Origin of the sequence: Algicola sagamiensis DSM 14643 (assembly GCF_000374485.1) — a bacterium.
GTDB classification, from domain to species: domain Bacteria; phylum Pseudomonadota; class Gammaproteobacteria; order Enterobacterales; family Alteromonadaceae; genus Algicola; species Algicola sagamiensis.
The window spans coordinates 115,343-173,013 of record NZ_KB894496.1; the positions used below are offsets into that span (position 1 = coordinate 115,343).

General features: G+C 42.7%; 48 protein-coding genes, 7 tRNA genes and 1 pseudogene (2 of these 56 running past the window's edge). 31 read left to right on the plus strand and 25 right to left on the minus strand.

Annotated features, from left to right (window positions below):
• The 4 genes from C505_RS0110815 to C505_RS0110830 form a co-directional block, all read left to right on the plus strand.
• A protein-coding gene (locus C505_RS0110815; RefSeq protein WP_018692635.1) for an ATP-dependent DNA helicase crosses the window boundary here: on the plus strand, window positions 1–1,906 show its 3' portion. It extends 11 nt beyond the left edge of the window; the window shows 1,906 of its 1,917 coding nt (coding positions 12–1,917); its start codon lies off the left edge, out of view; its stop codon occupies window positions 1,904–1,906.
• 2 nt (window positions 1,907–1,908) lie between these two features.
• Window positions 1,909–2,598: a tRNA (adenosine(37)-N6)-threonylcarbamoyltransferase complex dimerization subunit type 1 TsaB gene (tsaB, locus tag C505_RS0110820; RefSeq protein ID WP_018692636.1), complete on the plus strand. Its 690-nt coding sequence runs from the start codon at window positions 1,909–1,911 to the stop codon at window positions 2,596–2,598.
• A gap of 105 nt (window positions 2,599–2,703) precedes the next feature.
• Complete coding sequence (locus C505_RS0110825; protein ID WP_018692637.1) at window positions 2,704–3,009, plus strand: hypothetical protein; 306 nt, start codon at window positions 2,704–2,706, stop codon at window positions 3,007–3,009.
• 37 nt (window positions 3,010–3,046) lie between these two features.
• On the plus strand, window positions 3,047–3,772 hold the full coding sequence (locus tag C505_RS0110830) for a hypothetical protein (RefSeq protein WP_018692638.1): 726 nt from the start codon (window positions 3,047–3,049) through the stop codon (window positions 3,770–3,772).
• A gap of 24 nt (window positions 3,773–3,796) precedes the next feature.
• Here the strand turns inward: C505_RS0110830 and C505_RS0110835 are convergent, their stop codons facing one another.
• Together C505_RS0110835 and C505_RS0110840 are read right to left on the minus strand one after the other, a co-directional pair.
• Window positions 3,797–4,153 carry an Hpt domain-containing protein gene (locus C505_RS0110835; protein ID WP_018692639.1) on the minus strand — a complete coding sequence of 119 codons (357 nt, stop codon included), beginning with the start codon at window positions 4,151–4,153 and terminating at the stop codon, window positions 3,797–3,799.
• A 59-nt stretch (window positions 4,154–4,212) separates the two neighbouring features.
• Entirely contained in the window at window positions 4,213–5,370 is a 1,158-nt protein-coding gene (locus C505_RS0110840; protein WP_018692640.1) for a response regulator, read from the minus strand.
• Between the two features lie 227 nt (window positions 5,371–5,597).
• On the opposite strand from C505_RS0110840, the gene C505_RS0110845 reads away from it, so the two are divergent.
• On the plus strand, window positions 5,598–7,280 hold the full coding sequence (locus C505_RS0110845; RefSeq protein WP_018692641.1) for an amidohydrolase: 1,683 nt from the start codon (window positions 5,598–5,600) through the stop codon (window positions 7,278–7,280).
• On the opposite strand, the gene C505_RS0110850 is transcribed toward C505_RS0110845, so the two are convergent.
• The 3 genes from C505_RS0110850 to C505_RS0110860 form a co-directional block, all read right to left on the minus strand.
• Window positions 7,277–7,819: a hypothetical protein gene (locus C505_RS0110850; RefSeq protein WP_018692642.1), complete on the minus strand. Its 543-nt coding sequence runs from the start codon at window positions 7,817–7,819 to the stop codon at window positions 7,277–7,279. The genes C505_RS0110845 and C505_RS0110850 overlap by 4 nt on opposite strands.
• Before the next feature lie 182 nt (window positions 7,820–8,001).
• Entirely contained in the window at window positions 8,002–9,480 is a 1,479-nt protein-coding gene (locus tag C505_RS0110855) for a BCCT family transporter (protein ID WP_018692643.1), read from the minus strand.
• 204 nt (window positions 9,481–9,684) lie between these two features.
• Window positions 9,685–10,509, minus strand: coding sequence for a substrate-binding periplasmic protein (locus tag C505_RS0110860; RefSeq protein ID WP_018692644.1), 825 nt, complete (start codon window positions 10,507–10,509; stop codon window positions 9,685–9,687).
• Between the two features lie 362 nt (window positions 10,510–10,871).
• On the opposite strand from C505_RS0110860, the gene C505_RS0110865 reads away from it, so the two are divergent.
• Both C505_RS0110865 and C505_RS22115 read left to right on the plus strand, forming a co-directional pair.
• The gene (locus tag C505_RS0110865) at window positions 10,872–11,312 is read left to right on the plus strand and encodes an acyl-CoA thioesterase (RefSeq protein WP_018692645.1); all 441 of its coding nucleotides are present in this window, start codon (window positions 10,872–10,874) and stop codon (window positions 11,310–11,312) included.
• A gap of 88 nt (window positions 11,313–11,400) precedes the next feature.
• On the plus strand, window positions 11,401–12,084 hold the full coding sequence (locus C505_RS22115) for a M50 family metallopeptidase (RefSeq protein ID WP_018692646.1): 684 nt from the start codon (window positions 11,401–11,403) through the stop codon (window positions 12,082–12,084).
• A 73-nt stretch (window positions 12,085–12,157) separates the two neighbouring features.
• Here the strand turns inward: C505_RS22115 and C505_RS0110875 are convergent, their stop codons facing one another.
• The gene (locus C505_RS0110875) at window positions 12,158–13,114 is read right to left on the minus strand and encodes a type 1 periplasmic-binding domain-containing protein (protein WP_018692647.1); all 957 of its coding nucleotides are present in this window, start codon (window positions 13,112–13,114) and stop codon (window positions 12,158–12,160) included.
• A gap of 244 nt (window positions 13,115–13,358) precedes the next feature.
• Between C505_RS0110875 and C505_RS22120 the strand changes: the two genes are divergently transcribed.
• Window positions 13,359–13,988: a dioxygenase family protein gene (locus C505_RS22120; RefSeq protein WP_018692648.1), complete on the plus strand. Its 630-nt coding sequence runs from the start codon at window positions 13,359–13,361 to the stop codon at window positions 13,986–13,988.
• Window positions 13,989–14,027: 39 nt separating this feature from the next.
• On the opposite strand, the gene C505_RS0110885 is transcribed toward C505_RS22120, so the two are convergent.
• The 6 genes from C505_RS0110885 to C505_RS0110910 form a co-directional block, all read right to left on the minus strand.
• A complete protein-coding gene (locus C505_RS0110885; RefSeq protein ID WP_018692649.1) occupies window positions 14,028–15,179 on the minus strand; it encodes a cupin domain-containing protein in 1,152 nt (383 codons plus the stop codon).
• 59 nt (window positions 15,180–15,238) lie between these two features.
• The gene (gene purB / locus C505_RS0110890; protein WP_018692650.1) at window positions 15,239–16,609 is read right to left on the minus strand and encodes an adenylosuccinate lyase; all 1,371 of its coding nucleotides are present in this window, start codon (window positions 16,607–16,609) and stop codon (window positions 15,239–15,241) included.
• Between the two features lie 61 nt (window positions 16,610–16,670).
• Window positions 16,671–17,288: a high frequency lysogenization protein HflD gene (hflD, locus tag C505_RS0110895; protein ID WP_018692651.1), complete on the minus strand. Its 618-nt coding sequence runs from the start codon at window positions 17,286–17,288 to the stop codon at window positions 16,671–16,673.
• Window positions 17,289–17,290: 2 nt separating this feature from the next.
• Complete coding sequence (mnmA, locus tag C505_RS0110900) at window positions 17,291–18,391, minus strand: tRNA 2-thiouridine(34) synthase MnmA (protein WP_018692652.1); 1,101 nt, start codon at window positions 18,389–18,391, stop codon at window positions 17,291–17,293.
• Between the two features lie 226 nt (window positions 18,392–18,617).
• Window positions 18,618–19,073: an NUDIX domain-containing protein gene (locus C505_RS0110905; protein ID WP_018692653.1), complete on the minus strand. Its 456-nt coding sequence runs from the start codon at window positions 19,071–19,073 to the stop codon at window positions 18,618–18,620.
• Window positions 19,073–19,693 (minus strand): pseudouridine synthase, encoded by a 621-nt coding sequence (locus C505_RS0110910; protein WP_018692654.1) that lies wholly within the window; start codon window positions 19,691–19,693, stop codon window positions 19,073–19,075. Before C505_RS0110910 ends, C505_RS0110905 begins: the two co-directional genes overlap by 1 nt.
• 158 nt (window positions 19,694–19,851) lie before the next feature.
• Here C505_RS0110910 and icd point away from each other — a divergent pair, with 158 nt between their 5' ends.
• The 14 genes from icd (at window position 19,852) to C505_RS0110980 (ending at window position 28,840) form a co-directional block, all read left to right on the plus strand.
• Window positions 19,852–21,111, plus strand: coding sequence for an NADP-dependent isocitrate dehydrogenase (gene icd / locus C505_RS0110915; protein WP_018692655.1), 1,260 nt, complete (start codon window positions 19,852–19,854; stop codon window positions 21,109–21,111).
• Between the two features lie 352 nt (window positions 21,112–21,463).
• Window positions 21,464–22,111, plus strand: coding sequence for a UvrY/SirA/GacA family response regulator transcription factor (gene uvrY / locus C505_RS0110920; protein ID WP_026317892.1), 648 nt, complete (start codon window positions 21,464–21,466; stop codon window positions 22,109–22,111).
• Between the two features lie 60 nt (window positions 22,112–22,171).
• A complete protein-coding gene (gene uvrC, locus C505_RS0110925; protein ID WP_018692657.1) occupies window positions 22,172–23,989 on the plus strand; it encodes an excinuclease ABC subunit UvrC in 1,818 nt (605 codons plus the stop codon).
• A gap of 7 nt (window positions 23,990–23,996) precedes the next feature.
• The gene (pgsA, locus tag C505_RS0110930) at window positions 23,997–24,560 is read left to right on the plus strand and encodes a CDP-diacylglycerol--glycerol-3-phosphate 3-phosphatidyltransferase (protein ID WP_018692658.1); all 564 of its coding nucleotides are present in this window, start codon (window positions 23,997–23,999) and stop codon (window positions 24,558–24,560) included.
• Window positions 24,561–24,685: 125 nt separating this feature from the next.
• Window positions 24,686–24,761: transfer RNA gene (locus C505_RS0110935), tRNA-Gly, on the plus strand.
• 23 nt (window positions 24,762–24,784) lie between these two features.
• Window positions 24,785–24,858 (plus strand) — tRNA-Cys (locus C505_RS0110940).
• A gap of 5 nt (window positions 24,859–24,863) precedes the next feature.
• A tRNA-Leu gene (locus C505_RS0110945) sits at window positions 24,864–24,950 on the plus strand.
• Window positions 24,951–24,974: 24 nt separating this feature from the next.
• Window positions 24,975–25,050, plus strand: a tRNA-Gly gene (locus C505_RS0110950).
• A gap of 14 nt (window positions 25,051–25,064) precedes the next feature.
• Window positions 25,065–25,138: transfer RNA gene (locus tag C505_RS0110955), tRNA-Cys, on the plus strand.
• Between the two features lie 12 nt (window positions 25,139–25,150).
• Window positions 25,151–25,237 (plus strand) — tRNA-Leu (locus C505_RS0110960).
• A gap of 32 nt (window positions 25,238–25,269) precedes the next feature.
• A tRNA-Gly gene (locus C505_RS0110965) sits at window positions 25,270–25,345 on the plus strand.
• 262 nt (window positions 25,346–25,607) lie between these two features.
• The gene (locus C505_RS0110970) at window positions 25,608–26,426 is read left to right on the plus strand and encodes a phosphate/phosphite/phosphonate ABC transporter substrate-binding protein (RefSeq protein WP_018692659.1); all 819 of its coding nucleotides are present in this window, start codon (window positions 25,608–25,610) and stop codon (window positions 26,424–26,426) included.
• 10 nt (window positions 26,427–26,436) lie between these two features.
• Complete coding sequence (locus tag C505_RS0110975; protein WP_018692660.1) at window positions 26,437–28,086, plus strand: sensor histidine kinase; 1,650 nt, start codon at window positions 26,437–26,439, stop codon at window positions 28,084–28,086.
• A 322-nt stretch (window positions 28,087–28,408) separates the two neighbouring features.
• Window positions 28,409–28,840 (plus strand): hypothetical protein, encoded by a 432-nt coding sequence (locus C505_RS0110980; protein ID WP_018692661.1) that lies wholly within the window; start codon window positions 28,409–28,411, stop codon window positions 28,838–28,840.
• An 18-nt stretch (window positions 28,841–28,858) separates the two neighbouring features.
• Here C505_RS0110980 and cmoB read toward each other — a convergent pair whose 3' ends face one another.
• Genes cmoB through C505_RS0110995 form a run of 3 tightly spaced genes read right to left on the minus strand, consistent with a single transcriptional unit; the run spans window position 28,859 to window position 31,469 of the window.
• Window positions 28,859–29,824 carry a tRNA 5-methoxyuridine(34)/uridine 5-oxyacetic acid(34) synthase CmoB gene (gene cmoB / locus C505_RS0110985; protein WP_018692662.1) on the minus strand — a complete coding sequence of 322 codons (966 nt, stop codon included), beginning with the start codon at window positions 29,822–29,824 and terminating at the stop codon, window positions 28,859–28,861.
• A gap of 25 nt (window positions 29,825–29,849) precedes the next feature.
• Window positions 29,850–30,581 (minus strand): carboxy-S-adenosyl-L-methionine synthase CmoA, encoded by a 732-nt coding sequence (cmoA, locus tag C505_RS0110990; RefSeq protein ID WP_018692663.1) that lies wholly within the window; start codon window positions 30,579–30,581, stop codon window positions 29,850–29,852.
• Window positions 30,582–30,635: 54 nt separating this feature from the next.
• On the minus strand, window positions 30,636–31,469 hold the full coding sequence (locus C505_RS0110995; RefSeq protein ID WP_018692664.1) for a DUF72 domain-containing protein: 834 nt from the start codon (window positions 31,467–31,469) through the stop codon (window positions 30,636–30,638).
• Window positions 31,470–31,544: 75 nt separating this feature from the next.
• Between C505_RS0110995 and C505_RS0111005 the strand changes: the two genes are divergently transcribed.
• Window positions 31,545–34,367, plus strand: coding sequence for a diguanylate cyclase domain-containing protein (locus tag C505_RS0111005; protein WP_083938325.1), 2,823 nt, complete (start codon window positions 31,545–31,547; stop codon window positions 34,365–34,367).
• A gap of 230 nt (window positions 34,368–34,597) precedes the next feature.
• Window positions 34,598–35,860 carry a hypothetical protein gene (locus C505_RS0111010; protein ID WP_026317894.1) on the plus strand — a complete coding sequence of 421 codons (1,263 nt, stop codon included), beginning with the start codon at window positions 34,598–34,600 and terminating at the stop codon, window positions 35,858–35,860.
• 148 nt (window positions 35,861–36,008) lie between these two features.
• On the opposite strand, the gene ribA is transcribed toward C505_RS0111010, so the two are convergent.
• Complete coding sequence (gene ribA, locus C505_RS24890; RefSeq protein ID WP_051090604.1) at window positions 36,009–36,665, minus strand: GTP cyclohydrolase II; 657 nt, start codon at window positions 36,663–36,665, stop codon at window positions 36,009–36,011.
• Window positions 36,657–37,076, minus strand: a pseudogene (locus C505_RS24895) (NADAR family protein); the annotation flags it as partial. The pseudogene C505_RS24895 and the gene ribA, both read right to left, overlap by 9 nt.
• Before the next feature lie 427 nt (window positions 37,077–37,503).
• Here C505_RS24895 and C505_RS0111025 point away from each other — a divergent pair.
• From C505_RS0111025 to C505_RS0111035, 3 genes are read left to right on the plus strand one after another with little or no spacing between them, the layout of a single operon-like run.
• Window positions 37,504–39,189 (plus strand): TIGR03545 family protein, encoded by a 1,686-nt coding sequence (locus C505_RS0111025; RefSeq protein ID WP_018692668.1) that lies wholly within the window; start codon window positions 37,504–37,506, stop codon window positions 39,187–39,189.
• A 14-nt stretch (window positions 39,190–39,203) separates the two neighbouring features.
• Window positions 39,204–40,244, plus strand: a complete 1,041-nt coding sequence (locus C505_RS0111030; protein ID WP_018692669.1) for an NADP(H)-dependent aldo-keto reductase — start codon at window positions 39,204–39,206, stop codon at window positions 40,242–40,244.
• A 25-nt stretch (window positions 40,245–40,269) separates the two neighbouring features.
• A complete protein-coding gene (locus C505_RS0111035; RefSeq protein ID WP_157368972.1) occupies window positions 40,270–40,827 on the plus strand; it encodes a hypothetical protein in 558 nt (185 codons plus the stop codon).
• Between the two features lie 32 nt (window positions 40,828–40,859).
• Here the strand turns inward: C505_RS0111035 and C505_RS0111040 are convergent, their stop codons facing one another.
• From C505_RS0111040 to C505_RS0111050, 3 genes are all read right to left on the minus strand, one after another.
• The gene (locus C505_RS0111040) at window positions 40,860–42,077 is read right to left on the minus strand and encodes an OprO/OprP family phosphate-selective porin (RefSeq protein WP_018692671.1); all 1,218 of its coding nucleotides are present in this window, start codon (window positions 42,075–42,077) and stop codon (window positions 40,860–40,862) included.
• Between the two features lie 142 nt (window positions 42,078–42,219).
• The gene (locus C505_RS0111045; protein ID WP_018692672.1) at window positions 42,220–45,282 is read right to left on the minus strand and encodes an AAA family ATPase; all 3,063 of its coding nucleotides are present in this window, start codon (window positions 45,280–45,282) and stop codon (window positions 42,220–42,222) included.
• Window positions 45,279–46,526, minus strand: coding sequence for an exonuclease SbcCD subunit D (locus tag C505_RS0111050; protein WP_245556353.1), 1,248 nt, complete (start codon window positions 46,524–46,526; stop codon window positions 45,279–45,281). The genes C505_RS0111045 and C505_RS0111050 overlap by 4 nt, the downstream gene beginning before the upstream one ends.
• Window positions 46,527–46,627: 101 nt before the next feature.
• Between C505_RS0111050 and C505_RS0111055 the strand changes: the two genes are divergently transcribed.
• Window positions 46,628–48,856, plus strand: a complete 2,229-nt coding sequence (locus C505_RS0111055; protein WP_018692674.1) for a S46 family peptidase — start codon at window positions 46,628–46,630, stop codon at window positions 48,854–48,856.
• A gap of 69 nt (window positions 48,857–48,925) precedes the next feature.
• Here C505_RS0111055 and C505_RS0111060 read toward each other — a convergent pair whose 3' ends face one another.
• The 5 genes from C505_RS0111060 to C505_RS0111080 all read right to left on the minus strand — a co-directional run bounded on the left by C505_RS0111060 (window position 48,926) and on the right by C505_RS0111080 (window position 55,566).
• On the minus strand, window positions 48,926–49,558 hold the full coding sequence (locus tag C505_RS0111060) for a lysoplasmalogenase (protein ID WP_018692675.1): 633 nt from the start codon (window positions 49,556–49,558) through the stop codon (window positions 48,926–48,928).
• 87 nt (window positions 49,559–49,645) lie between these two features.
• Complete coding sequence (locus tag C505_RS0111065; protein ID WP_018692676.1) at window positions 49,646–51,184, minus strand: SpoVR family protein; 1,539 nt, start codon at window positions 51,182–51,184, stop codon at window positions 49,646–49,648.
• A 14-nt stretch (window positions 51,185–51,198) separates the two neighbouring features.
• Window positions 51,199–52,473, minus strand: coding sequence for a YeaH/YhbH family protein (locus C505_RS0111070; RefSeq protein ID WP_018692677.1), 1,275 nt, complete (start codon window positions 52,471–52,473; stop codon window positions 51,199–51,201).
• 23 nt (window positions 52,474–52,496) lie between these two features.
• Window positions 52,497–54,419, minus strand: coding sequence for a PrkA family serine protein kinase (locus C505_RS0111075; RefSeq protein ID WP_018692678.1), 1,923 nt, complete (start codon window positions 54,417–54,419; stop codon window positions 52,497–52,499).
• 211 nt (window positions 54,420–54,630) lie between these two features.
• On the minus strand, window positions 54,631–55,566 hold the full coding sequence (locus C505_RS0111080; protein WP_157368974.1) for an arginine deiminase-related protein: 936 nt from the start codon (window positions 55,564–55,566) through the stop codon (window positions 54,631–54,633).
• 434 nt (window positions 55,567–56,000) lie between these two features.
• Here C505_RS0111080 and C505_RS0111085 point away from each other — a divergent pair, with 434 nt between their 5' ends.
• The 3 genes from C505_RS0111085 to C505_RS22130 all read left to right on the plus strand — a co-directional run.
• Window positions 56,001–56,225 (plus strand): cold-shock protein, encoded by a 225-nt coding sequence (locus tag C505_RS0111085; RefSeq protein WP_018692680.1) that lies wholly within the window; start codon window positions 56,001–56,003, stop codon window positions 56,223–56,225.
• A 274-nt stretch (window positions 56,226–56,499) separates the two neighbouring features.
• Window positions 56,500–57,369, plus strand: a complete 870-nt coding sequence (locus C505_RS0111090) for an ABC transporter ATP-binding protein (protein WP_245556354.1) — start codon at window positions 56,500–56,502, stop codon at window positions 57,367–57,369.
• Window positions 57,370–57,383: 14 nt separating this feature from the next.
• Window positions 57,384–57,671, plus strand: partial view of an iron-siderophore ABC transporter substrate-binding protein gene (locus C505_RS22130; protein ID WP_018692682.1) — the start only. Its footprint extends 606 nt past the window's final position; only the first 288 of its 894 coding nucleotides appear in the window; its start codon is at window positions 57,384–57,386; its stop codon lies off the right edge, out of view.

Here is a 57,671-nt window from a genome sequence, read left to right on the forward strand (position 1 = left end):
AATCACACAGGTTTTTGCAAAGGAAGGGCCTTTTGCAAAAACCTTTTCCCACTATCAACCCAGAGAAGCGCAGATCCAAATGGCGGAATCGGTCCATCAGGCGATTGTGGATCGACAACAACTGCTTGTTGAAGCGGGGACGGGGACAGGGAAAACGTATGCTTATCTTGTTCCGACACTCTTATCCGGGAAAAAAGCGATTATCTCAACGGGCACGAAAAACCTTCAGGAACAGCTCTATCTGCGCGACTTACCTGTTGTGCAGAAAATTCTGGGGTCTTCTGCTCAAACTGCCCTGCTAAAGGGGCGTTCAAACTACCTGTGTCTTTATCGTTTAGAAGTGAACCATCATCAGCTTCCCGATTATGATCGCGATGTATCCTCAGAAATCGCAAAAATTCGTCAATGGGCATCAGAAACAGTGGATGGTGATTTAGGGAGTTTGACTCATATCGAAGAAGACAGCCGTGCTATTCCTTATGTCACCAGCACCGTCGAAAACTGCTTAGGCAAAGACTGTCCGTACTTTACTGATTGCTATGTCGTCAAAGCCCGTAAAAAAGCGCTGGAAGCAGATTTAGTCGTCGTGAATCATCACTTATTCTTTGCAGATATGGCACTCAAAGATACAGGATTTGGGGAATTGATCCCAAATGCAGATGTCCTAGTATTTGATGAGGCCCATCAAGTGCCAGACATCGCGACGGATTATTTTGGTGAAGGCGTATCGACTAGGCAAATGTTAGAGCTTGCACGGGATGTTCGAGTAGAGTTTCGCACCCATATTCGAGATATGGATCAGTTAGGCAAGTCTGCAGATAAGCTGGAACATGCTGTCTCAGATATGCGACTTCAGTTTCCTGATCAGACGGAAAGGGGCCGCTGGCACATCAAATTCAACCAACCCAATGTTCAAGATGCTTTTTTTGAACTCAAAAAGGCACTTGCATTTCTTTATGATGTGTTAAAGCTGGCGATTGGGCGTAGTGAAGCAATTGATCGTTACTTTGAACGTTGTATTGAACTTAAAAATAAACTCTCCAAGTTTGAGGATATGCATAGCGCTAATACGATTTTGTGGTACGAAACAACAAAGAGACACCTTGTACTCAGGTTGACGCCTTTATCGATTGCGGACAAGTTTTCCGAATATATTCGTCGCTCGCAGATGGCCTGGGTTTTTACATCTGCAACATTATCTGTGGATGATTCTTTTCATCATTTCACGGAGCATTTGGGGTTATCTCATGCCAAAACGGCGATTTATCCAAGCCCATTTGATTATCCGCATCAGGCTTTACTTTGTGTTCCGCGATTTTTACCAGAACCAAATAGTCCAGATATGGGAGATGCGTTTGTTCGAACGGCTCTGCCGCTGATTGAAGCAGCGAAAGGTCGAACTTTTCTGTTATTTACGAGTTATCGAATGATGCTAGAAGTCGGAACAAAACTGAAAGCGTTGACAGATCTTCCATTGCTTGTTCAAGGCACAACAAGTAAGCGAATGATGCTGGAGCGATTTACGCGTCTTCGGCAAGCAGTGTTATTGGGGACTGCGAGTTTCTGGGAAGGAATTGATGTTAGAGGCGATGCGCTGACTTGTGTTATGATCGACAAATTGCCGTTTGCATCGCCAGCAGATCCACTGCTTCAGGCAAAAGCTGAAGTTGTTCAGCGGCAAGGACTAGACCCGTTTGCGACGCAACAACTCCCACAAGCGGTGATTTCACTCAAACAGGGTGTTGGGCGACTCATTCGGGATGTGTCTGACCAAGGTGTATTGGTGATTTGTGATAACCGCTTAGTGACACGCCCTTACGGGGAAGTATTTATCAAAAGCCTGCCGCCGATGAAGCGGACTCGAGATTTAGACCAGGCTGTTCGTTTTTTAAAAGCAATGAAGTGACCATGTCGACAAAAATTTTAGCAATCGATGCAGCAACAGAAGCATGTTCTGTTGCACTTTTGACGCAAGAGCAAACGGTTTCACGATTTGAGGTGATCCCACAACAACATAGCCAACGTTTATTGCCGATGGTGGATGAAGTCTTGCAAGAAGCGAATATGACGCTTTCAGATGTATCTGCAATCGCGTTTGGACGCGGGCCGGGAAGCTTTACAGGGGTGAGAATTGGCGTAGGTATTGCTCAAGGACTTGCATTCGGTGCGAATTTACCAATGGTGCCAGTATCATCTTTAGAAGCCATGGCTGAAGGAGCCTATCGCGAACACGGTGCTGAGCAAGTCATTGCCGCAATTGATGCCCGGATGGGAGAAATCTACACGGCAACTTATCAGCGTCAAGATACTGGCGAGTGGCTTTGTCTGGATCCTGAGTGTGTCATGAAGCCAGAAGACGCAGAATTTTCTCTATCAGAAGCAACAGTCGTCGGGACAGGCTTCGAAACCTACCAAGATATATTGATGGCGAAAGGTCAATTTATGCAGAGTGATCGTATTCTGCTCCCTGCTGCATTGGATATGGTGACGCTTGCAGCTCGATATTTTGTGAAAGGGCAAACCGTTCGGGCAGAAGAAGCTGAGCCGGTGTATGTTCGAGATACTGTAACTTGGAAGAAGTTGCCAGGGCGGGAGTAGAAGCGCCAGAATCATAGGCATAGTAAGGGTAGTCGTCTATCCTTACTCATAAGGCGAATGAACGAGATATCATCGAAAGCCGCTTTTATATAGGAATTATTGAGTATGCCCCAGGGGATTGGTTATTCATTCTCGACAAATATTCAAACACCTGACCTGTTTTCTGGCTCTCAGCCAAGACAGGGTTTAAATACGCCTGAACAAACGCCAAATGATCAACCACCACAACAACGTGAACCCAGTATACGACAAGACCCTAGAGGGATTGAAGTCCTTGAACAATCACGAACAGTCATATCTGATGTACCGGGACGGAATGCAAGCTTGGCAATTGAGGCCTATGAAGGACTTGCTACTTTATCCCGCCGAGAAGAATTAGAAAGCCTTGTTGGCGTGGATGTGTTTGTATAATATCAGGAACACATTTTCATATTGTCGATAGAACATCATGCTTCTCAAGCGTCTTCGAGCCGTATTTGAACAAAAACTTATCCAATTTGCGATCCGGTTTGGTTGGTTAAAGGAAAGCCGATTGGATGCGGCTTACCTGAAGCAACAGATTGGTCAAAACCTGCCGGAAACAATCGAGTTAAAAGTCCCAAGTGGAGAGGGTCAATTGCGCTTTTTAGAGTTCGATATTGACATCGGCCAGCCTTCGCCCAAGACATTACAATTTTCATTTCTGGGTGAGATTGAGATCCGATTATTGAATCAGACTGTGTATCGTGTCCATTTAGATCTTCATCTTCAAGTGATGCCGAGTTATTGTCCATCCCAAAAGCGTTTGTCCTTTACAGATATGTCCATTCGCGATTTGCGACTTATTCAAGATGATTATGCTTTGATCCAGGATGGTATGGCGCTTATCCAGTTGTTCATTCCAAATTCATTGAGTTCGATTGTGCGTGCAACAATGGCAAAAGCGTTTGAAATGATGGCTCAGGTTACCCAGGTTGAACTACAGGAATATATCTCATTGTATCTGGACGGCAGTAAGCAAAAGGTTCTGGATTATCATCGACAGGATATTGAGTGCTACCTTCAGGCGTTAGCACAAGATGGATTTTTTGATTACACCATGGATAGCGAGGATCCGGAAGAACGCGTGTTTATCCAATTTGGGAAACAAGTCTACGTTGAAGAGCGAGCGCTTATTTTCTCTTTTCGAGAATGACGCTTTATTTTGATTGGTGCTGCTTCACAACGTGTTATCGAAGTTCGCTGCTTTTACAGCAGAGACAGCTTCCTCAAGTTGATTACAAAAATGAGGAGCAAGCCTTCGGATAAGCGGTATGTCGTTTTCGTTCAAAGCGCTTTGAAGTGAATCTGAAATATCGCTTAACTCGATAAAACCCAGTGTATTTGCAACACCTTTTATAGTGTGTGCGAAGTGCTTTGCTTCTCGATTCTGCTCGGATTCAATCATTGTTTCTAAATCACGAGTCTTATCATGATACTCTTTGATAAACGCTTGTAATAATTGGTGATAGAGAGCTTGATTCCCGCATGCATTTGCGAGTCCCCTTTGTGTATCACAAATATCTTTCAGTTCCATGATTGTCCCTCGAACAGAATCTAAACAAAATAATTATAGTATAAGGTTTGTGAGCATATTCATGTCTGTTGTGTCATCGTTACAGGTATCGTAAATAACTGTTTATCGACAGTTTGTAGCCTTTCGTGTCGCAATAGATGAGTATAGTCAATGGGTGCGCTTGTAGATAAAAAACTGACTTCTAAATGAAAAGAAGCTTTTGGTGCGCAGTTTTGGCTGATTTTATTCAGCGATTGTTTTAACGTTTCCATCAAGTGTAAGACATTTTTCATTGGTTCAATTGAAGTTAACAATAGGCCAAAAGTTTGTGGTGAGATTGCTGCTGTGAAATGAAGCAGAGACTGCTCATGAAAAAAATGATTGAGTTGTTCGTTCAACTGAGAATTTAAAAGACCTTGATGAATGGAGTCTTGAAAATTGATCCGGACGATAACGAGTGTTCCCAAGCTATCTAGGCCAACCTTTTTCAACAACTCAATCCGTTTTAATAACTCTTTACTATCAAACAGGAATGGCTTTGCGGGCTGCTCCAGCTTCAGTAATACGACTAAGTATGGATAAGGTTCATACTTGTTCCAGTAACAACGTAAAGTGGTTTGGATCTGAATTTGGTTATTGGTCAGCAGGACTTGATGATCCCAATAACGATTCACTTGTAGATAGCTTTTTAACCATGAAAAATTAAGTGCAGGTGAAGCAAATAAAGCATCAAAGTGGCTTAAACTGTCCAGGCAGTCCACCCCTGTTTCTTCGTATGGGCAATATTGTCCATCTGGATTAAACAAGAGTGCATGAGAAAAAGGATGTTGAAGCATATCCGTAAGCCCTTCTTCGAGTCCCTGATCATTCTTGATAGCGATAGCGCTTTGCAGCTCGTGAAAAAGTAACTCTTCTGATTCCAAACGGTCAATACACTTTGAAATTCCTTCTGGGTTGATATTCGGAATTATTTTTTCAAACTCCTGAGTGGTTGATAATAGAATGCGGATTGCGTCCGGTTGCCTTATTTTTACGCAATACAGAAAGTCCTGATTTGGTGCGGATGGCGGGTGTATATTTGCAATCACGACGTCAATACTTTGTGATTCTAGGCATTGTAGGGCCAAGTCTGCATTTTGGAAGCTGATGATTTCAAAACCACGACGCTCTAGATCACACTTGAGTGATTGTGCTGTCGTGTCTGATTCATCATCATAAAGTAATATGGATGTGGCCATAGTGTTTGTCACTCATATCAAATGACCAAACGTTCTTTCAATGCCTGAGCGGTTCCTTTTGTTCTGATACTGCAAACGATTGAGTCAGCAAAGGTCAAAGGACTTACTGATGGAAGTATAGTTCGTTCCTTTTTCTTCCACATTCATGGGACTGAAATTATTCTTTCGGTTCATTTGAAAGCGTTGATAAACTGAAAGGTAAGTCTCTCGGAAATATCTAAAAAAGCATGATAAAAAAATTAACAATTTTCTTTTTGCTCACACTTTTTTGTCTGATTGGCATGACTGCGAGTGACATTGAACCTGGTGCTGATCTGGTACTGATGAATGGTCCGATTTATACCGCAGACCCACAAGACCGAGTTGTCCAAGGTATGGCAGTGCAAGCGGGTGAGATCGTCGCTGTAGGTCCGATGATGCAAATCAGAGCATGGATAGATGAAGAAACAGAAGTCATTGATCTCAAAGGTGCATTTGCAATGCCTGGTTTTCATGATGTTCATATACATGCATTGGAGGCAGGCTCAACCGTTGGAGGAAACTGTTGGTTAAAAACGAAAGATGACCCTTATGCCTATCAAAAAGAACTATTACAATGTGCGAAAGAAGCCGAAGGGACTGAGTGGGTATTGGCGTATGGGCATGATATTGAGACTTTATTTGAGCTGAAAGAAGATCCTGCTCATGTTCTGGATAGATGGTTTCCTGATACACCTGTTGCTGTGATGGAACAATCATCCCATAGTGTCTGGGTGAATTCAACAGCGCTGAAAGTTGCCAAAATTACGGGCAAAACGCCCAATCCAATTGGTGGGATTATATATAAAAATAAATCTGGTCAGCCAAATGGTTTATTGCTGGAAGCCGCTGGAGAGAAAATATTCAACTTAGCACTTCAACCCTCCAAAGAGGCCTACGAAATCAACCGAGCTGGACTTGACTGGGCGATGCAAGAATTAGCAAAAAATGGGATCACTTCGATTGCAGATGCGCGAGTTTATTGGAAAAGAGGTTGGTTGGATGTATGGAAAAAAGCAGCAAAGTCAGATGCATTAACGGCTCGAGTTAATCTAGGGATGTGGGCTTATTCTGATATGGATGATGATGTACAGATTAGCCAGCTTCGTTCGTTTTATGAGAATAATCCAAGATCATTGCTCAAAATTAATCAAATTAAAATCTACAGTGATGGGACCCTTCACCATACAACGGCTGCATTAAAGCAACCATATCAGCACTCGATGAAAGGGGTACCAAAAAAAGGTTTGTATTACTTCGATGAACATCGCTTAAAAAAATACATACAGGCTTTGCAGCCACTCGGTTATGACTTTCATATCCATGCAATCGGGGATCAAGGCGTCAATAGTGCCCTCAATGCGATTCAAGCAACGAAACAAGCAAAATACCCAATGCGTCATCGGATCACGCATTTAGAACTGGTCGATAAGTCAGATATTCCGAGATTTAATCAACTGGGTGTGATTGCTGACATGCAAGTTGCGGGTGAGTTTACGTCACCTAAAAACCACCATTGGATGGAACATGCGATTGGCAAACGGGCATATCAGACTTTTTTGTTGAAGGATTTTGTTGACTCTGGGGCTGTTGTGACATTAAGCAGTGACTGGACTGTATCTCCGTTATCTCCATTGACAGGGATCTATCAAGCTGTCACACGTTCTAAACAATCGATTAGTCGTAAAAAAGCGCTTCGGGCCTATACGATCAATGGGGCATATGCGATGCGTCAGGAAACAGAGACAGGATCACTCGAAGTGGGTAAAAAGGCAGATATTGTGATACTGGATCAAGACTTACTCTCGACGCCCATCCATCAAATTCCTAAAACGGCTGTATTACAAACAATTTTGGAAGGGGAAACCGTCTTCCCCTTTTCGGAGAATTAAGCGACTTCTTCTTTATCTGAGTTGGTGGGGCTTTCCTGAAATTCAGGGACTTCGATTTCAATTGTTGGTTCCATAAAATAAGACTCTAACCGAGCAATCAATGAAGGAAGAACACTGTCATAAAAATCGAGGTTATAATCGCGGCCACTGAGTGGAAGAAGTTGAATAAATTCTTGAATATGAAGGCGTGCCATTTCTTTATCTTCGACAGATTGGGCGATTTGAATTGCTTTATCAATGGTGTTCAAAACGAGGCCGATGGTCTTGTCAAGTTGTGAGAGACTTTCTGTTGATAGTCGACGAAAGATAAAGAAGTTTACGGCGATGAGGTACAACAAATCTCGATCTTTGGGTCGGAGCATCCGCTTTTCTATATACTCGTTGAGTCGACGTTTAAATGTACTCTGTATGAGTTTATGTCGCTGCGCGTTTTCCTTTCGAATACGTTCGAGTTCTTTTTGTTTTTTATTTTCCAGTATCACATACGCCATCATTGCGATGAAAAGCAAAGTGACTAGGATCGTGATCCAAATGGTCATTGGGAGATATCTTATACATTGAATACATTGGAAAATTCTGTCTTAATTCCTGAAGAAAGACAATCTTAATTCAGAAAAAAACACACTAAGCACAATGAGTTAACATTTTCGGAGATGTCATCATGCTAGAATTTTACAAAAATTACAGAAAGCACTTTTGTATTACGTCTTTTTAATGCAACCTAGCTGGATCCTTGGCGCATATCTTTGATAAGAAAGATACATTGTGCAATCAAAATGAGCGTAAAAGGAATCGCACCAGCGATAGCAACTTGTTTATTTAAATCAATATTATTTTGAAATATTAAAGCAACTGTTATTGCAATCAGAATGGTGCTCCACAACAGTTTTGAACGGTTATTCTCTTGTCCCGTCAACAAGCCAGTGACATAAATCGCAGAATCCGCACTGGTGATCACAAATGTAATCAGTAGTAAAATCGCAAGTAGACATAAAAACGTTGTCATTGGGAATATCTGAAAGAACTCATACAGCCCCTGTGTATAATCCGTCCGAACCGCTTGCGTCACGGATTGCAATGCTTCATGCTCAAACAAGCCGCCAGAAAAAGCACTGAACCAAAATATTGATGTGATCGTTGGGAATAATATTGTGCATAAAACAAACTGACGGATTGTTCTTCCACGACTAATTCTGGCGATAAAAGGGCCGACAAACGGCGCCCAGGCAATCCACCAGATCAGGTAGATGACACTCCACCCCGCTCGCCAGTGGCTAGACTCTTGTTCCAACGTCAAAGAAAGATAAGGGAGTTGCTCTATATAGACCCAAGTTGATGTCATGGCTTGTCGTAAAATCACCAGAGGGTCCATCCAGAAAAAGACGAACAGGAGTAACCCTAAGACAAAGATCAAATTAAACTGACTGAGTCGTTTGATCCCTCTTTCAAGCCCCAAGAGAGAAGATGCAGTGAATGCAAACGCAATCATACACAATAGCCCCAAACGGATGTTTAAGCCGCCAAGTGACTCTGAAATCACTTGTTCAAGCCCGGTTTGAATGAGTGCGATTGAGTTTGCCAGTGTACCAGCAACACCAAAAATGACTGCCGTAACCGCCAGCAAATCCAGCAATTGAAAGCGAGGTTTATCTGTTTGAGGTGTAAAACAAGCAGAAAAGTTCAAGGAACGATTTCTTCGAAATGCAAACCACCCAACGGCTAAGCCAGCGATGGCATAGATACTCCACGCATGTACTCCCCAGTGATAGTAAGTGAGTGCTAATGCTGTTTCTTTTGGTGATGCGGCTTGCTTTGCGAAAGGAGGTGGATTGATGAAATGTTGGACCGGCTCTGCAATACCCCAAAAAATTAAGCCTGATCCCATTCCAGCGGCAAAAAGCATCGCAATCCAACTGAAAAAGCCAAACTCAGGTTGATCATCGACTTGTCCAAGCTTATATCGGCCTAAAGGGCTGATTGCAATACATAATGATACGAGGAGTATGCCAGTGGTTGCTAAAATAAAAGCAAGCCCAAACGTATGAACAACCCATTGTGTCCATTGCGAGATGGTTGAAACAACTTCTTTTGGAAAAAGTAGAAAAATTGCTGCAATGAGAGAACAGAGCATAGCACCGATCACATTCTTGCTCATCATTGCTTGATGTCGTTCTTTGAATTCTGAAAATGCCTGTGGCACTGCTTTAACTTCCTAAAGTGAGTCGTTTAGCACACGTTTAGCACAACCAGAGGCATTCAGGCTGTCGAATTGCTCGCTCCTATCAGCGCTTAGCGTGCAGCATTGCGCTTATTAAACTTGAAGCGATTGTAAATATCAAGGAGAACATGAAGGGCATTTGTATTCCGGATGAGCCAGAATGGTAATGCCCCCTGAGTAGAATGATTATAGTTGTGAACACTCAGCAATATATTTATCACGATATCCTTCGCGGGCCATGACTTCTTCATAACCAAGATCAAAAGCAGCCCTTAACTCATTCTTTTTTCTCACGCGTTTTGAGATTAGAAAATAGCCTTTGCTGACAATTGCGGCTTTTTCATCCTGAGTAATCCGTTCTTGCTGGTGTGGTTCTAGATTTTTAAGATTACTTTTTGCTGCCTGCTCGTCCATCAGCGTTGTATCTGCCCGTCGAGAGAGTAGGATTGCAAAATTTTGGTCGATACTGTCAACAACTTTAGTGCGGATCGAGTTGTTTTTAATCGCATCATAAAACGCTTTGTTGTACGTATACCCTCGGTTTATTACAATCACCCGAGAAGTCAGGTCTTCAAAAGACTCCCACTTGAGGGGTTTGTCTTTTAAGAAGTAGAAGTACAAATTCTCCACAGCGACATGATTGTCTGGAAATAGAAAGTCTTTGCGGCGCTCTGCACTATCCAACCAGTGTGCAGTTGCATCAAAGAACCCACGTTTGGTTTCATTGTAAGCGCGGTTCCATTTGACCCATTTAAATTTGACTTTATATCCTTGCGATTCATAAATATCTCGATATAAAGTTGCTGCACAGCCATTGCCTGGTAGCTTTTTACCAGAAAAAGGTGGGTATTCCCCAAGTGCAATTGTAATTTTCGGTGTTCTTTTTTTCGCTTCAGCATATGAGGAAAACAAGCAAACAATCACCATCAATCCTAAGACAATGGCATACATGGCTTGTGCTTTTCCATTCATAGAAAACGGAAGACCGCTAGAAATTTGTTTTTTATACATATCTTTTTTCTAAAGCTTTGAAAATGAGTGTCTCGCCTGTCACAGTGTTCACCCGCCGTTACTCTTCAATAAAGATGAATCCATATTTGATTACACCCATGAAAAAATCACTAATTTTTAGAGTAATGGTAATTACAAGTATGACTAGGATCGTTTAGGGAGCAAATTTTACGGAAAATCTAGTGGTGAAAAAAGCATCTAATCGTTCTTTTTTGTATTTTTCTCATAACATTTTCTTATTAAGGTGAAAATAATTTCTTTGAAGTCCGAAACAGAAATGAAGGTTTGTGAATATAATATTTTTTTCTTAATTTTTTGTATGCAAGAAGGTAAAATTAATGTTTTAGATTCAGGTGAGGCGTATGAATCAATATTGTAATAAGAATCAAGAGGCATTGATTCAAGCACGGATCCAAAGTTCAGAAACTCGAGTAACGAAGACTGTTTTCCCAGCCAGAACCAATCATCATAATACGCTATTTGGTGGAGAAGCGCTTGCTTGGATGGATGAAGTTGCTTTTATTGCGGCGACACGTTTTTGCAGAAGAAACCTCGTGACTATTTCATCAGATCGCGTTGATTTTAAGGAAGCGATCCCAGCAGGCTCTATCGTCGACATTGTGGCCACAATTGAGTCAGTTGGGAATACAAGCCTAAAAGTACGAGTGAATATATTTGTAGAAAGCATGTTTTCTGATGAGCAACACCAAGCGATAAGTGGTTTATTTACCTTTGTTGCTTTAGATGATGATAGAAAGCCGGTCTCTGTACTCTCAAAGTTAAGTGCAGGCATTTTGGTATGAATAGGGTACCCCGGGGAAACTCTCTGTTGACGGTATCTGCTGATGGTGTGTCATAATGGTACGAAGTGTTTAGAATCTTGCTTTCGTTATGTCACACCAAGTTAAAGAACGCCTGCTCCTTGCTGGCTTTACAATTCTGCTTTTTATTTTTTGGAATACTATCTTCGTTTACCCATTAAAGCTGTTAACCGTTTTTTTTCATGAAGCATCCCACGCTTTGATGACATTATTCACTGGTGGAAAAGTTTTGGAGCTCGTTGTGGATCCGATGGCTGGTGGCCATGTCATTTCTCAAGGAGGCAATGATTTTCTTGTCAAAAGTGCAGGGTATCTTGGCTCCCTTGCATTCGGCGTTGCCATTTATAAACTTGCTGCGATGACTCGTTATGATAAAGCAATCATGACTTTTCTGGGTTTCTTCCTCATGGCTATCAGTCTTGTTTACTTTGGTACCGTATTTACCCTAATTTTTTCTGGTTTGACGAGTGCATTGATGATCCTAGTCGGGATTAAAGGCAGTGAATCTGTCAATGATCTTGTCCTGCGACTCATCGGGCTATCGAGTGCTTACTATGTACCTTTGGACATTCTGAGTGACACCATCTTTCGTTCACACCTTCGATCGGATGCACGAATGCTGGCGGAAACTTACGGTGGTACGACAATTTTATGGGGCGGAGCTTGGTTCTTGATTAGTATTTTTGTCGTATACAAGCTGATTTTTTCTGCCTCGATGAAGCAAGATAAATCAGAAGTATTGGAAGAAAGATAAAAGAGCAGGGAGGTCACCTGCTCTTTGTTGCTTTTGATGTGAAAACTATTTTAGCAAAATGATGTGATATGTTTTACTTTCTCGCTCGACGAGCAAACATCATGCCTGCCAAGCCCAGCAAGTAAGCAAAATACATGCTGCCTGAGTCGTCTTTTTCAGATTCTAACTTTCTACGGAAGATATTGTTTGTCTCTCTTCCTTTCAATGTGATGTCCTGATTTGTCCCGGGTTTTTGGATCCTGACACGGGTTAAATAATGCCCTTTCCCAATACTGGAAGGAACATCGAACGTATAATCTGCGTAGAATTTGGAGCTGCTATTTGGATAAATTGTTCTTCTATCAACTTGATCGTAGTGACTTCCTGTTTTTACCTCAGTTAATATTTGAATTGCATCTATTTTGCCCACTTCGGCTTCGCCATTCACTTTAATTCTCAGTTTGCCATGATAGCCATCGTTGTCATCATCATGAGCCTCGATGACAGCTATTTCAGAATATAAGTACAATGAGCCAATGTCATCTTTGGAGCTTTCCAGGTTTATATCCGAGGAAGTCAATTGATTAAAGATATATTCATCGAGATCATGATCATAGATTTTAAAGCGAACGAAATATCGTCCTCGAGGTAAGTTATTCTGGATGTCTTTGTCAATACGGATGGTATTTAAGCCATCAATATCAGCATTTCCAAAATGGTACTCATCGCTTGTATTAATATTTTTTAAATAGACTTTGAGCTCTAGCTCATGATCGTCACTGCGTGCATCAAGATTTCGGATATTTGCTTTCACACTTAAATGGGTGTTGTAGGCATCATTATCACTATCTAATGTAGACACAAGATCATACTTAATCCCTGTATCCCCATCTTCTAGTGTATTGTTTAGCTTTCTCTGAGCACTCTGTGATAGAGCAACTTCATTATTCGTTAGATCCAATGCTTGCGTTTTTAGTTGGATTGTTTCATTTGCTAGAACAGGTGCACTGATACAAGCTGAAGCGACAATTGCGCTAATGATACTTCTCATCGGTATGGGACTCCTTTTAAAATATACGTCACATTCTATGTTGAGATAGATGAATCAGACCTGAATCATAACGAAAAAGTTCTAGGCTTTTATGTTGAGTGTAATCGCCTGTTTTTGAATGTGATTTCTATGTAATTCCTATGTAAATCAAACTAAGTTCTGACGAGTGGCGTTTTCAAGATTGATATATATGGAGGTGAACGACATCAGTCGTCTTAAAAACGATTCAAAGAGGAGTATCAACATGACAAAGTTCGATCGCCGTAAGTTTCTTGCAGCCGCACCAACACTTGCCTTGAGTGCCCCCGTCCTTGCTGGCACAATTGCAACAACGCCAAAACAAATAGAAGGCCCGTTTTATCCTGACGAATTGCCACTGGATCAGGATAATGACTTGATCTGTGAAGATGCAACAGGGTTGAAAACTCAAGGTCAGATCTTGCATATGTATGGGGCTGTGTTTAATGAAAATGCGAAGCCACTCTCTGCTGTCGTTGTAGAAATTTGGCAGGCAGATAATTATGGCATCTACATTCACACCGAAACGCCCAATCGGGAAGATCGTGATCCATATTTTCAAGGCTTTGGGCGGTGTATGACGGATAAACATGGACGATTTATGTTTCGCACTGTGATGCCTGGGTTATATGAAGGCCGAACACAGCATGTTCATTTAAAGGTAAAGCAAGAATCAGAGGAAGTATTGGTTACACAGCTTTACTTCGCTGGACACCATGGGAATAAAGATGATGGTGTGTTTAACATGCTGTCAGCAGCAGAGAAGGAAAGGTTAACACTTTATCCTATCCCTTTCGACACACCTTATGGTACAGCCTATGAGGCTCATTTCCCGGTTGTGATCCCTGCTTCATGAGTTTAGGGGCCTCTGGCCCCAGCTTATTTTAAAAGAAACTTATTCATCTAAATCTTCGAAATACCAATATCCCTGGTTAATCAATTGGGTGAGTGCATTCCAGAATGATTCATCTGCTTCCAAGGCTTCGACATGTGAAGCACTGATTCTTTGTCTCCCAGTGACTGTTTGCACCGCTGCTAGATTGTCTGGGTGCAATTGAACACAGGTCTGATTGACAAACCATTGGATACAATGTGGCTCAGTGATGTAAAACGTGCGAACACCACCTAATCGTCTCAAAGGAGTGCTTTGAATCGTCTCGATAATTTCCGTCAGGGTGTACTTTGGCTCTGCTGCTTCTAGATCCAATTCATGTTTCGCCTCACTCAGGAAACTTCCCAGCCATTGATGGAAAAGCGCATCATCATCCAATAGCTGTTTCATCATGTTTCGGATTTGCTCAATGTGCTTCGGTTCAAAGTGTCCAGGATTTGTTTGGATCTCATCAAATTTGTCTTTAAAGCGTGCGTCACCCATATCCAGATCAATCAAGTGATCCGCAAACGCACTGAACATTTCTCTTTGATTCGGTGCACGAAATCCAATGGAATAATTCAAGCTCGGCTCAATCGCATAGCCTTCATGAGGGCAAAATGGTGGAATATAGAGGATATCGCCTGGCTCAAGCACATCGTCAATTTTTGCTTCAAAGGGCTGAACTTGCTGCAAACTTGGATGTGGGCAATGTTGTTCAAGGTCCGTATCGACTTCGCCTACGCGCCAGCGTCTGCTGCCTTGCCCTTGAATGATAAAGACATCATATTGATCGATGTGCGGTCCAACACCCCCTTGGGGGGTTGAATAACTGATCATCACATCATCTACACGCCAATTTGGTAATAGTTGAAATGGCACCAGCATATCAGAGACTTCAGGGTGCCAATGATCCACAGCTTGAACCAGCAAAGTACTGTGAGACTCACCCAATGATTCGAAGGACTCAAATGGACCATGCGTGACATGCCAGCGATCTTGGTTGGTGACAATCCGTGATTCAACCGCTTCTTCCATTGCAAGGCCGGCAAGTTCTTCTGCTGAAATTGGATCTTGAAATTCAGCAAAACCACCTTTGATGAGTATGGGGCGCTTTTGCCAATAATTCTTAATAAAGATTTCTGGTGTGATTTGATCCCAGTGAATCGTAAACATGATACCTGCCTAGGAGAAAGGAAATGAGAGGGCAGAATGAATCTGCCCTGTTATGAAGTTTAATTTAACTCGTCAACAAATGCTTCAGCACGACCAATATAAGTTGCAGGTGTCAGTGCTTTTAATGATGTTTTCACGTCTTCTGGTAGCGCTAAGCCATCAATGAATACTTGCATTTGAGCCTGATCTACGCGTTTTCCACGTGTCAGCTCTTTGAGCTTTTCGTATGGTTTTTCAATACCATATCGACGCATCACGGTTTGAATTGGTTCAGCAAGAAGTTCCCAGTTGCTATCTAGCTCTTTTGCTAGACTTTCTTCATTGACTTGGAGTTTGCTGATGCCTTTGAGTGTTGCATGTAATGCGATCAATGTATGACCAAAACCGACACCAAGGTTACGGAGAACCGTAGAATCTGTCAGATCACGCTGCCAGCGAGAAATCGGAAGTTTTGCAGCTAAGTGATCGAAAATCGCATTGGCTATGCCTAAGTTACCCTCTGAATTTTCGAAATCGATTGGATTCACTTTATGTGGCATCGTGGAAGAACCAATCTCACCAGCGACAGTTTTCTGCTTAAAGTGATTCAGCGCAATGTAAGCCCAGATATCGCGATCGAAATCGATCAGAATCGTGTTAAAGCGAGCAATCGCATCAAACAATTCTGCAATGTAATCGTGCGGCTCAATTTGCGTTGTGTAGGCGTTCCAGGTCAGGCCAAGTGAATTGACGAAGGACTCGGAAATTTGATGCCAGTCTGCATCTGGGTATGCGCTGAGGTGAGCATTATAATTCCCAACAGCCCCATTGAGCTTGCCCATCATGGCAACTCTTGCAATTTGATCACGTTGGCGTTTTAAACGAACGTAGACATTCGCAAACTCTTTACCCAGTGTTGTAGGTGTCGCTGGCTGTCCATGTGTTCTTGCCATCATTGGAATCGATTTATATTCAATCGCTTGCTGCTTTATGGTATCAAGTAGTTGATCACAAAGCGGGAGCAACACTTCATCGCGCGCTTCCGTCAGCATAAGCCCATGAGACAGGTTATTGATATCCTCAGATGTACACGCGAAATGAATGAACTCATTGATAGCATGAAGCTCAGGATGATCTGCAATTTTTTCTTTTAGGAAGTATTCGACTGCTTTGACATCATGATTGGTTGTTGCTTCGATGGTTTTGACACGTGCAGCATCTTCAAGAGAAAACTGCTCAACGATATTATTCAGAACCGTCATGGCTGAGTCGCCAAGTGCCGGGACTTCTGTAATTTCGTCGATTTGTGACAGCTTCTGCAGCCAGCGGACTTCAACAATCACCCGGCTTTTGATCAGGCCAAATTCGCTGAAAACTGTGCGTAGTTCAGTAACTTTGTTGCCGTATCGTCCGTCAACGGGTGAAATAGCTGTGAGAGCAGAAAGTTCCATAGGGATTGGATCTCCAAGGTTATATCACGGATTAAGGGTCATTTTAGACAAATTCGATTGTTTAGGATGTCAGGATCTGCCTGGCTTCCTTCGCAAGTTTTCCTCTGGAAAAGAGCAGATGTCGGCGTTTACCACCCATCTGACGCCATAACACAGCTGAGCGAACTGCGCATAACAAAAGTGTGCGTATCAAATACTGGTTCCTTGGCTTTTTGAGGTGTACACCTTCACCAAGAATATGAATCGGTTGAGCCAGTGGACGAAGAACATCTGAATAGATTTGAGCAAAGCCTTCAATCATTGCGTCATCTAAGAGTTCAACATGGAGTTGACGACGCTTCATGGTCTCTAAGCGGCTTGATAATTCACCAAGAGACTTTTGTGAACGTGAAAGTTGGCGCTCCATTCCAAGGAGTGCGATCACGTAGCGTGTAATCTGCATATTTGCTTGAGGTGAACGGGTCATGGCATCTTCCATCGTTTGCAGACCAATGGCAAGGTGAGACACCTCACCGTATACATCTTCAATGGAGTTTGGCTCTGTGTTGAGAAGTGTATTCAGCATCATCTCCAGATGGGTATCCGAAATATGGCCAGACCTTGCGATTTCCTGGATCATTTGAGCAGCCAGATATACACCGGATAAAGGCAATACCTGGTTGTAGAGTAACTTCGACATAATTATTTTATCGCTTTGTCAATAATGCCGCCCCCTAAGCACACGGGGCCATCATAGAAAACAACGGATTGTCCCGGCGTCACAGCTTTTTGTGGGTCATCGAATATGACTTTGACGCGGTCCTCTTGTTGCGGGATCACCGTGCAAGGGATATCTTGTTGGCGATAACGCGTTTTAACGGTACAGGTGAATCGCTCAGTTTTTGGTTCGCGATCGATCCAATGGAGCTGATCAGCAACCAGTCCTTCTGAGAATAAACGAGGGTGATCTGCACCCTGACCAACAATCAGTACATTTCGATCTAAATCTTTGTCAATGACATACCATGGATCTGCGCCCATATCACGCATACCACCGATTTGTAGCCCTTTACGCTGACCAAGTGTGTGGTACATCAGACCTTCATGATCACCAATCACCTGACCTTCTGTAGTTTCGATTTTACCTGGTTGTGCTGGAAGGTAGCGCTGTAGGAAGTCTTTGAATTTACGTTCACCAATAAAGCAGATCCCCGTACTGTCTTTTTTGTCATGGGTGATCAGGTCATTTTGCTTCGCAATATCGCGAACTTCAGACTTGTCTAACTCGCCAACTGGGAATAAAGTTTGTACTAAATGCTCGTGACTGAGTGTGTAAAGAAAATAACTTTGATCTTTATTTGAATCTAAACCGCGGTGCATTTGTGTTTTGTCTTGATTGTCATTACGTCTGACATAATGGCCCGTTGCAATGTAATCTGCACCTAATGCCTCGGCTGCAAACTCAAGAAATGCTTTAAACTTGATTTCTTTGTTGCACATGATGTCTGGATTTGGCGTTCTACCTGCTTTATATTCAGCAAGAAAGTATTCGAATACATTATCCCAATATTCAGCTGCAAAGTTCACAGTGTGAAGCTCAATTCCAAGCTTTTCACAAACTTGTTGAGCGTCTTTCAGATCTTCGGCAGCAGCACAGTACTCATCTGAGTCATCTTCTTCCCAGTTTTTCATGAACAAGCCTTCCACCTGGTAACCTTGTTCTTTCAACAAATATGCGGAAACGGAAGAGTCGACACCGCCAGACATACCGACGATCACTTTTTTACTGCTGTTATCAATCATATTCTGCAAGACTATCTGAAATTGCTGATGGGTCGAGGATTATATCAAATCAAACGCAAGGGTGAAATTGATCCATAGAAATTATTCCTTAGAAAGTACTTAGTATGAACTTCAAATTTTTATTCGGAAATTTCTCGCTTTTCACACAGACAGTTCAATCGCTCTCATCAGGCATCGTAGGTTTAGGCACAGTAGGTTGAAGCAAGGTAAGTTTAGGCAGGTAGGTTCAGGCATAGTAAGTTTTGAAAAGAGCGAGGTCGGCACGTTGCCCAAGCCGATAAGACTCAATATCGGCTTCGATCATTGGGCTTCTTAATTGAGAACGCAACGCAATAATTTCCTCGGAAGAATACCAGCGCGCACTGAGTATTTCTCTATCTTGAGGAAATAGATGTGGTTTTTGCGTCCCAGGGATCTCGAGTAGAAATGAAAAACGCAGATACGTTGTTTGGTTTGATGCTTCCAGTAAGTGGATCCCAAGGAGCGAATTTGGCTCAAATTCTAGCCCGGTTTCTTCAAACAGCTCCCGACAACAGGCTTGCATGAGGTTCTCGTGAGCTTCCAGGTGGCCTGCGGGCTGATTAAAAACTGTTTTGCCCGTTTGCTTGTCTTTTTCTTTGACTAGTACAAAAGAATTATCACAAACGACAAGACAAGCTACAGTGACATTGGGTTTAAACATCAACTGACCTTTATATATTGGCCTGGAGCAATACCATCCAGTGTCCAATTTCCGATACGATATCGTATGAGTCTAAGTGTAGGATGTCCGATGTGAGCTGTCATCCGGCGGACTTGTCTATTTCTTCCTTCATAAATTGTGATTTCCAGCCAGCAGGTTGGAATCGACTGGCGTTCTCGGATAGGAGGTACCCTTGGCCATAGGTTTTTGGGTTCATCCATTATTCGTATTTTTGCGGGTTTTGTGATGCCATCTTTGAGTAGAACACCTGCACGAAGTTGATCCAGAGACTCTCCTGTTGGGATCCCTTCAACCTGCACCCAGTAGGTTTTACTTGTTTTTGCGTCAGGGTGTGCGAGTTGATGCTGGAGCTTCCCGTTATTGGTCAAAACAAGTAAGCCCTCACTATCCCTATCTAATCGGCCAGCTGCATAGACATGAGGAATATCCACATAATCAGCCAAGGTTTTGCGTCCCTCACTATCTTGAAACTGTGTGAGGACTTGAAAAGGCTTGTTCAGTAATAAAATGATGTGTGGTCCGGTCTGCTTGCGTTGATGATGTGGTTTACGGCGTGCGTGTCTTTTGACTAACGTTCTCGAATTGTTCACTGCTTTCACGTTTGGATTAAGGGGTTTAACTCGCGATTTAAATACTTTACTATGCTTGGACCTCTTAAGCTAGTGTTGGCGCATAGTGAATCAATATGTAGCGTTTCAATACAAATGACGGCTTAGCACACGAACTCCATGTTCCCTACAAATGAAAATAAAGGAGAATGATTGTGGAAAGTAAAATTGTTGTTCCCAGTCAAGGCGAAAAAATTACCTATCAAAATGGTCAGCTCCAAGTTCCCAACAACCCAATTATCCCATATATCGAAGGCGATGGTATTGGTGTTGATGTTTCTCCCGCAATGATTAAAACCGTCGATGCAGCGGTTGAAATTGCTTATGGTGCTGAACGCAAAATTGAGTGGATGGAAGTGTATGCAGGGGAAAAAGCAACGCAAGTTTATGACAAGGATACTTGGCTGCCTGACGAAACACTAGAAGCGTTTAAAGCATATCGTGTTGGGATTAAAGGCCCACTAACCACACCAGTTGGCGGTGGTATTCGTTCTTTGAACGTGGCGCTTCGCCAGATTCTGGATCTGTATGTTTGTCAGCGTCCGGTGCAGTGGTTTACTGGCGTCCCTTCACCTGTGAAAAACCCACAAGATGTGGATATGGTGATCTTCCGTGAAAATTCAGAAGATATCTATGCAGGTGTTGAGTGGAAAGCGGGCACAGAAGAAGCAGATAAAGTCATCAAGTTTCTTCAAGACGAAATGGGTGTTTCAAAAATTCGTTTCCCACAACAATGTGGTATTGGTGTGAAGCCAGTGTCTGAGGAAGGCACCAAACGTTTGGTTCGTCAGGCAATTCAATATGCAGTGGACAATGATCGTGACTCGGTGACTTTGGTACACAAAGGCAACATCATGAAGTTCACAGAGGGGTCTTTCAAAGATTGGGGTTATGAGCTTGCTCGTGAAGAGTTTGGCGCCGAACTTCTGGATGGCGGACCTTGGTGTTCATTCAAAAACCCAAATACAGGCCGTGAGATTGTTGTCAAAGATGTGATTGCTGATGCGATGCTCCAGCAGATCATTTTACGTCCTGCGGAATATAGCGTTATTGCAACACTCAATTTGAATGGTGATTACCTTTCTGATGCATTGGCTGCACAAGTCGGTGGTATTGGGATTGCTCCAGGTGCAAACTTAAGCGATGACGTTGCTATTTTTGAAGCGACGCACGGTACTGCACCAAAATATGCTGGTCAAGACAAAGTCAATCCAGGGTCTGTGATCCTTTCTGCGGAAATGATGCTTCGTCATCTTGGCTGGAAGGAAGCTGCGGATCTTATTCTTCAAGGGATGTCAGGTGCAATTGAAGCGAAGACTGTGACCTATGACTTCCATCGTTTGATGGATGATGCACAGCTCATGAAGTGCTCTGAATTTGCAGATGCGATTGTGAAACACATGCGTTAAGCGAGAAGTGAATCAAGATAAGCTCCAGGCTGCGCGTTCATCTATCGTGCAGCCATTTGATAACCTTCCCGATTTCTATCAGAAAAATCCCTAAAAAATGCATATCATTTCTTTACTTTAGAATGGATTGTGATAGCTTCATACCGTTCAGGTACATTTGCAGTCATTTGGATTAATTTTGCAGCGAAAGTGCCCGAATTTATTCTTTGTCTGTTTTCTTCTATCTTTGATACAGATTGAGGATAGCCAAGAAGGAAAGGCAAGTGACCAAGGTTGCTGAACAAACCCCGAACCCTATGGGCCAAAAATAACAGTAACCTTGATCGGCCCAATTTGATGTGGAGATCATTTCTTGATTAACGTTTTTCTAGTAGATGACCATGAGCTTGTAAGGACCGGAATCAAACGTATATTGGAAGATATTCGGGGTATTAAGGTTGTCGGCGAAGCGGAAACTGGAGAGGATGCTGTGCGATTTTGTCGTGCAAATTCGCCGGACGTTGTGCTCATGGATGTCAACATGCCGGGTGGTGGCGGTTTAGAAGCAACACGGAAGATCTTACGTTACAACCCTGATACCAAAGTGATCATGCTGACAATTCATGCAGAAGATCCTTTACCAACGAAAGTGATGCAGATCGGTGCTTTTGGTTATTTGACAAAAAGTGCTGCACCGGACGAAGTTGTCCATGCAATCCGAGCAGTCAATAGTGGTCAGCGATACATCACACCGCAAATTGCCCAGCAAATGGCGCTGAACCGCGTGACAGGGAAGCAGGAAGATAACCCTTTTGAGAGTTTGTCTGAGCGTGAATTGCAAATTATGTTGATGATCACATCAGGAAAAAAAGTGCAGGATATCGCAGAACAACTCAATCTAAGCTCCAAAACGGTCAATAGTTACCGATATCGGATGTTTGAAAAGCTTGGAATTAGTGGTGATGTTGAATTAACCCATCTCGCTGTACGGTATGGGATGATTGACGTCGAGAAAATTTAATTTTTAGAGGCAAAGCATTAAGTATGCTTTGCCTCAACCAAACTTGCCTCAGCCAACTTCATGACAAACCAGCCTTTTGATTCAAAAAACTTTCTAAAACACTTAACTTCCGAACCTGGCGTTTATCGAATGTATGATAGTCAGGAGACGGTCATTTATGTCGGTAAAGCAAAAGATCTCAAAAAGCGGCTTTCCAGTTACTTCCGAAAGAATATCGACAATGGCAAGACCCGTACGCTTGTCAAACAAATCTGCCAAATTGAGATCACGGTGACGCATACAGAAGCGGAGGCACTGATTCTGGAAAGTCATCTGATCAAAAAGTACAAGCCGCGCTATAACGTTTTGCTCAGAGATGATAAGTCTTATCCTTATATTTTGGTTACTGATCATCGTCATCCCAGAATCAGCTTTCATCGAGGGGCAAAGAAAGAAAAGGGCGATTATTTTGGGCCTTACCCAAGTGGTGGGGCTGTACATGAAACGCTGCGATTAATGCAGAAGGTCTTTCCAGTTCGGCAATGTGAGGATGCTTATTACCGGGCAAGAAGCCGCCCATGCCTACAGTACCAGCTGAAACGTTGTTCTGCGCCATGTGTGAATAAAGTGACCGATGAAGCTTATCAGCATCAAGTCGCACTTGTCCGTTTATTTCTCTCTGGCAAAAGCGAAACAATCGTAGAAGACTTGATCCAGTCGATGGAAGCTGCAAGCCTTGGATTGCGATTTGAAGAGGCAGCCTTGTATCGGGATCAAATTGCGATGATCCGGAAAATCACGCAACAGCAGTATGTGACAGGACAGTCGCAAGAGTTGGATATTATTGGCTTTCATTATGAAAATGGGATCGCATCTGTTCATGTTCTTTTTATTCGTGATCATAAAGTGTTAGGAAGCCGAAACTATTTCCCCAAAGTGCCAAATTTCAGTCAATCGGAAGAGGTGTTTCAGTCCTTTTTATTGCAGTTTTATTTATCTGGTAACCGACAGATCCCGAAAGAGATTGTTTTGTCACATTCACTTCATGATAGTCATGTACTTCAGGATGCAATTCAGCAGACTTCTGGGAAAAAAGTAAAAATGACTTTGAAACCCAGAGGGGAGAAGGCAAAATTCCGTGATCTGGCAGAACGAAATGCGACAACAGCCTTTCAAGCGAGGCAATTGGATAAAAGTCACATTTCGGCACGCTACCAGGCACTCAAGGAACTATTGGATCTCGATGACATTCAGCGGATGGAATGCTTTGATATCAGCCATACGATGGGAGAACAAACGGTAGCGTCTTGTGTCGTGTTTCAGTCGGATGGCCCTTGTAAAAATGAATATCGGCGATTTAATGTGACTGGGATCACCCCGGGTGATGATTATGCAGCAATGGCCTTTGCACTGAAAAAACGTTATGGCAAAATTGCAGAGTCACAAAAAATCCCCGATGTGATTTTTATTGATGGGGGACAGGGGCAGCTTGCACAGGCAGAATCTTTTTTTGCACAGTGGCCTCATGATAAAACACCGATTTTGGTCGGTGTTGCAAAGGGAACTTCTAGAAAACCAGGTTTGGAAACGCTTTTATTCCATGGTGGAACACAAACAATCGCATTGTCTCGTGATAACCTAGCGCTATTGTTGATCCAACATATTCGTGATGAGTCACATCGTTTTGCGATTGCTGGTCATCGGAGTCAACGTGGAAAAGCAACACGAAAGTCCCAGCTAGAGAATATCGAAGGGATTGGACCAAAGCGTCGACAAGCATTATTAAAATATTTTGGTGGCCTGCAAGGCGTCCAGGCAGCGTCAATTGAAGAATTGGCAAAAGTGCCTGGGATAAGCAAAGCGCAGGCCCAAGTCATTTATGAAACCCTACAAAATTAGGTGAACTATGAAGTGGAATATCCCGAATGTCTTGACGACATTCAGATTGATTTTAATTCCTGTTTTTTTATTGTTTTATTATTTGCCGGTTTCCTGGAATCACTTTGCTGCGGCATTTGTATTCTGGTTAGCTGCGATCACCGATTATTTTGATGGGTACTTGGCAAGAAAGCTAGGACAGTCAACGCCATTTGGCGCATTCATTGATCCGGTTGCGGATAAACTCATGGTGACCTGTGCGCTGGTGGTGTTAGTTGAGGACTTTAATGCGATCTGGATCACTCTGCCCGCCATTGTGATTATTGGTCGCGAAGTTGTGATCAGTGCACTTCGGGAGTGGATGGCTGAGCGGAATAAGAGAGCGACAGTTGCAGTGTCCGATGTTGGGAAATATAAGACAGCAGCTCAGATGCTTGCGATTATGGGAATACTGTGGCAACCAAACGATATGATCGTTGGGGTTGGTGCATTTTTACTGTATATAGCTGTTGTGCTGACTTTCTGGTCGATGTTTACCTATTTAAAAGCAGCGAAAAATGAATTATTTGCTGCGGATAATGAAGCAAAATAGCTATTTTACGAGCGAATGAGATAAAAAACGTCCAAACAGTTCAATCGAATGGATTTAATAGTTGACTCGCCAGCGATAAACCGTAAAATGCCACCACACAAACGATGAAGCTTCGGTTTCATTGAGCGGGAATAGCTCAGTTGGTAGAGCACAACCTTGCCAAGGTTGGGGTCGCGAGTTCGAGTCTCGTTTCCCGCTCCAAATTTTGTAATATGTCAGAAAATGGCGGGTTGGCAGAATGGCTATGCAGCGGATTGCAAATCCGTGGACCTCGGTTCGACTCCGGGACTCGCCTCCATTTTCGCCCGGGTGGTGGAATTGGTAGACACAAGGGATTTAAAATCCCTCGCTGGTAACAGCGTGCCGGTTCAAGTCCGGCCCCGGGCACCATTCCCATATTACAAAATTCGGATTGCGAGTATAGCTCAGCTGGTAGAGCGCAACCTTGCCAAGGTTGAGGTCACGAGTTCGAACCTCGTTACTCGCTCCAATATTTTATGCAATGGCGGGTTGGCAGAGTGGCTATGCAGCGGATTGCAAATCCGTGGACCTCGGTTCGACTCCGGGACTCGCCTCCATAAAAATATTCTGCCCGGGTGGTGGAATTGGTAGACACAAGGGATTTAAAATCCCTCGCTGGTAACAGCGTGCCGGTTCAAGTCCGGCTCCGGGCACCATTCCACAATTTGTCGGTAAGACAAAAAAGATTGCGAGTATAGCTCAGCTGGTAGAGCGCAACCTTGCCAAGGTTGAGGTCACGAGTTCGAACCTCGTTACTCGCTCCAATCTTTCTTCATGAACAATTCAAATCAGTCGATATTCGTCCGTAGACTCTTTAAACGAAAGTCTCTGTTTTACACTCTTCGTTCATGCGATTTAAGTATACCGTTGATTTTATCCCTCCTCGCTATTGATACCATGATCACTAATATGTTCCAAACAAATTTTAGACTGCTTACTTTGGGATGATTTGTATAAACTGTACCTTTCTTATCAACATGATTCGTCTAAACTTTGATAAAAACTTCTCCCTTGAGGCTTTCTTCAATGCAACGGATATTCATTTTGGTTTTGCTCGTGTATTTATTCTCTTTTTCTGTTGAGGCGAAGCAGATCACGTTTGGTATTGTTCCGCAACAATCCGCTGCTACCCTTGCGAAAAAATGGGGGCCAATCTTAAAATTCCTATCACAAGAGACGCAACATGATGTTGTCTTTCGTACAGCGAATAATATTCCTGAATTTGAGAAACGGGTGTTAGAGGGAAAATATGACGTTGCATACATGAACCCTTATCATTACACCGTATTTCACCAAAAACCCGGGTATGAAGCATTTGCGAAACAAAAAAATAAAAAAATTCGAGGTATCCTCGTTGTAAAAAAAGACTCGACGATAGATGATCTTAAAGGCCTGGCAGGGCAAACACTTGCTTTTCCTTCCCCAGCGGCTTTTGCTGCGAGTGTCATCCCAAGAGCAACGTTGACAAACCAAACGATCCCATTTCAACCACGCTATGTTTCTTCGCATGACTCGGTATATATGAATGTTTCCAAGGGGTTTATGGTCGCAGGTGGTGGGATAGAGAGAACATTGAACAATACAAATGAAGCTGTAAGAAACAATCTCAAGATATTGTGGAAAACACCTGGGTACACGCCGCATGCGTTTGCATTCCACCCAAAACTTGCTCAGGATATTCGTGAGAAAATGTCAATGGCTTTATTGAAGCTCAACGACTCACAAGAAGGACAAGCATTACTGAAAAAAATCAACTTTAAAGGTATTGAGGCAGCAAAGGATCAAGACTGGGATGATGTCCGTGCGCTCAATATCAAATTGCTTGATCACTTACTAAAAAAATGACCAAGCATCTATGTCTATCCGTCTAAAGACGATACTCGGGGTTGCACTGATTGAAGCCATCTTATTGGCTTTGTTATTAAGTTTCACATTAAATTATCTCAAGACGACCAACTATCATGGGCTGGATCAACGTGCCCGTTCAACTGTCAATTTATTCGCTTCAACGGTCAAAAATGCAGTGCTTTCTTTTGATTTAGCAACCGTAGACTCTTTTACGCAAGATTTGTTATCCAATCAAGATATTCTATACGTCGCCGTGTTTGGCGAAGGGCATACTCAACTCTCTGCATATGGTCAATTACCTGAGGCTTTTACTCAAGATTTACTGGAAGATGATTCATCGAGTGTCTTAGACAGTATTTTCGATGTAAAGGCGAATATAACACAGTCTGATATTGAATTTGGCTCTGTTTGGATTGGTTTCGATATGACTGTTCTTAATCAACAAATTGAAGAGGCGAAACGTTGGAGTACTTTTATTGTGATCGGTGAGATGCTGCTTGTGGCATTATTTTCCTATGTCCTTGGTGCATTCTTAACAAAACGTTTATCTTTGCTCAAAAACGCAACTGATCAAATTGCTCGTGGCGATAGGGATATTGATCTTCATACGGATGGTAAGGATGAACTCTCCGCTGTGACGCAATCTTTTATGAAGATGGTTGAACAAATCAAACACTCAGAAGCCATGACGAGAAAATATCAGCTTGAGTTAGAAGATGCGAATGAAAACCTTGAAGGAAAAGTACAGCGGCGCACAGCGGCTTTAGAGAAATCAAACAAGCAACTCATCGCAATCAATACGAAACTTCAAGAAACAAAAGATAAACTTGTGGAATCCGAAAAAATGGCCTCGATTGGGATTATGGCTGCTGGGGTTGCCCATGAAATTAATAACCCGATGGGTGTCATAGATGGTAATTTGCAGATGTGTCAGCAATATTTTACAACCTACCAACAATGGGTCACCCAATATCAGGAATTAACCCATAGTATGCCAGAAGAAAATAGAGAGAGGGTGGTAGAGTGGGAAGAAGAGAATGAGATTGAATTTCTACAAGAAGACGCGATTGATTGTATTGACGGAACATTGAAGTGTGCAAAACGTGTTCAAGATGTTGTGCAAGCGCTTGAGCATTACTCAGTACAAAGCCAAAGTGAACGAACAGATGCAACGGTATTATATCTATTCGATTTACTGAGTACAGTGATCACCCAGCTACAACCCCCAGAAAATATTGAGGTACACATTGATGAGTCTCTTGCGAATATCAAACCGTTGTTTGTGATTCGCTCAGAAATACATACTTTATTTCATGCGCTTTTTAAAAATGCAATCCAAGCATGTGAGCGAAGAGATGATCCTTCAGAAAAAGGACGCATTGAGGTGAGTGCGAAAGAAATGGACCAATTTTTATTGATACAAATGAAAGATAATGGGCCAGGGGTTCAAAAGAGCGCAATCAAGCAACTATTCGACCCATTTTATACAACTTTGCCTGTGGGTGATGGGATGGGGCTTGGGTTAACATATTGCTATGATATCGTACGGCACCATCGAGGAAAAATTGAAATTAAAAACGCCACGACACAGGGTGTTATCGTACAACTGACCTTACCGCTTGCCAATGACCAGCAACAATCGCAAGAAGCGAGCTAGCTTGAGCACATGCCCTGATGAGCTTTTCTCTTTCAACAAGAACACACACTGTTTTTCGAAAATAGTCACTTTATTGTTCAACAAGAAGACAAATGTACTTTTGAGTGCTGTGAATTATATTCACTCAAAGGGTTGAAGCATTGCCTTCAACATCATATCCAATCTCTAGAAAGTGCAGGACTACTCAGTATGGAGCCTTATGGAAGGAACTTCTAAAAATAGAGACTACCGCTATTACATAAAGTTTTGTGAAAGAGAGCATTCAATTGCTTTCAAGAAATGGACTATTGTTTAATAAAAGCTTCATGATGATGAAAAGGTTATGATTTCCCCAGGGTTAAAAAGAGGGGTCTTGGCATTGGAAGCCATGATGCTTATCGGTCCAGTGACGATCTACCTGACAATTGCGACCATTGTATTGGTCGTACTGGTTGTTGGGGGCTTGGTAACGCCGCCTTATACACTCGATAAATTCAAAGGTGGATTTGCCTGGCCGCTTTTTGTGACAGATATTGCGGGTGTTTACGCCATGGTGATCCTATGGAAACTCGTCCTACGAACCATCCGCCATCGTCGTTTTCACTTTGGTCGTTGGTTTTACTTAGGATGCGCTAGTGGTGCAGTAGCTGCTGTAGGTGTCGGATATATTTTTGATGAAACTGCGGTTTATATTGCTGTGATACCCCCTCTGATCATCGCTGCGCAGTTTATTTATCTCCAGAGAAAGTATTGTCCGCCAGATACTGAAAAGTAATAACTGACGGAACAAAGCTTACTTCGTTGCTGTAATAATTGCACGCAGTGGAGCAGGGTAGCCTTCAATGGTTTTACGGTGATCGTTTGGATCTAAAAAGTCCTCAAGAGACTCGTTTTCCATCCACTCGGTTTTGCGTTGTTCTTGCAGATTCGTCTTATCTAAATCAACGACTTGGATATCTTTAAATCCGACCCGTCTCAACCATTGTTCTAATGCTGCACAACTTGGAATAAACCAGACATTTCGCATTTTGGCGTAACGATCATCAGGAACCAATGATTCGAATTCGTTCCCTTCAATGACCAGAGTTTCCAGAACGAGCTGTCCACCAGGACGAAGCTGTGCTTTTAACTGAGCAAGAAAATCAATCGGCGAACGACGATGGTAAAGGACACCCATAGAGAAAACCGTGTCGAACGCATTCAGCTCTGGTAAATGCTCAACACCAAGTGGTAAAAGGTGAACGCCATTATCTGGATGAAAATGCTTGATGGCCTGGAACTGAGATAAAAACAGCTGAGAAGGGTCGACACCGACGACAAATTCTGCGCCTTCACCACGCATTCGCCATAGGTGGTAGCCAGAGCCACACCCGATATCCAGTACATATCGACCTTTGAGTGGCTCTATATGGGGAATGAGGCGGTCCCATTTCCAATCCGAGCGCCATTCAGTATCAATATGGATGCCGTGTATATGGAAAGGGCCTTTGCGCCATGGCATGAGCTTTTTGAGTAATGCGATGGTCCGTTTTTGTTCACCTTCAGTCAGATCATCCGATTGCCCAAATGTCACACTTTCTTTGATGTCGATGACGGAAGGTGTCGCTTTCGGCAGGTTATCAATCACCTTCTGCCAGTGTTTGAGATCACCGTGTTGTGCTTCAGCATACCAGGATTTGAGATCGCTAGGTAATGTCTCCAACCAGTGGGCGAGACGATTTTGCGCAATCAGGCTGTAAAATTCGTTAAATGCTTTCATGTCTTGTTGTTTTGATGAATGATGATTACTTTATCGCGAACATGGAACAGAAATTAAAACATTGATACCAAGTATCAACATGAGTAAAGCCTGCTGTTTTGAAACGTGTGTAGTGATCCTCACGCGAGTCCGGGATCATCACATTTTCAAGCGCGGTTCTTTTTTGTGAAATTTCCAGTTCGCTGTAGCCGTGTGCGCGTTTGAAATCAAGATGTAGCTCAGTCAATAGATCATGGTTATGTGGATCAGAAAAAACCAATTTTTCAGAAACAATCAAGATACCGCCTTCTCGCATCCCTTGATAAATTTTGGTAATCAGGGCATCTCGCTCATGGGGTTGAATAAACTGGAGCGTGAAGTTTAAGATAACAATGGAGGCGTTTTGGATATCTGCTTCAATGACATCACCCTGTGATACATGCACCGGCACATCCGACTTAAAGCCGTCTAAGTGAATGCGGCAGCGTTCAACCATATCTTTTGACAAATCTATGGCAAAGATTTGGCAATTGTCAGCGGTGATCGTACTTCGCATGGATTGGGTTGCAGCACCAAGAGAGCAACCCAGATCATAAACGTTCGAATTGTCTTGCGCGTACTGACCTGCAATTTTACCAATCGTACTAATGATGGTTTTATATCCAGGCACAGAGCGCTGGATCATATCTGGAAATACTTCAACCACAGATTGATCAAACGAAAAGTCTTCGACCACCTGAAGTTCCTTAGAAAAAATAGTGTCTGTACCGCTATTCATAGACTGAGATCATTTAATTACACAAAAAATTCGGCGCATTTTAGCAAAAATTGCTTAGAACGAGAACAAGTCTCCTTGCATCTGATGCTCTTTTTCTCCTTCCCAAAGTGCCAAAATTGGATGATCGACCTTTAAATCCTGTAAAAACTGTCGGCAAAGCTGTGGGGCGAACTGGTTATCTGGCGTATGGAAAAACAGATAGGGCGTTTTACCCTCACTCAGCCATTGGCTGACTTTTTTTAGCCAGGGTGCGTAGATATCGCGGTTAGTGGTTAAATCTGGATGACCGACGAAGCGAACAATCGGTGAATTTGTCGTGGCTACAGCATGAACAGGGAGCCTTGGCTTTTTCTGCTGTGCGTCAATAATAGCCTCACTCTCTGGTTTTGCAGCGAAAACACCCCGTGTATCCATGATCACGCGTTCGACACCCAAATCACGTAATGTACGATTGAAGGCGATTTCGTGCTGTCCTTTGTCGAAAAAGTCTGGGTGTCTAACCTCAACAGAAAGTTTGAAGTTTGAAAATTGCTCCAGATGAAGAAAAAGTCGTTCAGCATCCGCAGGAGAAAAACGTTTTGGGAGTTGAAAAATAAATGAACCGATATTGTTTTTCAGCGCAGAGAAAAGCTCCAGCCACTCTAAAATCTGGTCTGTATCACAGTGAAGTAAACATTCGTGGGTAAATGATTGATGGATCTTGAAAGTAAACTGGAAAGATTCTGGGATCTGTGATGCCCACATTTCGATAGTTTCGGGCTTCGGAGTTGCGTAAAAGGTTGTATTTCCTTCTACACTGTTAAATACCGAAGCGTATTGGGATAGAAACGTTTGGCTTGAGGTATGGCTCGAAAATAGCGTACCTTTCCAAACTGATTGTGACCACATGGGGCAACCGATATACAGCATAAAGATTAAAGCTTGTTGTCCAGGTTTGTTCAATGGCTTGTATGATAACCAGAGATGACTGGCATATCCATTGTGAATAAGAACTTACGACAACGTTTTTGCTCTCTGATCATCATGTGCCTGATGGGGATCCATGCAGGCGTGGCTGCTGAGCAGTTTAAAATTGCGATCTATGATGACTTCGCACCTTTTCATTACGTGAACCAGGAAGGAAAGCCAGAAGGTGCACTAGTGGATCTTTGGACGCAATGGGCGCTCTTGTATGGACACGAGATCGAATTTGTGATCGTGAAGCCGAAGGATGTGAATCGGTTACTTAAGCGGGGCAAAATTAGCTTTATAGCGGGCGAGCCACACTCTGTTAGCCTTGACGAAGATCGAGAGCAGGGTGATGCGTTATTCCCTGTATATTACAGTATTTACCTACATAAAGACTTGATTGGGATTAATAAACTTAACCAGCTATCACCACTTCAGATTGGTATAACGACTTCAACGCTAAACTCAGAGCTGGTTCAATCTTTACCGGAAAGGCAGTCAATCCGTCAGTTTCCAACCCGTTCTACCCTTCACCATGCGGCCCTACAGCGTGATATTTTGGCCTTTTTAGAAATGGATTTGCGACAAACAGATCCCCTATGGTTGAAACTCACGAGAAACTTCCCCATATCGAAGCGTCTGGCAGTCCAAGCAGACTACATTTCTTTTTCGGTGAAAAAAGGAGATTTTACAAGACAAAAATGGTTGAATAATCAACTTCGTGCGATCCCGAAGGAGCTACAAAAACAAATTGAGTCGAAATGGTTTACCAAGGGACAAGAGGGAAAATCGCTCATTCTAGCGGTGAGCAAAGATAATTTACCTTACATGACCTCTGCATCGGATGGAGAGGCTATTGGTTTATTTGTTGATATCTGGAAAGCATGGTCGCGTGTGACGGGTATCCCAGTTTCATTTATTCCATTTTTAGAAGAAGATGCGGTGAATGCGATCAAAGATGAGCGCGCGGATATTCATATTGCAATTCATGAGGAAGTGGTTGAAGGGATTGGCTTAAAACCGACCGAGCATACCTATTCACTGTTCTATCGACTGTTTATCAATCAAGAGTCGGGGATCCATACGGCACAAGAATTAGCCAATCGTCGCATTGGTGTCATCAAGACTTCACCATTTTTGCCTGAGATCCGGCAAACGATTCCTGATGTACAACTTGTATATTACACCAGTTATATTCATATGATAGAAAGCACGATTGCGGGCGAGATCACTGGTTTTATCGGACCGACAAATCTCACCGAGTATTTGTTGTTCCAAGGACATCTTCAACAGCGCTTTCGGGTTATGGAGTCCCCGAAATATGAAACGCGTCTCTTTGCGGTTGTTGATCCCAAAAATGAAAAGCTCGCAGCTGAAATCAAGAGTGGTTTCGAGCGGTTATCGATTCGTGAGCTTTCAACCATAGAGCGTCGCTGGATCCCAAATCCCAAACATCGTTATTTTAGCGAAGAGAATATTAAGTTTCATCTGACGCAATCTGAACTGGATTGGTTAGAAGCCCACCCTAAAATCCGACTCGGTGTGATGTCGAATTGGCCTCCTTACGAATATTTCAATGCGAAAGGAGATTTTGATGGGATAACTTTGGAATTCTCTAAATTATTAGAGAGTAAGTTGGAAGCGGAATTTGAAATCCTAACATATGATTCTTGGCAGGCACTGTTACAGGCGATGGAACAAAAAGAAGTGGATATGATTTTTAATACTTCTCCTTCACGAACTGAACCATTTTTATCTTTCACACAGCCATATTGGGAAGCGCCAGATGCGATGCTCACAAAAGCAGAGGGAAGTACATATTCGCGTCTAGAAAATCTGTCTGGCGAGAAAGTTGCTGTTGTTCGTAATTTTGCAGTCGAAGAATACCTCAGGCATCAGTTTCCAGAAATAGAGTTGTATCAGGTGGAGTCTTTAAAAGAAGGCATTAAAGCGGTTGATAAAGAAATAGTCGTTGGATTTATCGAAAATTTAGAAGCGCTGGCATTTCTAATTCGCAAACATCAGTATGTAGGCTTTGACTTGTCCATCCCAGAGGATATGGAGACGAAGCAGAATGCGATTGCCGTTCGTCGGGATTGGCCTGAATTCCGTTCTATCGTAGATAAGTTGCTGTCCAGTATACCTGAAGATGATATCCGCCAGATTTATAAGCGTTGGAAGCAGGTTCGTATTGAACAAGGCTACTCGATTGAGCGCGTATTGGAAGTCGGGTTACAAGCGGGTGGTGTGATTGTTGTGATTTTCTGGATCATCCTGTATTGGAACCGACGGCTTCATCGAGAAATTTCACTCAGGCGCGAAGTCGAAGAGAAAATGAAGCATATTGCAACCCATGATGATTTAACGGGATTGCCAAACCGTGTTCTTCTTCGAGATCGCCTAGAACAAGCGGTTGGTATTCATGCTCGTGGGAAGCAAACCTTGGCCTTATGCTTTATTGACCTGGATGGATTTAAATTTGTGAACGATACCTACGGTCATGATGTTGGGGATGAGCTTCTCATTGAAGTGGCAGAACGAATTAAAACAACGATCCGTAAATCAGATACTGTCGCACGATTTGGTGGGGATGAATTTGTATTGCTTTTAGCCAACGTTGGATATCGGCGAGAAGTTGAACAAATCGTGTCAAAAGTATTGGAAACAGTGAAAGAACCTTACCAACTATCAACCTGTGAATCGATTATCGGTGCAAGCATCGGAATTGCAATGTTTCCTGAAGACGGCCGTGATGCAACGGAGCTTCTCAAAGTTGCAGATACACTGATGTATAAAGTGAAGGCCAGTGGTAAAAACTGTTATCGATTTAATGATTAGAGACTTTTGAGCTTTCAGCAGTCACAGCGTGCATTTTCGAAAGAAAAACATACCTGAGTCATCCTCTTTCCAGAATTTTACAGTGCATGACTGTCAGCAATCAAAATTGTATTTAAAGAGAACATTACTCGCAGTTTCAATGGCTTGAGCTAATCTTATTGTCAATGCTTCTTTTACTCAGTGCGAAGCAGCAATAAAAATCATTTGTGCGCGAATACAGGAGATACTCCATGATAGCCATAAATCAGGCCATGGTGGCACTTTTTCTGTGTCTATTTTTAGTTCGATCCTATGCGGTAGAAAATGTTCATATTAGTGGGTTTGGCCAAGTCGTAGCGAAATCGTCCCTTGATAACGATAAACCTTATGGCATGGACGATGCAGATATTAACTTTAAGAACGAATCTCTATTTGGCTTGCAATTTACGGCAAACTTAGCTGATAACTTAAGTGCGACTGTTCAAGCGATTGCTGTTGGGATGGAAGATAATGATGTGGAGTTCCAATGGGCTTACCTTACTTATCTGATTGATAATCATTGGTCCTTCAAATTTGGTAAACTGAGAACCCCTTTCTTTGATTATAGTGAGTATATCGATGTCGGGTATGCTTATCATTGGGTTCGCCCACCACAAGTTGTCTATATACCAGTTTTTAAAAATTTAGATGGTATTGATCTTACTTTTAGCCATCAAATTGGACAGTTTGAGAGTGATTTTGATTTTATTTGGGGGCAGGTCTCAGATACGATCCCACCAGGCCCTGTTGATTTACCTTGGCTTGTTGGCTTCTCTGAGAGAATTTCCTGGGATAAATGGAGTATAGGCGTCTCTTATTTTCGTGCAAAAATGACATTAACCCCGGTTTTTGCGCCAGGAATAGATGCATTTGTGGCATGTTTACCTGGACCCCCAGCGCCATTAGCGCCAAGTCGTGGTTCAGTCGCTGGTGCGATGTGTGAACCCTCGGCACCACCAGGACCAACAGCGCCACCTCGAATGGTTCATCCCGACTTTCAGGATATGGCCAGCGCAATTGATATAGATAGAGAGAAAGGTGAGTTTTATGGGATTTCCCTTCGATACGAGTCCGAGTCGCTTTTGTTTGTATCAGAGGTCACGAAATCTGTCATCGAAGATAGTATATTTACGGATCCACTTTCATATTACCTCACTTTGGGGTATAGCATCGGCGATTGGATGCCGCATATTACGTTTGAAGGCTTTGATGTGGAGCCTAAAACATCAATCCTTGAATTGTATCAATCGAAGTCTTCGCACCCGTTATTTGATGCAAAACAATTAGATATGCTCACAAAAATCATTCAGGATACAAATCAGGATAAACAGATATATACGATAGGTGTGCGTTACGACTTTCACCCATCTGCTGCGATGAAATTTGATATCAATTGGCAGGATTTTGAAAACGAAGTGCAGCCGATACAGGTAGACGCAAAGCTCTTGAGCTTTGCAATTGTATTTACTTTCTAGGATCTGCTGATCTTTCAGCGGTAACAGCGTTCATTTCAGAAAGATCAACAATCCCTAAGTAAGAAGCACAAATTTGTGCTTCTTACTTGAACCATACATGACCACAAAATACCTAGTTTTGGCGACCAGTTATCTGCAAAAACCGTAACTACTCTGCTTTTTTAAGATTCATATGGCTTTTATCAAACATATGCCCCAGTTTCGCAGCTTTGGTATTGATATAGTGGGCATTGTGCTCATTATATCCTTCTTGTAGCTTAACCCGTTCCACAACATTGATCCCGACATCCGTTAATGCTTTTACTTTGCGTGGATTATTGGTCATCAACTTCACCTCACTGACACCAAGAAAACTGAGCATTCCACGACAAAAAGTATAATCACGCATATCTGCTTCAAACCCAAGTTGCTCATTTGCTTCGACGGTATCAGCACCGCCATCTTGCAGACGGTACGCTCGAATTTTGTTCAGCAACCCGATGCCACGACCTTCTTGTCTTAAGTAAAGTAAGATGCCACTTCCATTTTCGACAATGTTTTCCAATGCCTTGGAAAGCTGAAATCCACAGTCACAGCGTGCACTGAATAGTGCATCACCTGTTAAACACTCGGAATGAAGGCGGATCAGAACAGGCTCCCCAATTTTTGGCTTGCCATAACAAAGCGCGACATGATCTTTCCCAGTTTTTGGATCCAGAAAGCCATACATGATGAATGTACCATATTGAGTTGGGAGTTTTGCGTGATCCACATAATGGATCAAATCAAAAGGTTCCTGTTGGGAAAAGTGTTCCCGGACTTCCATGAGTATTTTACCGAGTTCATTTCGCCCAGTACCATCGCCACCATCTCCCCAGAAGCCATCACTTTTGGAATGTTCTTTAATGGGCTTATCGCCAGTGCTGACAAGTAAGTGAATCAGGCTCGGATACTGCCTAAATTTTTCATAGACAATATACTTCATCACATCACAACGGATAAACAACCAATCAGAGCGCACTTGATTTGCATAGTTTCGGCTAAGCTCGAACGCTTTTTCAGGCGTTTCGGCACGCATAATTTCTTCCTGGATTTCCGGGTCCATAAATTTCTGCGCTTGGTAGTAGTGTTCACTGGTCGGCCAAGTGTTGTCGCCGAGTACAATTGGGTGCGATGAGAAATTTGATAAGTAACCATTTTCATGATCCGGTTCATAAAACCAAACTTCACCATTCATGCGATACTCCTTGAATTTAGGCTCTTTGACAAAGTGTGTTTAAGTACCAAAAGAGACTACGTACTTAATGAATACTAGTACACAAAACTGAAACTAATTCTTTGGTTTTAGTTTCAGCTAGTAAAGAAGTTGATATGAATCATATTTTTTATTTAAAAATTTAGTGAACTATCAGAACAAATACTCATCTTAAGAAAATTGTCTTATATGCATATTTTGAGAAGTTAAAAACGCTATTCTTGCGAATTGCACTTAATGATTTGAATTTTCAATGAAAGCGCTCCAAAATAGTGTTTGGCGTGATCCTTTGTTCCAGATCTATCTATTCGGGGTGTTTTTCATCCTATCCTGCATTCTGCGAACACTCTTTTCTTTTAAAAAATGAATAAATGGCTGAAGTGAGTCGGCCGGTTGAAGGGGTTTTTTCATGGTGAAATGGTTGATACGTATTTTACTTGGGCTTGTGATTATTGTGGTTGCAGCATATTTTCTTTTTGCAGATACCTTATTAAAGAAAGGAACAATCACCGCACTGGAGCAACAAACAGGGGCAGAGGTCAATATTGATAGTGCGAGTTTATCTCTTTTTCCCTTTGGTGTGCAATATCAAGGAATTGCGCTGACTGATCCGGGAAAACCATCGCATAACCAAGTCCAGCTTCGTCAGGCACAAGCAGATGTTGAATTGCTCGCTGCAATCAAAGGCAGTTATATTATCGATAATCTGAAGGCAACAGGGATTGCATTTGATAAACCCAGAGGTACCCCAGGAAAAGTGTTTCGTGCACCTCAGAAAATTGAGGAGTCATCTACATCACAAATGTCTCTCGATGATTTACAACTCAGTGCAGAGGCTCTGCTAGAAAAGGCTGATTTGCAAACTCCGAAGGCTGCGGAAAACTTTAAGAAAATCTACGAAGCAGAAAAACAAAAGCTGGAATCACTCAAGGACAATTTACCAGATGAAGCCAAGCTGAAGCAGTATGAGAAAGAACTCAACCAGATCCTCAAAGGAAAAGTAAAATCCATTTCGGACTTTAAAGAAAGAGAAAAGAAGCTCAATGCACTGAAAGATAAAGTCAAGAATGATAAAGCATTGATCAGTCGTTTGAAAAAGCAAATTAAAGAGAGTAAAAAAGCGATCCAAGATAGCTATCAAGTCCTGAAAGACGCACCAAAACAGGACTGGGATAAAATCGAACCGCTGATTCCGACCAACCAAGATAATATTGCGAATCTGGCAAGTGCCTTCGTTGGCGAAAAATTCCGACCTTATATTGTCCAAGCGCTTCAACTCATCCAAGGGTTTTCTTCGAAAGGAGCGACAGAGCCTGGATCGGAGGCAAGCACAGCAAGTGCAAAGCCTGCAATCGGCTACTGGCTTAAAAAGGGTGAAATCTCAGGCGAAGTTGCTGGTGGGCAAGTGCAAATTACGCTCTCTGATATTACTGATGCGCATGCCGTCATCGGAAAGGACAGTCAGATCACCTGGTTAGGGGATAAACTGGCGGGTTCTGCAAAGAGTCAGGCTGCGTTTAACTGGAGTCAGAAAAATATTTTTAAAGGCAAAATGCAGTATGCACTAGAATCACTCGACTTATCCAAGCTTGCGCAGAACACAACGGATAAATTAGCACTGACAGATGGGATCCTTTCATTTGATGGAAAAGGAACCATTGAAGGGGAACAGCTTCAACAAGATATTTCTGCATCAGTCCAAGGACCAAAAATCAAGAGTGACTCCAGTGGGCAGTTGTTACAATCGTTGGTGAAGACAGTCAATCAACAAGAAAAAGCAGATTTCGATTTAGGTATTACAGGTGTGTTGCAATCCCCGCAACTAGAGGTGAAATCTGGTCTGGATAAAGTTTTACAAGGTACATTATCGAGCATGTTGTCGCAAAATGTTGCGCAGGTAAAGGGCGATGTGATGGCGCGCCTCAATCAACAAGTATTGCCGCATGAAAAAGGACTAGAGTCAGAGGTTGGCTCTCTCGATAATTTAGAAAAGCAAATCTCAAAGTCCGACTCTCAACTCTCTGAGCTCATGAAGAAAAAGCTTGAATCTCCAAAGCAAAAGCTCAAAGATAAATTGAAGAGCTTATTCGGCTAAAAAGGAGATAGAAAGTGAAATATAAAAAAATCCCGCATACGTCTTTAGAAGTCAGCCGTATCTGTCTAGGAACGATGACTTTTGGGGAACAAAACACGGAAGCAGACGCGCACCAACAGTTAGACTATGCGCTGGAGCGGGGCGTCAATTTCATTGATACGGCGGAAATGTACCCAGTTCCACCAAGTCCAGAAACACAAGGAAGAACGGAAGCGTATATTGGAAGTTGGCTGAAAAATCCCAGCAAAAGAGAGAAAATGATCCTTGCGACAAAGGTTGCGGGGCCTGATGGTTCTGGCGTTGGATATATTCGTCCGGAGATGCGCTATGACCGCAGAAATATCCAACAAGCCGTTGATGCCAGTTTAGAGCGTTTACAAACGGATTATATTGATTTATATCAGATTCATTGGCCACATCGAAGTTCGAATTATTTTGGAAAGTTGAGCTACCCTTATGAAGAGGATCTCGCACCAACTCCGATTTTAGAGACACTTGAAGCATTGGCGGAACAACAAAAAGCGGGCAAAATTCGTTATATTGGCGTATCAAACGAAACGGCATGGGGTGTGATGACATACTTACGTTATGCTGAACGCCATGAATTGCCACGGGTGGTGACGATCCAAAACCCGTACAGTTTGTTAAATCGTGTTTATGAAGTTTCTTTGGCTGAAGTTGCTCACCGCGAAGGGGTTGAGCTTTTAGCGTATTCGCCATTAGCATTTGGGACTTTAAGTGGTAAGTACTTAAATGGAGCCAGACCGGATAATGCTCGATTGACCTTATATGGACGATTTAGTCGCTATTTGGGGGAGAAGGCACAATCGGCCACAGAGGCTTATGTAAACCTTGCAAAGAATGCAGATTTGGATCCTGCTCAAATGGCGCTAGCTTTTGTCAATATGCAACCCTTTTTGGCGAGCAATATTATCGGTGCGACGACAATGGCGCAGCTCAAAACAGATATTGATTCAGTTGATCTGACCCTGAGTCAGGATGTTTTGGACGAAATCGATCGGATCCATAAGCTGTATACGTTCCCAAGTCCTTAAACAAAGAAAACCAAAAGGTGGGCATGTGTTTCAGACAATCATGAAAACGCTAGGATTCCCTGTGATCGTCATCAGTTTTGTCACTGGGTGCATGTCAACATCAAACGACTATGAAGGTGAGGCGCTTATGCAGCCTCAACCTCTGCCAGAAGGTCCATGGCGCGCAAAGCAAGATCAAAATGAACATGTGCGTACCACCATTTGGCATAACCCAGATACCGGCGATCGATTGGTGACGACGATTATGCCGTTACTCACGAAGATTTCCATCGAAAAGTTTAAACGCCGCGATTTATCTGTTGCCAGAGGTGCTTGTGAACAAATGACGGAACGGCTCTTTGAAGCTTCAACCCCCATCCCTTACGAAGAAGAGACCTGGCTCCTTGAGTGTGATAGTGCTGGACAACGAAAGTTAACAGTGCTCCACAAACTCCTCGAAGGAGAAGATGCTGTGTATTGGCTCAAGCGTATCTGGAAAGAGAAAACACCAAGCGAAGACTCAGTGAATATTTGGGTAAAATATTTTCAACAGGTTCGTGTTTGCGATAATACTGCACGAAATGTAAAACGTCATTGTAATTAGGGGCTGATAAACGCGTTATCAGCCCCTTTCATTTATAAAGCAAATTGTGCTCTCAATGCTAGTGTTTTTGTTTCATCGTTCGCAATTGCTGCGTGCTCGTTCGAGTCTGCTTTCGATAAATTCACACTGAACTTAATGGACTTGTTTACATACCAGTTCATCCCTAAAGTGAACTTTTTCATAGTGCCTGCAAGAAGGTGTTCGTCATCTAAGTCGAGGTGATCATAACGGAAGGCGAGCTCTAAAGCGCCATTGCCACCATGTCCCACAGCGTGATTTGGCTTCAGTTTCTGGTAGGTATACTTCCCGAAGTGAAACGGTCGACTTTCTCCGGTTAGCATCCAGGCAGTCGCAACATAATAACCTTTAAGCTTCAAATCATCTTTTTTGTTCACTTCGACATTGTTGGTCATATATTCGGCTTGGATCAAGAATTGGTCCATTTTCCACAATGTATCAATACCGAGCAGGATCGCATTATCGATATCCTTAATTGCACCAGAATTAAGCGTCGGTTTTGTTGTTGTGGCTGTTTCATGTTTACTTTTAAAGCTCAGCGCATTAGTTTCCGCATCCGGTGTACGATAGCTCATGCTGGCACCAAGGTGAAAATGTGAGTCTCCTTGATTCATAAACCGATAACTCGTATGCAGGTCAACGGATTTTCCTTCTTCATCAGCACGTGATTTATTATTATTTTCACCAAAAAAGCCTAAATCAACTCGAAAATCCTGGTGTTGATACTTCACACCAGCCCCAATTGAACGCCTTGGGGTGATCGCTGTTAATAGGGGCAGCTCCATAAATGTCCAGTTGGGAGCGCCTGTTTGCCACTCAAGCCCAATAGGCTCCTTATATTGGCCAACTTTTAGCTTTGTAGATGGTGATACTTTGTAAGTCAGAAAAACATCTTGAATCTCTTGTTTTGCATTGTTGCCGAACTCATAGATAAACTTGTATCCCCACTTCTTATCAATCTTTCCTTTGATACCTAATCTAGCTCTTCTCAGGCTTGTTCCATTGGGATGATCAAACTTTTCATCATCATGATATGCTCCCTCTATCTGAGAAAAACCAATAATTTTCGCTTTAAAACGCCCATCTTTGGTCGTGAAGGTTGGACCCGGTGTGAGCTTGACGTCAACATTGTTGTCAGCAATAGCCGGGCTACTGACCAATGCGATTGCTATTGATAATGGGAGTAGCTTGTATGGCATGTTCAATGATTTACTAGGGTATGGATAGCGCATGATTGTTATCTTTTTTATTCAAGTGATCCCAACTATAGAAGGCATTTGGGGCATCTCAAGTAAATTGCTCAATGAACAAGTAATTTATTCCGCTTTCCACATCAATTCGAGTCTTATGATATTCAATTCTTACGATATTCAACTAGGGTGTGATAAGTTGAATATGACTGCCTTGCCTTGCGTGTTGAACTTCAACTCTGTGGTGCATTTGCTCTTTGAGTTCGGACACATGAGAAATAATACCAATCATCCGGCCTGTTGATTGGAGGTCAATGAGTGTTTGAATTGCCAATTGCAGCGCTTCACTATCTAAACTTCCAAAGCCTTCATCGATAAACAAGGCATCGAGTTGTATTCCGCCTGCATACGATTGCACAACATCAGACAAACCAAGCGCGAGAGACAATGCAGCCATAAAAGACTCACCGCCAGAAAGCGTTGCAACCGCACGCTGTTTTCCGGTGTAGACATCATCCACTTCTAATTCTAACCCTGAGGCCTTGTTTCCTTTACTTTTGTCTGTTTTGCGGATCAACTGATATCGACCATGACTCATGTGTTTTAAACGGATGGAAGCTTGTTGCAACACATCATCCAAAATGGCACTGAGGACAAACCGTTGCAGACTGACTTTTTGGCCAGCGACACCATTTGCAATGTCACTGAGGGTCCCATAAATCGCATATTCTGCATCAAGCTTGGTATGCTTTTTCTTCAATTCATTGAGGTGGTGTTGCACTTGCTCTAACTGGTGTAAACGGGCGTCAACTTGCTCCCAGTTTTGTTGGGCTTTGAGTAATATCGCCTCTTGCTCAGCAAGGTTTGTTTCAAAAATAGCAATATCTGGTTTGGGGATACTCTTTAATCCTTCAGTGAGTGAGTTAACAGCCCCTTGAAGGTTTTGACAAACTTGTTTGTAGTTATCAACTTTTGATTGGAGGGTCTCCTGATTGATGAAATCTTTCTCTGCTGTGAAAAACTCCACTTCGTCATTGAAAGGAGAGTTCACTAATGCACTTTGCCAGTCTGCTTGGCACTGGTTCAGGCGCTTGGCCGTTTTCTTGGAATTCTCAACGGTCAACGCGAGATTCGCTTTATGCTTTTCGACACAGATTTCTGCTTGTTGCTGGGCATGGTTTGCTTGCTCCAGCGTTGTTTTGTAATGTTTAATTTGCTGCTCTAGTTGAGAAACATGCTGTGTGAACTGCACTTTGTTCTGGTATTGCTCTGGTAGTTGTTTACGCAGCGTGGTGACTTCAGATGACAGCTTATAGTGTAAGATTTTGTACTGTTCCAGTTGTTGTTTTCTTGCTTCTACTTGCTGTGTCGTGGTGTCTATGTGCTGCTGATTTGTCAATAGCTGGCGACATAAACTGTCCTTGGTATCACCTTGCAATTGAAGCTGTTGGATTTTTTCTGTGATCTGCTGCTTTTCTTGCGCCAATGTCTCAATGGACGGTGTTTCACTTTCTCCACATTGAGATAAGCGTCTCTCAATATCTTGCTGAAAGTGGCTGTCTTGCGACTCGAGTGATTTCAGTGCTATCAGGCTTTGCCGCTCTGCTTCTTCATAGGCCTTTAAGGTTTCTCGTGCTGCATCGACCTGACTCTTTGTCGTGAACGTATGTTGATTTCTTTGTGCCGGCTCAGGGTGGACGTTGCTGCCACAAACGGGGCAGGGGAGATCGTCTTCTAACTGTTCGGCAAGTAGGGCAGCCTGGCTTTGATGCCAGTTCATTTCTGTTTGTTTACAATGGCGGGATGCTTCTTCTATCGCCAATTGTTGCTGGCGTAACTGTGCTGTCGCTTTTTGAATATTGTGCCGAGCGTCTTTCTGCTGTTGCCTGAGTTTTTCTAATTCTTTTTTTTGTTTGATATGAACAACCAGTGCTTCAAGCTTGAGCGATTCACCGGGTAAGATAGCAATTGCATTCTCTGCCTCTATCAGTTGATCGTTGAAGCGCATTGCTTGCGATTGATATGTATGAAGCGTTTCTTCCAGTTGTTGAACTTCTTTTTCGCTTTGGCCTAACTGTGTTTTATATTGCTGTTCTTGTTTGGCTTTTTCATCCAGATGTTCAGCTTGTTGCATCATGGATGTTGCCTGTATCAACTGTTTTTCAAGTTCTGGTAACTGATTGGCATTTATTTTTGCCTGTTCCAATTGACTGACTGTCGATGAAGCTTGTTGCATTGCTGCTTCAAGTTCCAATAAAAGCCCCTCGTATGATTGTTTTAAATGAAGGTTTTCCTGGTCAAGCTGGCGGATTTGTTGATATTTGGGCAGGAGCTGTAACGCACTTTGGATCTTCTCAAGCCTCATTTGCGTTTGTTGAATATGTCCGGCTTGTAACTGTTTTTGTTGTAAAGTTGTTTGATACTCATCAAGCTGAGCATATTTTGATAAGGTGTGTTTCGCTTGCTCTAACCGAGAGGTTGATTGCTGAAAAGCGAAGAGTGCAGACGCTTTATGACGTTTGCTTATTTCATGTTCTGGCTTGAGTGCATTCAATGCGTCATTGAGCGCATTTTCATCGGGTAATGCAATGCTTTGTAGAATGCCTGACTGTTGATGATGATAAGTCTCAACCGCTTTTTTGATATCTGCGGCTTTGACTTTTAGAAGAGATTCAATTCTGGCATAAACTTGGGTCTGAAATAACTGACTGAATATTTTTTCTCGATCTTTGGAATCAGCCAGGAGTAATTCTCGGAATTTTCCTTGTGGGAGGACCATGACCTGACGAAATTGCGCAGCATCTAAGCCAATTAAGTTGCGGATCTCCTGATTTGCTTCACTTACACTCTTTGCAACAATTAACGTTTTCTCCGTACCATCATCCTCGAGTTGCCAGAGTTGCGCTTTTGCACCGACCTGAGTTGTCCCTGTTCCACGAGATTTTGCTTTTTCTTGAATTGGAGAGCGTTTTATTTTGAAAAGGCGGCCAGCTATTTCAAATACCAGCGTGACTTCCGTCGTCATCTTTGAGTTTGCCTGATCACATCGCATCTGCATGCCATCTCGCTCATTCCCGGTCGTTTGGCCATACAGCGCAAAGCAAATTGCATCAAGGATGGTGCTTTTACCCGCACCTGTCGCACCATTGATTAAAAATAGAGGGTGCTGTCCTAAACGGGTGAAATCAATAGCTTCTTGCTCAGGAAACGGGCCAAATGCTTGTAAAGATAGATGATAGGGCTTCATGCATCTTCTCCTTCTTGCTTGAGCTGCTTGAATGTTTCCTGTAACGCTTCTTCCTGCGCATGAGAAAGACTTTGCCCAGCAACCTGCTCAAAGAAATTGCGAAACAGTTCTAGGTCGTCACGTTTTTGCAGTGGATGAAATTGTGCTTGCCGACTTGTGTGCATAAGGCCCGTTTTTTCCAGGTGTAACACATTTGGGTAAACGGCACGAAGTTGATTCATGGGATCTAATAAAGCCTGATTATCAGTTAATCGAACCATGAGATAGTCATCAATATGTTCATCAGAAGATGCGCTTTCGAGGATCTGAGCAAGTTTACCTTCTAGAACGCGAACGTTTCTCAAAGGATATAAAGCATGTTGTGTGATTTTTTGGCAGCCTTGACTATCAAATTCGACAATTGTGAAACCCTTTTTGTGATGCTGCTCGGAAAAACTGTATTTCAGTGGGGAACCAGAATAACGAATATGATCTTTTCCTTTGTACTGCGCCTGATGTAAATGGCCAAGAGCGACATAGTCAAAGTCCGCCATTGGCTCATAGCGAACACTATCTGCACCACCAATAGACAAAGGGCGCTCTGAATCACAGGACTCAGCACCATCGACAAAGCAGTGACTGATCAAAATTTGTGGTCGAATTCTCTGACTATTCTTCTTGATATGGTTGACCAAAAATGTATGTGCTTCGTCATGGTTTGAAACATCGACATGAAAGATGTGCCTGACCTGATCGGGTTCATGGTATGGAATACCAAAAATATCGACTGCAACTGTGTTTGTTTGAATCGTAACAGGCACATTGATCTGATCAATATCTGTGAGAATATGCAGTCCAGCATGTTTGAGCTGTGCAGCCGCAAACCCCATTCGCTGTGCGCCATCATGGTTACCAGATATCATGACAACAGGAATATTCATTCGACCACAAATGTCATTCAGAATATCGTCCAATAATGCGACCGCTGCGGCCGGTGGGACTGAACGGTCATAGATATCACCCGCGATGATCAGCACATCAACTTGCTCTTGTTCAAGTATCTGAATGAGCTGGTTGAGAATATGTCGCTGATCATCCAGCAAAGAGATGTTGTGGAAAAATCGGCCAAGATGCCAGTCCGACGTATGTAGAATTTTCATGGTGCGAGATTGAGTCATTGTTTGCTGCGCCAGTCCATTGACAAGAAAGCACAGAGGATAAGCCAAACGATGGGGAGAATAAAGCGCATTATTTGATTCGTTCACCAGTCACCGCATATTTTTGCACAATGCACCACAGAAGGTCGATTATAAAAAAAGACTGTGCTTTAATGGAGCGCAAGTATTACCGATGGAATAGAAGCAGAATGAAAATAAATAAAATTGCGCTACTTGCTGGTTTATTCTCAACCGTTGGGTCGGTTCAGGCGGATGAAGGGCAATGGCAACCTCATCAATTAAAAGGGCTCCAATCGGAGTTTGACCGGGTTGGTATTGAACTTCCCGCAGAACAAGTGGCGGATTTGGATAAATATCCACTCAATGCAGTTGTGAGTCTTGGCTATTGTTCCGCTTCTTTCGTATCTCCAAAAGCACTGGTTGTGACCAATCACCACTGTGCATATGGGGCGATCCAAAATAACAGTACTGCACGTAAAAACCTCATCAAAGACGGCTTTTTAGCGAAAACGATGCAGGAAGAGTTGCCAGCAGGCGCAGGCGAACGCCTTTATATCACGGAAGAAGTTCGTGATGTCACAAAGCGTGTGCTCAAGATAGATAAGTCTTTCACAGGTAAAGAACGCTACGAAGCAATTCAGAATAACCGCAAAAGCATTATTGCTGAGTGTGAAACAGATAAAAATTATCGTTGTAGCGTGAAAGCATTCCACCACGGCATGGAATACTTCTTGTTAAAACAGCTGATCATCCGTGATGTTCGATTGGTTTATGCCCCACCAGAATCCATAGGCAACTATGGTGGGGATATCGATAACTTCGAGTATCCGCGTCATACAGGAGACTACGCATTTGTCCGTGGATATGTGGGTAAAGACGGAAAGCCTGCAGAATTTAGCAAAGACAACGTCCCATACAAACCAAAGTCATACCTGAAGGTCAATGCAAAAGGTGTTGAAAAAGGTGATGGTATTTTACTTGCGGGTTACCCGGGTCGGACCAGCCGCTATAAATTAGCAAAAGAGATTGAATATGCGAAGAGCTGGGCTTATCCAGAAGCAATTGCCCATTACAAAAGAAGCTTAAAAGCCATTGCAGTCACAGGGAAAGGATTTCCAGAAATTCAGGTCACTTACGCTTCAACTGAAAAAAGCATCAATAATCGCCTCAAAAAACGCCAAGGACTACTGGATGGTTTTAAAGCAACTGATATCGTTGGCATTAAGCGAGATCAGGAGCGTGCACTTCTGAAATGGAGTAAAAAAGAGAAGAGCCGCGCCGCTTATGTAAAGACCTATCATGCGCTAGAGAAACAACTGGATGCATACCAAACTCAGCGTAAGAAAGACTTTTACATTAACCAAGCAACAAATAGTGATGTACTTTACGCTGCACAACGCTTATATCGATTCGCCAAAGAACGCGCGAAGCCAGATGCGGCAAGAGAAATCGGTTATCAGGATCGCGATTTGAAAATGTTTGAAGGCAGACTCAAGCGGATGCAGAAAAAGTATCACCCAGAAGTCGATGTGACGATTTGGGCGGCATCATTGAAAAATGCACTGCAAAATCCTTCAAAAGAAACAAAGAAATTCATCAAAACGCTGGGTGTCCGCCCGTCTATGTCTGCGGCTTATATTAAGAAAAAACTGCTGCCATTTTATGACAACACCAAGCTATCGTTGACGAATGGCCGTCTATATTGGCTGGATAAGTCTGTTGCTGAATTCGAGAAGTCGAAAGATCCGTTCATCATGTTAGCCGTAAAACTGTACGACATGAAAATGAAACAGGAAACAGCTCGGAAAGAAATCAAAGGCCAACTTGCTCAAATCCGTCCAGACTATATGAAAGCAATCATTGCGTACAATGAGAGCTTGGGCAAGCCAGTGTATCCAGATGCAAATAGCACATTGCGTGTCACTTATGGAACCGTTGATGGTTATCCTGCTGCGGATGGCATTTATAAAACCCCATTCACTTCTTTACGTGGGCTAGTCGCGAAAAATACTAATAAAGTTCCTTTCAATGCACCACAGAATATTGTTGATGCCTATGAAAGAAAAGCATTTGGTAAGTACTATCGTGAGTTATTGGAAAAACCAGAAGAAGACAGCTGGCTATGTACTTTCGTTGATTGTTATGTACCTAGTAACCAATTTAACTCGGTACCAGTCAACTTCCTCAGTAGTGCTGATACCACGGGTGGAAACTCTGGTTCACCAGTCATGAATGGCCGTGGAGAGTTGATTGGATTAAATTTCGATTCCACCTATGAATCTATCACCAAAGATTGGTATTTCAACCCGAAAATCACTCGTGCTATCCACGTAGATATTCGCTATGTTCTTTGGCTGATGGAGCATGTGCATCAAGCGGATAATCTCATCAAAGAAATGGACATTATTGAAGAATAAACTCTGTTCTTTTCATATTCAGCGAGCACCAATCATGTGCTCGCCTATTCATCCTTCAATCATCATTCTCTAAATCGAACTCGCAATCAGCCACTGGGCTGAAAAGTAAGTTAGCATGATCACGGCAGTTGCAGCAGGGAAGGGGACACGGAATTTATTCACCGCGAGGGTTGCATCTGAGATCATAAAGGCGACTGCCCCGAGAACCATCATCAAGGTTTGCGTATTTGGCGTTGCAAAAAAGGCAAGGAATGCGCACCATCCCATCAAGACGATTGACAAAATATAAGCTGCAACCGCGGAGCGTAGTCCTTCAATCTCCGGCCATAAATAATGGTATACGAGAAGCCCAACAGCCAACAGCATGCTGAGCTGAGTCCAATGCCCAAAGACGTCAAATCGGGTTGAAAATGCCATGATATAAGCGCAATGTGCAAGAAAGAAGCTGACCAGTCCGGCGATAAACCTCTCGCTTTTGAGCATCAAAAAACAGTCACCCAACATCGAACAAAACAGCCCGAGGATGACCCAGAGTGAATAAGAATTATCTAAACCAAACGAAAGGCTCGCAAGAAGAATGATGAGCCCGGTTGTCAGGGGTTTGAAGCAATAGATTTGTGTGTATTGTTTTGCGTATTCTGCACGGATGTGTAAGCCTGTCGTCAATGCAACTAGGCACGTTAAGGATACAGGTGTGAGCATATATTTTCTTATATTAATTTTGAAGTGAATCGAGTGTGCTCTACAACCTGATGCACACTCAATTTATAAAAAAGTCAGCAAGTAGTGTCAAATGGTATCACTTTCTTTTTCTTTCGTTTTTACAGGGCATTGTCCAATCACTTTGATGGAGCTTTCGTCTGTTTGCTCTTCCAAGATGATATCGAATCCCCACAAATAATGCAGATGTTTTAAGACTTCTTCGGAGCTATTTGCTAAAGGAATACGTTGATGGGGGACATGGCGTAACGTTAACGCTCGAGAACCACGGACATCCACATTATAGACTTGTATATTCGGCTCCCGATTACTCAAGTTATATTGTGAGGATAATGCATGACGGATGTACTTGTATCCTTCTTGGTTGTGAATAGAAGTCACTTCTAGATGGCTTTGGGTATCATCATCCAAAATAGAAAATAACTTAAAGTCACGAATGATCTTTGGTGAGAGAAATTGACTGATAAAACTCTCATCTTTGAAGTTTTCCATCGCGAAGTGCAGTGTATCGAGCCAATTTGACCCTGCGATGTCCGGGAACCACTCTTTATCTTCATCGGTTGGGTTTTCACAAATCCGTCGAAGATCGATAAACATATTAAAACCAAGTGCATATGGGTTGATCCCATTGTAATACGGGCTGTTATAAGGAGGTTGGTAGACAACGTTGGTATGGCTTTGTAAAAACTCCATCATAAAGCTGTCAGTCACTAACCCTTCATCATACAAATGATTCAAAATTGTATAATGCCAGAATGTCGCCCAGCCCTCGTTCATCACCTGGGTTTGTTTTTGTGGGTAGAAATACTGAGAAATCTTGCGAACAATACGGACGATTTCCCTTTGCCAAGGCTCAAGGAGTGGTGCTCGCTTTTCGATAAAGTACAGAATATTTTCCTGTGGCTCGGGTGGAAATCTTGGGATTTCAACACCTTCATCTTTGGGTGCATTCGGAATGGTTCGCCATAACTCATTGACTTGTGATTGAAGATAATCTTCACGTTCTTGTTGGCGTCGTTGCTCCTCTTCCATTGAGATCTTTTGGGGTCGCTTATATCGATCAACGCCATAATTCATTAACGCATGACAGGAATCAAGTAAGCGCTCAACGTCTTCAACGCCATAGCGCTCCTCACAATCGGAGATATATTTTTTGGCAAATAAAAGATAATCAATGATGGAGCAGGCGTCAGTCCATGTTTTAAATAGGTAATTGTTCTTAAAAAAAGAATTATGACCATAACAGGCATGGGCAATCACCAAGGCTTGCATTGTGATCGTATTTTCTTCCATGAGGTAAGCGATGCACGGGTCGGAATTAATGACAATTTCATAGGCGAGTCCCATTTGCCCACGTTTATATCCTTGTTCAGTTTGAATAAAGCGTTTGCCATATGACCAATGCTGATAGCCGATGGGCATGCCAACACTGGAGTAGGCATCCATCATTTGCTCCGCAGCAATCACCTCAATCTGATTCGGGTAAGTATCGAGTCGGTAGAACTCCGCGACACGGCTGATTTCTTTGTCATATTCGCGAAGTAAATCAAAGGTCCACTCCGGTCCATCAGAAATTGGAGTACGTTTTTTCTTTGCTTTTTTAGCCATGCCTGGTCCCTTGTCTACGCAGCTTGTTTTTTGAATAACTCACGGAAAACGGGGTAAATATCTTCAATGGACTTGATATGTTGCATTGCAAAATTATCGAAACTTTCTGCAAGCTTTTCATATTCACGCCAGAGGCTTTGGTGTGCCCGGTTGGTGATCTCAATGTAAGCATAATAGCGAACAAGTGGCAGGACACCTTGAGATAAAAGCCGAGTACAATTTGGGGAATCATCTGCCCAGTTGTCACCATCTGAGGCTTGTGCTGCGTAGATATTCCACTCTGTTGGGTCGTATCGATCACGGACGATTTCGTCCATCAAACGGATCGCACTGGAAACAATGGTTCCGCCAGTTTCCTGAGAATAGAAAAATTCCTGTTCATCGACTTCCTTTGCTTGGGTATGGTGGCGGATATAGACGACATCAATATTTTTATAGGTGCGTGTGAGGAAGAGATATAGCAGAATATAAAAGCGTTTTGCCATATCCTTCGTTGCCTGATCCATTGAGCCAGAAACATCCATGAGACAAAACATCACAGCTTTGCTGGTAGGTACCGGACGCTTTTCGTAGTTTCTAAATCTCAAGTCAAAGGTGTCGATGAATGGTACGGCGGCAATTCGGGCTTCCAATTCTTCAATTTCCTTACGTAAATCTTTGACCTCCGGGTCATCCTCATGCGCTTCTGGGTTTTTTAATAATTCATCAAGTTTTTCGTTGCACTCACGCAGCATGCGTTTTTTCTCGGAACTCATTGCAACCCGCCGTGCAAGGGAGCCTTGCAAAGAACGCACGATATCAATATTGGTTGGTACACCTTCTGAGCGGTAACCTGCACGATAGGTTTTGTACTGAACCAACTTGTCGAGCTGGTTCTTCTTTAGGTTAGGAAGCTCCAGATCTTCGAAGAGTAAATCGAGGTATTCGTCTTTGGAGATAGAAAAAACAAACTCGTCTTCACCCTCACCATCAGGACTTGCCTGACCCTCTCCTGCACCGCCACCTTGACCACCAAGCGGGCGTTTAATTTTGTCGCCCGTCGAGAATTGATCATTGCCAGGATGGATCATCTCACGAGAGCCTCCTCTTCCTTGATGGAATACAGGCTCACTCGTATCCTTCGTCGGAATACTAACGCTTTCACCTTGATTGACATCCGTAACACTTCGTTTGGAAATCGCATCCGATACGGCTTTTTTGATCTGCTGTTTATATCGTCTTAAAAAACGCTGCCGATTAACCGTACTCTTCTTTCTACCGTTTAATCGACGGTCGATAAAATGTGCCATAAGATCTCCACACAACTAGGATGTTATTGCGACTTTCTGACACGCAGGTACCATTCTGACAGTAACCGAACTTGTTTGCGTGTATATCCTTTTTCCATCATTCGATTGACAAAGTCATCATGCTTTTTCTGCTCATCAGCAGATGTCTTCGTATTAAATGAAATGACAGGAAGTAACTCTTCCGTATTCGAGAACATTTTCTTCTCAATGACCGTACGAAGTTTTTCGTAACTGGTCCACTGTGGGTTTTTCCCGTTATTATTCGCTTTTGCCCGAAGGACAAAGTTGACGATTTCATTGCGGAAATCTTTCGGATTGCTGATCCCGGCTGGTTTTTCGATCTTTTCCAACTCGTTGTTCAATGCTGCACGATCAAACAGTTGACCAGTTTCTGGGTCTCTGTACTCTTGATCCTGGATCCAGAAATCTGCATAAGTCACATAACGATCAAAGATATTTTGACCGTATTCGGAGTACGACTCTAAGTAAGCGGTTTGGATTTCTTTGCCGATAAATTCAACATACTTAGGAATGAGATAGCCTTTCAAATGTTCTAGCAGACGGTCTTGTATATCTTGCGGGAATTGCTCCCGCTCAATCTGTTGTTCAAGCACATAGAATAAATGGACCGGGTTTGCTGCAACTTCCGAGTGGTCAAAGTTAAATACTCGAGAGAGGATCTTGAATGCAAATCGTGTAGAAAGCCCATCCATCCCTTCATCCACACCAGCATAATCTCTGTATTCCTGATAGGATTTTGCTTTTGGATCAGTGTCTTTGAGACTCTCGCCATCGTAGACACGCATTTTGGAGTACATTGAACTATTTTCTGGCTCTTTCAAACGAGAAAGCACACTAAATTGTGCGAGTGTCTCCAACGTTCCTGGTGAGCATGGCGAATTGAATAGTTCTGAGTTTTCCAAAAGCTTTTCGTAAATTTTGATTTCGTCAGAGACCCTGAGGCAATAAGGCACTTTTACAATAAATACCCGATCAAGGAATGCCTCGTTGTTCTTGTTATTTCTGAAACTTTGCCATTCTGATTCGTTCGAGTGAGCGAGGATGATCCCGCCAAATGGCAAGGCAGAGAGACCTTCTGTGCCGTTATAATTTCCTTCCTGGGTTGCGGTGAGCAGCGGGTGAAGGACTTTGATTGGCGCTTTGAACATTTCAACAAATTCCATCAATCCCTGGTTGGCACGGCATAGCGCACCTGAGTAGGAATAAGCATCGGGATCGTTTTGTGCGAAGTGTTCCAGCATACGGATGTCGACTTTCCCAACCAGTGTAGAAATATCTTGATTGTTTTCATCTCCAGGCTCGGTTTTGGCAACTGCAACCTGATCTAAAATCGATGGATGCTTCTTGACGACTTTGAACTGGCTGATGTCACCGTTATACTCATGCAAACGTTTTGCCGCCCATGGAGACATGATCATATTCAAGTAGCGTTTAGGAATGTCGTACTCTTTTTCCAACAGATCGCCGTCTTCATTAATATCGAATAAGCAAAAGGGGTGATCATTGACAGGGGAGTCTTTGAGCGAGTATATCGGAACCTTTTGCATCAAGTATTTCAGCTTTTCCGCCAAAGAAGATTTACCGCCACCAACAGGGCCAAGCAAGTAAAGGATCTGTTTCTTTTCTTCCAAGCCTTGTGCGGAATGCTTTAAGTACGCAACGATTTGCTCAATCGCGTCTTCCATGCCATAAAACTCGCTGAACTCTGGGTAGCGAGAGATAACCCGGTTCGAAAAAATTCGGCTTAATCGCGGGTCTTGCGAAGTATCAATCATCTCCGCTTCACCAATGGCGATCAGAAGTCTTTCTGCAGCACTGGCATAAGCGCTCTTGTCTTCCTTACAGATCTCCAAAAATTCCTGGATAGTGTACTCTTCTTCTTTTGCTGCTTCGTATCGTTGTTGATAGTGTTCGAATATGCTCATTATCACCCCTCTGTCGCCCAAAAAGCTCAGAGTTAGTTCTCTGAAATCATCATTGAAACTTATGCGGTATTTCCTATAAGGGTAGTCGGGATGATAAAAAATGCCTGAATAAATTTAGGATTTTTAACCAATTTTTTGTCGGGGCATGAGGAGCCTCTTACAATGAAAAAGGCCCCTGAAAATCAATAATAAATGATAAGAAAGGAATCAGCTAGTCATCACAACCTTGAAAAACTTCTGCAATCATACATCTTGCACTGCCACCACCAACGGACTCAATGGTTGGGATGTCAACGGCAATGATTTTTCCATGGCAGGAGAGTGTGTTTTTTTGTTGGGTTGTAAAGGCATTCAGTGCTGTTGTCGACATCACAATGATCCGGTCGCCTTTTTTATTTTTGAGCTGAAGAATATTACAACAGAATTGATTCATCTGTTCTTCAGTAACTTTAATAATCGATTTATGCTGAACACTTAACGCACCAAGCACTTTTTGAAGATGTGTCGGTGCAATGACGTCAGGACAAATCACTGCAAAATCGACACCGATACTCAACATGACATTGGTATGATAAACAGGATGACCCGTGGAAGACATTGTCGGGAAAGAGATAACTTTCTTCGAACGATAAAATTTCTGGAACTGTTGTAGCATATGCAGGTCGCAGCGCTCTGACATCGCAGCAAAAACTGTATCTGTCATATGGTCGAAAACCAATGCGCCGGTTCCTTCTAAAGGTGGGCGATCTTCAATTTCACCACCGAGGTGTACCGTATAATTTACAGTAAAGCCATTTTTCACGAATAAATGACAGAGTGCTTTAGGTCGAACTTCTTGCCGTCGATTTTCTGTCTTCATTGGAAAGAAGAAAATGCCACCATCGGGTGTAGTGAGAAACCAGTTATTTGGAAAAACGGCATCTGGTGTGACATGATCATCTTCCTTTTCCATCAGCAATATTTGTAGATCATGACGCTTTAACTTTTCGACCATCTCTTCAAATTCCTGCATTGCGCGTGCAGTCACTTCTATAGCGGACTCAGTAGGAACATGCTGGAAATCATTATCATCTGCGGTTTGTGGATTAAAACCAAAGTCTGTGGGGGGAACCATGACGACTGTTTGAGCTAAGTTGGAATGTTGCACGTTCACCTCGTTTTAGGACACCAATCTATGGTGTGAGATTATTTTTATCTTCTCTCCGTGTCTCTAATTTTATACAGATTTAATTTGAATAAAAGTGGGTTGATGTTTTCTTTAAGATTGAAGTAAACCATGGCGGGAGCTTACCTTTGCAATGATAGGGAATACGTCGATACGAATTGAAAATGAATCAGAGTTTGAGATTAATAATAAAGTGCTGCATTTAACATTATTTGAATATTTTCTACAACTTTGGTTATTAATTAACTCATCCTTAACTCAATGACTTCAATATTGCAGTTAAATCGTGTATAAATGTGCTCTATCGCATTTGTGGGTCAGTGTAGTTCATTTTTTTGAACTGTCCCGGTATGCTTTTTTATGGGCAGTAAACTCCCGCGTTTTAGATAGAAGAATATGACGATTTAGGTGGAACCGTGTCAGAAAAGTTAACTGGAAAGATCAAGTTTTTTAATGCAGTCAAAGGATTTGGCTTTATTGAAATGGAAGATGGAACGAATGTTTTTGTACATCATGAAGACATTGTGATGGATGGATACAGAAACCTTCACAAGAATCAAATCGTTAAATTCGAGTTGATCGATCAAGGTAAAGGGCCGAAAGCTCAAAATGTCGATCCGCTTTACCAATTTGCGAACTAGCATGGATACATGATATTCCTGCTTGTTGAACAGGATTAGCGGTTGTACTTTGGGCAACCGCACCCATTCAAAATCAATATGTATCCTCAACCAATTTCTCCTCGGTAATTTCGTCTCAAAATTCTCTCATCCATTGTTCTGAGCTTGTTTTCAAGGGTGAGATATGTAGAATAAATAATAATAATTCTCATTCTTTGACGCATGTGTGTATGATCATCAGGGACATCAACCCAAAATTGTGATTGCAACGATGCTGTTTTAAATGGAGTTTTCTTTGGATACTCAACAATTTACTCACCCAATTGCCGATGTGCCGCATACATCATTTAAAGCGCATCAACAGCAAGACTCCCTGATCCGTAACAAATCATGTATCTATCAGCTGAAACAAGTCGGCGTTTCTATTGGCGAGAAAGAAATATTATCTCCGGTTAATTTGTCGCTCCAACCAGGACGTGTTTACGGACTTGTAGGACACAATGGTTCTGGTAAATCAACATTATTAAAAGTACTTTCTCGCACAATCGCGCCAACACAAGGTGAAGTTTCTCTGAAAGGGCAAGCCATCGAGACGTGGAAAAGCAGAGCATTTTCTCAGCAAGTTGCCTATTTACCACAATATTTACCCAGTGCGAATGGATTGACCGCACGTGAGTTACTCAGTATGAGCCGTTACGCCTGGCATGGTATGTTGGGACGAAAAAAAGCTTCTGATAAGCAAGCAATTGATCATGCGATTGCATTAACGGGGGTTGCTGATTTACTGGAACGCCAAGTGGATACATTGTCTGGTGGTGAGCGCCAGCGTGTTTGGTTAACCACACTTGTCGCACAACAAAGCGGTTGTTTACTTCTGGATGAGCCGACTTCAGCGCTTGATGTGGGCCATCAACTCGAAGTTCTGCAATTGATCCAGACATTGGGTCATGACCATGGAAAATGCATCGTTATCATCATGCATGATATTAATATGGCTGCGCGATACTGTGATGAAATCATCGCTTTGCGAGAAGGCAAAATGCTGTTGCAAGCTGCTCCATCGGAAGTCATGCAACCGGATGTTTTACAGAAAATCTACGGCATCAATATGGCTGTCATGCATCCAGAAGATCATCCACCGATTAGCTTCGCGAAAAAATTGTAATCAGAGAGCCATCAATGCGAGTTATCATTTTTTTATTGTTTTGGGCCTCCAGCCTAGCCTTTGAAGCACCTGCGAGCCAGGTCAAACCCAGTGCATATCCTCAGCGTGTCGTTTCCCTAGACTTTGCACTTGCCGCAACACTTGTTGAAATGGGGCTACCGCCAGTGGGGATTGCAGATAAACACGGTTATGAACGATGGGCACAGGAGCCAGCATTACCAGATTCTGTTGTTGATCTCGGCTCTATGTATGAGCCAAATTTGGAGCTGCTTGAGTCGATTCAGCCAGATCTGATCCTGATT

Bases quoted from the DNA above. Each gene is read 5' to 3' on its own strand.
- hflD (WP_018692651.1), bottom strand. From the start codon at position 17,288: ATGTCGAAGTTACTCTACAACCAGGTATTGCCTTTATCCGGTGTATAT.
- uvrC (WP_018692657.1), top strand. From the start codon at position 22,172: ATGACAAACCAGCCTTTTGATTCAAAAAACTTTCTAAAACACTTAACT.
- C505_RS0110860 (WP_018692644.1), bottom strand. From the start codon at position 10,509: ATGTATAAAAAACAAATTTCTAGCGGTCTTCCGTTTTCTATGAATGGA.
- tsaB (WP_018692636.1), top strand. From the start codon at position 1,909: ATGTCGACAAAAATTTTAGCAATCGATGCAGCAACAGAAGCATGTTCT.
- C505_RS0111010 (WP_026317894.1), top strand. From the start codon at position 34,598: ATGATAGCCATAAATCAGGCCATGGTGGCACTTTTTCTGTGTCTATTT.
- mnmA (WP_018692652.1), bottom strand. From the start codon at position 18,391: ATGATTGATAACAGCAGTAAAAAAGTGATCGTCGGTATGTCTGGCGGT.
- C505_RS0110830 (WP_018692638.1), top strand. From the start codon at position 3,047: ATGCTTCTCAAGCGTCTTCGAGCCGTATTTGAACAAAAACTTATCCAA.
- C505_RS0111005 (WP_083938325.1), top strand. From the start codon at position 31,545: ATGACTGGCATATCCATTGTGAATAAGAACTTACGACAACGTTTTTGC.
- C505_RS0110980 (WP_018692661.1), top strand. From the start codon at position 28,409: ATGATTTCCCCAGGGTTAAAAAGAGGGGTCTTGGCATTGGAAGCCATG.
- C505_RS0110845 (WP_018692641.1), top strand. From the start codon at position 5,598: ATGATAAAAAAATTAACAATTTTCTTTTTGCTCACACTTTTTTGTCTG.
- C505_RS0110905 (WP_018692653.1), bottom strand. From the start codon at position 19,073: ATGTTTAAACCCAATGTCACTGTAGCTTGTCTTGTCGTTTGTGATAAT.
- C505_RS0110995 (WP_018692664.1), bottom strand. From the start codon at position 31,469: ATGTGGTCACAATCAGTTTGGAAAGGTACGCTATTTTCGAGCCATACC.
- C505_RS0111065 (WP_018692676.1), bottom strand. From the start codon at position 51,184: ATGGCTAAAAAAGCAAAGAAAAAACGTACTCCAATTTCTGATGGACCG.
- C505_RS0110840 (WP_018692640.1), bottom strand. From the start codon at position 5,370: ATGGCCACATCCATATTACTTTATGATGATGAATCAGACACGACAGCA.
- ribA (WP_051090604.1), bottom strand. From the start codon at position 36,665: ATGGAAGTCCGGGAACACTTTTCCCAACAGGAACCTTTTGATTTGATC.
- C505_RS0110975 (WP_018692660.1), top strand. From the start codon at position 26,437: ATGTCTATCCGTCTAAAGACGATACTCGGGGTTGCACTGATTGAAGCC.
- C505_RS0110850 (WP_018692642.1), bottom strand. From the start codon at position 7,819: ATGACCATTTGGATCACGATCCTAGTCACTTTGCTTTTCATCGCAATG.
- C505_RS0111040 (WP_018692671.1), bottom strand. From the start codon at position 42,077: ATGCGCTATCCATACCCTAGTAAATCATTGAACATGCCATACAAGCTA.
- icd (WP_018692655.1), top strand. From the start codon at position 19,852: ATGATTGTGGAAAGTAAAATTGTTGTTCCCAGTCAAGGCGAAAAAATT.
- purB (WP_018692650.1), bottom strand. From the start codon at position 16,609: ATGGAACTTTCTGCTCTCACAGCTATTTCACCCGTTGACGGACGATAC.
- C505_RS0111060 (WP_018692675.1), bottom strand. From the start codon at position 49,558: ATGCTCACACCTGTATCCTTAACGTGCCTAGTTGCATTGACGACAGGC.
- C505_RS0111075 (WP_018692678.1), bottom strand. From the start codon at position 54,419: ATGAGCATATTCGAACACTATCAACAACGATACGAAGCAGCAAAAGAA.
- C505_RS0110865 (WP_018692645.1), top strand. From the start codon at position 10,872: ATGAATCAATATTGTAATAAGAATCAAGAGGCATTGATTCAAGCACGG.
- C505_RS0110875 (WP_018692647.1), bottom strand. From the start codon at position 13,114: ATGAGAAGTATCATTAGCGCAATTGTCGCTTCAGCTTGTATCAGTGCA.
- C505_RS0110970 (WP_018692659.1), top strand. From the start codon at position 25,608: ATGCAACGGATATTCATTTTGGTTTTGCTCGTGTATTTATTCTCTTTT.
- cmoA (WP_018692663.1), bottom strand. From the start codon at position 30,581: ATGAATAGCGGTACAGACACTATTTTTTCTAAGGAACTTCAGGTGGTC.
- C505_RS22115 (WP_018692646.1), top strand. From the start codon at position 11,401: ATGTCACACCAAGTTAAAGAACGCCTGCTCCTTGCTGGCTTTACAATT.
- C505_RS0111055 (WP_018692674.1), top strand. From the start codon at position 46,628: ATGAAAATAAATAAAATTGCGCTACTTGCTGGTTTATTCTCAACCGTT.
- cmoB (WP_018692662.1), bottom strand. From the start codon at position 29,824: ATGAAAGCATTTAACGAATTTTACAGCCTGATTGCGCAAAATCGTCTC.
- C505_RS0110885 (WP_018692649.1), bottom strand. From the start codon at position 15,179: ATGTTTACGATTCACTGGGATCAAATCACACCAGAAATCTTTATTAAG.
- C505_RS0110825 (WP_018692637.1), top strand. From the start codon at position 2,704: ATGCCCCAGGGGATTGGTTATTCATTCTCGACAAATATTCAAACACCT.
- C505_RS0111045 (WP_018692672.1), bottom strand. From the start codon at position 45,282: ATGAAGCCCTATCATCTATCTTTACAAGCATTTGGCCCGTTTCCTGAG.
- C505_RS0111070 (WP_018692677.1), bottom strand. From the start codon at position 52,473: ATGGCACATTTTATCGACCGTCGATTAAACGGTAGAAAGAAGAGTACG.
- pgsA (WP_018692658.1), top strand. From the start codon at position 23,997: ATGAAGTGGAATATCCCGAATGTCTTGACGACATTCAGATTGATTTTA.
- C505_RS0111025 (WP_018692668.1), top strand. From the start codon at position 37,504: ATGGTGAAATGGTTGATACGTATTTTACTTGGGCTTGTGATTATTGTG.
- C505_RS22120 (WP_018692648.1), top strand. From the start codon at position 13,359: ATGACAAAGTTCGATCGCCGTAAGTTTCTTGCAGCCGCACCAACACTT.
- C505_RS0110835 (WP_018692639.1), bottom strand. From the start codon at position 4,153: ATGGAACTGAAAGATATTTGTGATACACAAAGGGGACTCGCAAATGCA.